The organism is Kribbella sindirgiensis, assembly GCF_004331435.1.
GTDB classification, from domain to species: Bacteria; Actinomycetota; Actinomycetes; order Propionibacteriales; family Kribbellaceae; genus Kribbella; species Kribbella sindirgiensis.
This window is the reverse complement of record NZ_SJKA01000006.1, coordinates 283,073-340,743: the sequence shown is the minus strand read 5'-3', so window position 1 is coordinate 340,743 and position 57,671 is coordinate 283,073. Positions and strand designations below refer to the sequence as shown.

Below are 57,671 nucleotides of genomic sequence, written 5' to 3'. Positions count from 1 at the left end.
CCGCCGGACTCGCTGGTGACGGTGATGAGGCGAGGCCGATTGAGCGCCGGCAGACCGTCGGTGAGCGAGTCGACGCGGTTGGGCTTCATCTCGTAGTCGAACTTCACCGGCGGTAGACCGACGTACGTGTCGGTGGCAAGGCCGGTGCGGGTGATCGAGTCGAGCCACAGCGGCGCGGAGGTGCCGTCGCCCGGCGGCGGGTAGCTGTGGGCGAGGTTCCACTGGTTGACGTGCGCGTAGTTGACGCCGCCGGCCGAGACCTGCGTGTTGATCTTGGACAGCCGCTTGGTCGTCCAGAACGTCGGTGACAGCTCGTCCTTGCAGTCCGCGGCAGCGCATTCGAGGGTCCAAGGCACGTCTGGCCAGGACTTGGTGTCGTGCACGGCGCAGTTCTGGTTCGGAGCGCAGCGGTCGGCAGTGGTGAGTACGACTCGGGCCGGGGCTGTCGCGTAGGCGTTCCCGGCGCGCAGGCCGTACTCGATCCGCTTGAGCGAGCCTGCCCGCGTGTACGTCGCCACGGACGCGCCGAGGTTCTGGCCGTACTTGCCGGTCTCGACGTCGTAGTAGTAGCTCATCGCGTTGTCGTTGCGGTCGACGACGAAGTCCAGGTTCCAGCGATACGCCTGCTGGCAAGAGCTGCTCGCGAACGTCGCCTGATGGCAGGGCTCCCCGGCGTCGTTGCCGTAGACCGGCACCGTCCAGGTCGAATTCGTGGTCGCGCGACCACTCGCCCAGCCCGGCAGCCTGGTCAGGCCGAAGTAGTACTGCGTTCCGTCGGGGGTGGTGATCCGCCAGTACTCGCCGTCGTCGTCACCGTTGATCCCGCCGGTCCGCAGCAGATGCTCGACCTTCGTCCCGTCGTCGTTCTCCGGGTGCCAGACGCCGTCCTGCAGAACGAGGCGCCCGGACCGCTGGCCCAGCGACAGCACCGCGTTCTCGGTCTCCCAGCACAGGTCACCCGTCTTGGTCTTGCCGTTGTTGCCGTCGAGGTCGTCCGCGCAGCCCTTGTAGGAGCGCTCGATGAACCCCCCGCCGAGGTCCCAGCCCTCACCGACCCAGGACGGCTGGTTGTTGGTGGCAACGGTTCGCCCGTCCACGGACTGCGACGAGTACGCCGCCTCGAGGTCCGGCACGAGTCCACCCGGCACCTGCGGCACCTGGAACGGGTAGGACCAGCTGAAGCCACCGCTCGCCGTGGACACTTGCCACTGACCGGACGGTGCGAGGGAGGTCGCCTTGTACGTGCCTGCCGAGCCGCTCGCGTCAGCGGCTACGGTGAAGGCCGAGGTCACACCGCTGACCGGTACGTCGGCGTACAACCGTGCGCTGTCCGTGTCGTTGCCCTGAGCCCCGACCGGGCGGCCGTCCGTACCCAAGACGCGCAACCGGGAGGCCCAGTCACCCCCGAACGAGTCACGGAACGTCGAGTAGTCGAGGAAGACGCGCACGGTGCCCGGAGCCTTCGCTCCGTCGGTGCGGCGTACCCGGAACGTCAGCTGGTCCTTGACGCCGCTGCCGGCGTCGAGCTTCACCTCCACCGTGGCCGGAGAGGTCCGGCCCGAGCGCGCCACGCTGATCGGGAGTCCGCTCGTCTTGGCGGACGCACCGACGGTGAGCTGCGCGACCCCGTCCTTCGGCCAGTCCGTCCGCGCGGCTGGAGCCGGCGGGCGGGGCTTCTCGGGCACTGGCGCCGGTACGAAGTCCTTCGTCGCCACGGTCGGCGTCGGCGGCAGCGCCGGGCTCCCCGGTTTCGGCGCCCTGGCCTCCGGTCGGGCGGCCGCCGCGGGCACGGCCAGGGACAATGCCAGGAGTCCTGCTGTGGCTGCGGTCCAACTGCTCCGCCATCGAGCAAATGATCGTTTCGTCATCACTGTGTCCTTCAACGTCAGAGAGAGGCGGCGACGTAGCCGACCGAGCGGACCAAGGTGTGCTGATCGCCCTCACACCCGGCATCACGGGAGTCGAAGAGTTCGCCCCAGGAGGCACGGCACCGGAACACTTCGGCGCGACCGGGCGCGGCGTCGGTCCAGCCGTAGCCGGAGACGGCGACAACCGTCTTGCCCTCGCAGCCGGGATCGGTCGAGGTGAAGCTGTCCGATCCGTCGCGGCACAGCATCCACGGCGTCGTGCCGGTCAGCTGCCGCATGGCGAGGTACCCCAGTGAGAATTCGGCGCGCTGGGTCGCCGCCTGCTTCGCCGTACTGCTGATGTGGTCGTAGGGATGGTTCGTGGCATTCGTACGGACCAGTGCGAAGTACGGCCGGACGTAGCCGAGCCGGAACTCCGCCGTTGCGCCCGCGACCCCGTCGCAGTTCTCGTCGTTGGAGGCGAAGTGAGCAACCATGGAGATGTAGCAGCGGTAGACCGGGACCGTCTCCACACCGGCCGGCGGACTGTTCCAGAACTGCCCGACACTGCCCAGCACGGTGTGCCCCGCACAGGTCGCGTCCAGGAAGTAGTCCGTCGCACCGTTGCGGCAGGCGTAGATCGTGGTGGTATTCGCAGAGCCGGCCGGCGCCGGGACGCCCAGCGACTTCTGGAAGTGTGAGCTCTGCGGGACCGGTCCGTTGGTGACCATGCGGAACCCGTTGGTGTCCATGAAGTACGACAACTGCCCGGAGTACGCCGTCCGCCGGGTGGTCACAGGGTGGGCCAGTTCGTCCTGAACCTGCCCCTCGGTCCGCACCCCTGACCACACGTGGACATCGTCAATCTCTCCGGCGAACGGGGTCGCCACCTGCCCTGCCTTGCGAGCTGCGCCGACCTGGAAAGCACCGACCGCGTTCCATTTCGCCTGTGCGGCGACGTATCCACCCACCTGGCGGCCGTCGACGTACAGCCGGATCTGACCGGTCGCCTGGTCGTAGAGGCCGGTGAGCAAGGTCCACTCGCCCACAGTCGGAGCACTGCTGTCGGTGACGGTGACAGGCAGATCGGTGGCGCTGTCGGCCTGCGAAAGACCGAAGAACCAACGCCGCTTCGGGCCGTCGTACCCGAGCTGGAAGCCGCTCGACTGCTGACCGTCCTGGCTCAGGACCGTCCGGCTGACGTCGTCGACCGCGTCGAGCTTGACACGGGCGCTGACGGTGAAGCTGCTGTCGGTCCGGACGACAGCCGCCGGTCCGGTGATCCCGCCCGACCCGTCGAGTCGCACCGCTCCCGTGCCAACGGCACCCGCCGTACGGGTCACACCTACCGCGGCCGTTCCCAGGCGGTAATTGCCCGAGACATCCGAGATCTGCGCTCCGGCGGATTCGTCGAGCGGCCAGAACACCTGCTCCGCCGCCGGTTTCCCGGCCAGGTCGTCGATCTCCGCGGTCGTGAGCACCCGGTCGAAGACCTGCACGTCGTCCAGCGAGCCGAGCCAGTTGTCGGCACCGGTCGCCTGGTACTGCGCCCTGCCCAGCTGGGTCGCACCGGCCGCACGCCAGGGAGTCGAGTGACTCGCCGTGGTGCCCTGGACACCGTCGACGTACAGCGTGACCTGTTTGGTGGAGTCGTCGAAGACTCCGGCCAAGTGGGTCCAGCGGCCAGGAACGGCCGGGCCCACCGACGCCGCGACGTGACGCGCCGCGGCGTCGGCGTCGCTGGCCGGCATCATGAAGTTCCACTTCTTGGTGTTCGGGTTGTACTGCAGGAAGAACCCGCTCAGCCGGGAGCCGTTCTGGCTCACCGCGGTTCGGTAGACCGTCCCGGCCTGGTCCAGCTTCACCCAGGCCGACACCGTGAACGACTTGCCCGTGTCGACGGCCGGCGTACCGGAAGCGGTGACGTACGCGGACTGGGAGCCGTTCAGCCACAGGGCATCGCCGTTCCGGCCGCCCTTCCACTGTGCCGCCGGTGCCGCCGGCCGGACACCGTCACGGTGACCCGCCGCGTCGTCCACGACAGCCGTGTCCACGCCCTCCCCGTTCAGCCGCCAGGCCGCGGTCGGAGAGCCGCCGTTCTTGACGAAGAACTCGTAGACCGTTGCCGCGGCCGAGACGTTGCCCGCCCGGTCGACCGCACGAACGCTGAGGAACTGCGGTCCGTAGTCCGGCGGTGTCACCAGCGCGTGGGCTACGCCGTCACTGCCGACCGTGGCGTAGCGGTTCTCGAAGGCACCCAGCAGTGAGTACCGGAAGCCCGCCACGTCGGTGTCGGTCAGTCCCGCCGTGAAGGTGAATCCACCGGTGAACCCGACTCCCCCGGACCTCGGACACGAGGCTGCGGTGCACTCGAGGTAGGTGTCCGAATGCACGGCCGGAGCCTCTTGCGGTGCGACCTTGTCGATCGTCAGGTCGCAGTACCCGCTCCATCCGGAACCGTCCACGTCGTCCGATGCGAACGCGCGGAACGACAGCCGGCTCCCGTGGGCGGCGTTCGCCGCGGGCACACCGGCCTTGAAGGTGGTTCCCGAGGCGAACAACCCGGTGGTCGCGCCGCCGATCCGGTTGTGCGCGCGGTCGGCCCACTCGAACACGGCGCGGATCAGCTGCGGGTCGTCCTCGGTCGCCTTCACGGACAGCACCGGACCGCGTGTCTGATCCTCCTCTTCGCCGCTGACGGCCGGGTTCACGAAGATCTCCTGGCCGCGGCAGAGTTGGCCCTCGACGGCCAGGTCGGTGGGAACGCCCGGCCGGGTGTTGTACGTGACCGACAACGTAGGCCTCGTCCCGAACTTCTTCCACGCGTACTGGTCGGCCTCGTTGGTCGCGGACAGCGCGATCGTCGCCCAGCCGCTGTGCAGGCTGAGTCCGTCGTTCACCGCCCGCACCGCCGACCAGCCGAGCCAGATGTCCTTGCACTGCGGCGGCATCACGTCACCGAGACTGGTGGCGATCCCTGGCCGGTTGTTCCAGTTGGTACCTGTGCCGACCGGCGCGGTGCTGGAGGCCCGGACCGTGCGCGGACGGGAGCAGTCAGGCACGTGGTCGAGGAACGCGTTGAAGCTCGCGCTCTTGATCAGCTTCCGGCCGCCCAACAGATCGCGTACGTCGAACCTGAAGTACGACCGTGCCACACCGATGCCGTAGCACTCGTTGTTCGCGTCGTAACAGTCGCCGACCTTGGCGACACCGTCACCGTCGCCACCCCAGTACTCGTCCTCCGGGTGGCCGGAGAACACCATCGCCCAGCCGTACAGCGGTCCGGTCGTGTCGGGGTCCAGATAGACCGGGTACGTCGTACTGCGGCTGGTCAGCAGGTTCTGGTCCGGGCTGATCGAGAGCGTCGTACCGGAGAGCTTGGATGTTCCGACGGCGCGCTTGCCCGCGGCGTCCCACATCAGCGGCGCGCCCGCGGTGTAGACGAGTCTGCCGGTGCTGTCGTACGCGCCGAAGCTCCCGGCCTTTGTGTCACGGACAGACAGTCCGTCGGCACTGACGCCGAGGCGGAGTGTGCTCAACTGCTTCGCAGCGGCGGCGTTGTGGATGACGAAGACCTTGGAGAAGCCCTGGGCCTTGGCGGTCAGGCGCAAGTCGACGCCGGGAAGGACATCCCGGTACGTCGCGGTGCTGCCGTCCAGGGTCGGCCTGGGCAGCGCCTTCGGCCAGCTGTACGACAGCTGCGTCCCGTCGGCGCCGAGGCGGACGAGTGGCCCGTTGCCGCCCCCGGAGAAGGACGTCGGGATGCTGGTTGCGCGCGGGCCGACGGTGCCGTCGGTACGGCGTTCGAGCGTCGTGTCGACCGGGGTCCAGCCGGCACCACGCCGTACCCGAACGGGCTCGGTATGGAACGTCTCGGTGAAAGTCCCGTCGGGATTGGCCACCACATCGCTCGTGGCGGTCTGCGCCGACGGCACCGGCACGGGCTTGCCGGACTGACGCGCCAGGTCAGGGGCGGTGGGCGGTCGGGCGGTAGTACCGGCGTCGGCCGGCACTGCGGGAAGCAGCAGAGCGATCGCACTGACAAACAGCGCAGCGGACCGGCGAAGGGCATGCGGCGATGACAAGGGGTCCCCTCCCTGAGCACATGGGGTGAGAGATCACCCCGCCCAGAGGATGTGGGACCGCGCTTTCAGTTTCCTTTCACAGCCGCACGGCCTCGAGATCGTCGACGGTGCCGGACATGATTGTGCGGACGTTCGCGGTGAGGTGCTCGAGCGGCCAGTTCCACCAGGCGAGCTCGAGCAGCCGGTCCACCTCCGCGTCGGCGTACCGGCGGCGGATGAGCTTGGCCGGGTTGCCGCCGGCGATGCCGTAGTCCGGGATGTCGCCGGTGACGACCGAGCCGGACGCGACGATCGCGCCGTGACCGATCCGTACGCCGGGCATCACGAGCGTCTGGTATCCGAGCCAGACGTCGTGCCCGATCACGGTGTCACCGCGTCCGGGCAGGCCCGTGATCAGGTCGAAGTGCTCGGCCCAGGAGCCGCCCATGATCGGGAACGGGTACGTCGACGGGCCGTCCATGCGGTGGTTGGCGCCGTTCATGACGAACTTCACGCCTTCACCCAGCGCGCAGAACTTCCCGATCACCAGCTTCTCCGGGCCGTAGTGGTACAGCACGTTGCGGGTCTCGAACGCCGTCGGGTCGTCCGGGTCGTCGTAGTACGAGAACTCCCCGACCTCGATCAGCGGCGACTTCACCAGCGGCTTGAGCAGCACGACCCGCTGCTGCTCAGGCATCGGATGCAGGACCGTGGGGTCGGGGAGCATCGACGGGTTCACGGCAGGTCGGGGAACCAGATCTTGATTTCGCGGGTGGCGGATTCTTCGGAGTCGGAGCCGTGGACGAGGTTTTCGCGGTTGGAGAGGGAGAGGTCGCCGCGGATGGTGCCGGGGGCGGCCTTGCGGCCGTCGGTGGCGCCGTTCAGGGCGCGGACGACCTCGATCGCCTCGTCGCCCTCGAGGACCAGCGCGACCATCGGGCCGCTGGTGACGAAGTCCCGCAGCGGCGGGTAGAAGGCCTTCTCGACGTGCTCGGCGTAGTGCTGGTCGGCCAGCTCACCGTCGATCGTGCGCAGGTCCATGGCGACGATCCGGAGCCCCTTGGCCTCGAACCGGCCCAGCACCTCACCGACCAGGCCACGGCGGACCGTGTCGGGCTTGAGCAGGACCAGGGTGCGCTGCGACATCTGTCAACTCTCTCTCGAAATAGCCGGGGCGGATGAGCCTAACCGGTCTGTGCCTGGTGTGCCTTCTTGGCGTGTTCGATGCGGCGGCCGAGGACGATGGCGGCGACCCAGAAGGCGGCGAAGAAGACGCCGAGGACGAACATCACCGGGACGACGAAGCCGAGTCCGACCGCGCCGACCTGGACCAGCGAACCGAGGACGTACCCGGCCTGGAACCGGAGCAGGCCCGCCGCGAGCAACGCGAGTACGAAGAGCCCGAGACAGACCGGAATCGCGACCGCGGGACGGATGTCCGCGACCGAGATCATCACCGGTGTGACGAGGGCGAGCACGACCGACTCGAACGCGAGCACGATCGACGCGAGCGACCTCACTGCTCGCCCTTGCCCTTGCGGACCAGCAGCGCCCGCGCCTCGCCGGCGGTGATGACCGAGCCGGTGACCAGTACGCCGCCGCTCCCGAGCGCGACCGCGTCCTCCTCGGCGAGCCGGATCGCGTCGTCGATCGCGTCGATCAGGTGCGGGCGGACCAGGACGCGCTCCTCGCCGAACACCTCGGCGGCCAGCTGCCCCAGCTCCTCGGCCGGCATCGACCGCTCGACGAAGCTGTTCCGGGTGCAGACGACCGTTTCCATGATCGGTTCGTACGCCTCGAGGACGCCGTACACGTCCTTGTCCTTCATACAGCCCAGTACGCCGATCAGCGGCTGGAACTGGAACGCCTCCGACACCGCGGCCGCGGTCGCCTCCGCGCCGTGCGGGTTGTGCGCGGCGTCGACGACGATCGTCGGGCTGTTCCGGACGACCTCGAGCCGGCCGGGGCTGGTGACCTGCTCGAACCCGGCCTGCAGCAGTTCGGTGGTGACCCGGCCCTCGGTCTCCGGACTGGCGCCGAGCAGGGCCTCCACCGCGGCGACGGCGGTGGCCGCGTTGTGCGCCTGGTACTCACCGTGCAGCGGGAGGAACAGATCGTCGTACTCGCCGCCGAGGCCCTTGAGCGAGACGACCTGGCCGCCGACCGCGAGCGCCCGGCTGACGACGCCGAACTCGATCCCCTCGCGGGCGACCTGCGCGCCCACCTCGGCAGCCTTGCGGAGCAGGACCTCGAAGACCTCCAGGCTCTGCTGCGCCATCACCGTCGTACCGCCGGGCTTGATGATGCCGGACTTCTCGCCCGCGATGGTGACCGGATCCGCACCCAGCAGGTGCGCGTGGTCGACCGCGACCGGGGTGATCACCGACACCGCACCGTCGGCGACGTTGGTGGAGTCCCAGCTGCCGCCGAGGCCGACCTCGATCACCGCGACGTCGACCGGGGCGTCCGCGAACACGGCGTACGCCATCGCGGTCATCACCTCGAAGAACGTCAGCGGGTGCTCCTGCTCGGCGTCGACGACGTCGAGGTACGGCGCGATCTCCTCGTACGCGCCGACGAAGCGCTCCTCGCTGATCGGCTCGCCGTCGAGCGTGATCCGCTCCCGGACCGACTCCAGGTGCGGGCTGGTGAACCGGCCGGTCCGCAGCCCGGTCTCGCGCAGCAGGGTGTCGATCATCCGTGCCGTGGACGTCTTGCCGTTGGTCCCGGTCAGGTGCACCACCGGGTAGGCCTTCTGCGGGTCGCCGAGCAGCTCGACGAGTCGCCGCACGCGCTCCAGGGTGGGCTCGATCTTGTGCTCCGGCCAGCGCTGCTGGAGCCGTGCCGATACCTCGGCGAAGGAAAGGTCGCTCATCAGAAAGCCAAGTCTAGGAGGGGTCTGTGGATAACCGGTCGGAGCACCCCTTGACAACCACTAACATTGTGCGCATGAGCCAGACGTCCCGTGTTCCAGACAAGCCCAGCCTCGACGGTCTCGAGGAGAAGTGGGCTGCCGTATGGAAGGAGCAGCAGACCTACGCCTTCGACCGCACCGCCGAGCGTGCCGATGTCTACTCCATCGACACGCCGCCGCCGACGGTCTCCGGGTCGCTGCACGTCGGGCACATCTTCAGTTACACCCACACCGACCTGGTCGCGCGGTACCAGCGGATGCGCGGCAAGAAGGTCTTCTACCCGATCGGCTGGGACGACAACGGCCTGCCCACCGAGCGCCGCGTCCAGAACTACTACGGCGTCAAGTGCGACCCCTCGCTGCCCTACGACCCGGACTTCACCCCGCCGGCCAAGCCGGACCCGAAGAAGCAGGTCCCGATCTCCCGGCAGAACTTCGTCGACCTGTGCGGTGAGCTCACGCACATCGACGAGCAGGCGTTCGAGGCGATGTGGCGCCAGGTCGGCCTGAGCGTCGACTGGTCGTACCTCTACACCACGATCTCCGAGGACTCCCGGCGTACGTCGCAGCGCGCGTTCCTGCGCAACTTCGCCCGCGGCGAGGCGTACCTGGCCGAGGCGCCGACGATGTGGGACGTCACGTTCCAGACCGCGGTGGCGCAGGCCGAGATGGAACCCCGGTCGTACGCGGGCGCCTACCACCGGATCTCGTTCCACGGTGCCGACGGCCCGATCTACATCGAGACCACCCGGCCGGAGCTGATCCCGGCCGTCGTCGCGCTGATCGCACACCCGGACGACGACCGCTACAAGCACCTGTTCGGTACGACGGTGAAGTCGCCGCTGTTCGGGGTCGAGATCCCGGTTCTCGCGCACCCGGCCGCCGAGATGGACAAGGGCGCCGGCATCGCGATGTGCTGCACGTTCGGCGACCAGACCGACATCCAGTGGTGGCGTGAGCTGCAGCTCCCGGTCCGTACGGTCATCGGCCGCGACGGCCGGCTGCTCCGCGACACCCCGGCCTGGCTCGAGGGCTCCGAGCTGTACGCCGAACTCGCCGGGAAGACCGTGTTCAGCGCCCGCGAGCTGATCGTCCAGAAGCTCCGCGACAGCGGCGACCTCGACGGCGAGCCGAGGAAGACCGAGCGGATGGCGAACTTCTACGAGAACGGCGACAAGCCGCTCGAAATCGTCGCCACCCGGCAGTGGTACATCACGAACGGCGGCCGTGACGCCACGCTCAAGCAGGAGTTCGTCGAGCGCGGCAACGAGCTCACCTGGGTCCCGGAGCACATGCGGCACCGCTACCTGAACTGGGTCGAGGGGCTGAACGGCGACTGGCTGATCTCCCGCCAGCGGTACTTCGGCGTCCCGTTCCCGGTCTGGTACCCGCTGAACCAGGACGGCGAGCCGGACTACGAGCACCCGCTGCTGCCGTCCGAGGCCGAGCTGCCGATCGACCCGACCTCGCAGGCGCCGCGTGGGTACGACGAGTCGCAGCGCGGCAAGCCGGGTGGTTTCGAGGCGGACCCGGACGTGATGGACACCTGGGCGACGTCCTCCCTCACACCGCAGATCGCGTGCGGCTGGGAGCGGGACCCGGACCTGTTCGCGCGGACCTTCCCGACCGACCTCGCCACGCAGGCGCACGACATCATCCGGACCTGGCTGTTCAGCCGCGTCGTCCGCGCGCAGTTCGAGAACGGCGTGCTGCCCTGGCGGGTCGCGATGATCTCCGGCTTCATCGTCGACCCGGACCGCAAGAAGATGTCCAAGTCCAAGGGCAACGCGGTTCTGCCGACCGAAGTCCTGGACAAGTACGGCTCAGACGCGGTCCGGTGGCGGGCGGCGATGGCGCGGCCGGGGCTGGACTCACCGTTCGACGAGTCGCAGATGAAGGTCGGGCGCCGGCTCGCGATCAAGGTCCTGAACGCGTCGAAGTTCGTTCTCGGGTTCGGGGCGACCACGATCGACCCGGCCGCGGTGACCGAGCCCATCGACCTGGCCATGCTCCAGAAGCTGCGGTCGGTCGTCGAGGACGCCACGGCGGCCTTCGACCGGTACGACTACACCGGCGCGCTGGAGATCAGCGAGCGGTTCTTCTGGACGTTCTGCGACGACTACGTCGAGCTGGTCAAGGAGCGCGCGTACGGCGGTCAGGGCGAAGCCGCCGCGGCCTCGGCGAAGGCGGCGCTGGCGGTGGCGTTGTCGGTTCAGCTCCGGCTGCTGGCGCCGTACCTGCCGTTCGCGACCGAAGAGGTCTGGTCGTGGTGGCAGGAAGGTTCGATCCACACGTCGCAGTGGCCGACGGCGGACGGCGACCTCGCGGTCGCGGCGCAGGAGCCCGAGGTCCTGGACGCGGTCTCCGAGGTCCTCGCGGGGATCCGCGGTGCGAAGTCCGAGGAGAAGGTCTCGATGAAGACCGAGGTCTCCAAGGTCGAGGTCACCGGACCGGCCGCCCGGCTGGCGCTGGCCGAGCGCGCCGAGCCGGACCTGCGCGCCGCCGGCCGGATCACCGGCGAGATCGTCTGGCACGCGGACGACTCCGACACGGTCAAGGTCGTCGCTACGCTCTGATGACACGAACAGGCGCCCGTCTCCTGCTGGGGAGGCGGGCGCTTGGGTGTTCGGAGGTTCGACTACGGTTTGTCATGATGTGGAACCATCGGGCCGAGCCGACCGCTGCACCCCGTGCCCCTGACGTCCGAGGAGCCAAGTGATGAGCGATCCCACCAACCCGGCCGACCCCAAGAAGCAGGCCACCGACGACACCACCGAACTGGCTCCGGTCCCAGCCGTCGACGCACCCACCGCCGCCCCGGCCAAGGACGCTGGAGCGACGGCCGTCGCGGCGAAGGCTGCCGAGCCGCCGAAGAAGGGTTTGCGGCGGTTCAAGGTGCGCGGGCCTTGGGTGACTGTCGGCAGTGCGGTCGTCGCGCTGATCGTGCTGGCCCTGCTCGGGTACGTGTGGGGTCTCGGACCGCTCAGCCGAATGAACGCGGAGCGGGCGATCACCCCGCCGGCCAAGGTCGCGGGCCTCGACCGCATCACCGACCCCGAGATCCGCAGTCAGGCCCAGCTCGACCAGACCCGGGACGCGCTGAGCCGGATCAACGACGGCAAGAAGGTCATGGTCGAGGCGTACGGCAGTCTCGAAGGCGACCGTTTCTACGTCCTGATCGCACTCCGCGGCCGCGTCGACATCGACAAGGTCGTCGCGGACTCCGGCGCCACCGCCGACAAGATCAAGAAGATCGGCCACTCCACCTGCATCGAAGCCGCCGGCAACCTCCCGACCCAGTGCTACCGCGGCTCCAACACCCTCACCGTCATAGCCCAGTCCGCCAACGAAGGCGTAGCAGTAGACCAGGTAGAACCCATAGCCGAAGAAGCCTTCAAAGCCATGCGCTAGAGCGCTCTTGTGACGCTGGTCAGAGCTGGGAGTCACCGCCTGGGGTTATCCCCTCGTGTTTGGGGTTCTCCCCTTGCACACCACCAGAGAACCCCCAACAGGGTGGGATAACCGGCACTGTTGCCAGATCCGAGGGTCGTCAGAGGCACCCGGAGGAGGCAACCAAACTTGGTACGTTCATCTTTGGTTGTGTCGCAGACGGGCCACTCAGGGGTCAGGTGAGTAGGCCGGCTATGAGGATCATGGTGGGGATTGAGAGCAGGGTGCTGAGGAGGACTGCGCTGCGGGCGAGGGTGCGGCTGGCTCGGTAGTGGACTGCGTAGACGTAGACGTTTTGGGCTGTGGGGAGGGCGGCTAGGAGAGTCGGGGCCAGGAGGGCCGTGCCGTGGAGGTCCAGGGCCCAGCGGGCGATTGCGTACGCCGCCAGCGGTTGTACGAAGGTTTTCAGGGCGACGGCTAGTACGACGTCTCGCCGTACGGTGATCGAGTCCTTTGTGCCGGCGCTCAGGCTGAGGCCGTAGGCCACCAGTGCGACCGGGACCGCTGCCGCGGCGACCAGGTCGATCGGGCGCATCACGATCTCCGGCAACCGCACGCCGAGCACCGACACCAGCAGGCCGAGCAGCGACGCGACCGTCAGCGGATTGCGGAAGGGCCGCGTGACCACGGTCCGCAGCGACACCCGCCGCCCGCTCCCCTGCCGGTCACCGTCCAGTACGGCGAACGCCACCGGCGCCAGGATCAGCACCTGGAACAGCACGATCGGCGCCACCAACGCACCGTCCCCCAGCACGTACGCCGCCACCGGTACGCCGAGATTGCCCGCGTTCACGTACGACGACGCGAGCACGCCGATCGTCGCCTGGGACCGTGTCCGCCGCCAGATCACCGCGGCGATCAACAGGAACAGCGCCTGCACAACGAACAGGCTGACCAGGTTGGTGACGAGCACCACCGAGAAGATCGCCTTCAGGTCCGCCCGCGCGACGGTCGTGAACAGCAGCGCCGGGGTCGCCACGAAGAACGCCAGCCGGGACAGGACGAGCTCGTCGTCTTTCCGCAGTACGCCGAAGGCGCCGACGACGTACCCGAGCACGGCCACAGCGACCAGCGCGGCGAAGGCACCGACGACGGCGGACATGTCAGGCCGTGCCTGGTAGTTCCGCGCCGTAGCGAGCAGGTGCTCGGCACGCAGTAGGCGCGGCACTACCAGGCACGGCCTCGCTGCTCAGCGGGGTGGACACCCTGTCGATCGTAGGGGTAAGCGCTGTCCGCGGCGGCTGGGTGCTCAGGAGCTGGATGGTGACGTGCGGCACCTCGTGATGATGCCGGCCAGCACTGCCCGGAAATGTTCCCGATCGGCGTCGCTGAGGTGCCCGATCAGCTCGTTCAGGGCCTCGCCGACCTCGGCGTGGAAGGCGATCGCGGCGCGGCGGCCGGGATCGGTCAGCGTCACCTGCACGGCCCGCCGATCGCCCGGGACCGGCGAACGCTCCGCCAGGCCGCGCTTCTCGGCGCGATCCATCAGACCGGTCAGCGCGGCCTTCTCGACCCCGAAACACTGCGCGAGCTCGGCCATGCCCTTGGGGCCGTCGAGCAGGACGCACAGCAGCTTCGCCTGCACCGGCGTCAGGTCGTGCCGCTCGGAAATGCCCGCATACAGGCCCTGAACCATCCCGGTGACCTGCACCAGTCCGGCGGCCGCGTCCAGCTCCGCGGGGTCCACGCCGGCGCCGTGGACCTGCGCGAACCCGGCGAATCGCCCGCCGCGGGAGCGGGCGCGTTCCGGGGGCGTTTCGGTCTCGCTCACCTTGTTCACGGTACATGGCCTGTATAGTTAATGGCGCATACTATCAATGCCGTTAACTATCGAGCAGAGGAGATCCGATGTCGTTCAGCGCAGCGGAGATCGCCTATCTGCGGTCCCAGCCCCTGGGCCGCCTCGCCACCGTCGCGGGCGACGGGCAGCCGGACGCCGTCCCGGTCGGTTTCGAGTACGACGGGACGCATCTGTACATCGGCGGGATCGACCCGGTCCGCACCCGCAAGTACCGCAACGTCCGCGACGGGCAGACCAAGGTCGCGTTCGTCGTCGACGACCTGGTGTCGACGCGCCCGTGGATCCCGCGCTACCTCCGGATCTACGGCGAGGCGGAGCTCGTCGAGCGCGACGGCCAGTTCGGTACGTCGCCGTACCTGCGAATCACGCCGACGGTGTCGTGGAGCTTCAACCTCGAGGGCCGCCCGTTCACCCATGACGAGAAGGTCACCACGACGCGTACCGTCCACAGCTTCGAGGCGGCATGAGCTTCGACACCCGCGCCGGTTCCCGCGGCGCCCGGCAGCCCGGCGGCCGACTCCTGCACTGGTTCAACAGGTTCAACGCCCGTCGCATCCGGCGCCGAGGAGGCGGCAAGTTCAGGGGCGGCGACGCGTTGGTGCTGCGGACGATCGGGCGGAAGTCCGGTGCCGAGCGGGCGACGCCGGTCGCCTGGTTCGCGGACGCTGACGGCAACCGGCTGATCGTCGCCTCCGCGGCCGGCGCGGCCGGCAACCCGGCGTGGTACTACAACCTGGCCGCGAACCCTGACCAGGTCCGTATCGAGGTCGCCGGCGAGGCGATCGAGGTCCGCGCCGAGCAGCTGCACGGAGCGGAGCGTGCGGAGGCATGGGAGCGCATCACCACGGCGTCGCCCGGTTTCGCCGAGTACCAGGTGAAGACCGACCGGGAACTGCCGGTGATCCGGCTGGTCGAGCGCACCTGAACCGTAACCTGGAAGATGCTGACGAGTCAGGCCGAGGTCTAGAAAGATTCCACCGGATCCTCGGAGGATGGTCGTATGACTACTTCCGCTCGAGTGATCAAGGCCGCGGTCGGCGCGGCCGCGGCGTTCGGCGTCCTGGCCACCGGTCTGCCGAACGCCGGTGCCGCACCGGCGCAGCAACAGGTGGCCGTGCAGGGCCTGCCGATCGGCGACGCCGACCTGGCCGAGACCCGGACCGTCCAGACGCTGGCGCGCGGCGTCACGCTGACCCGGATCGTCCGCGGCACCGACCCGGCGCCGGCCGACCAGATCAACACCACGCCGCGCGGCCCGTGGGTCGTCAACGTGCTCACGATCGACCCGCGGACCGCGAACGGCCACCTCAAGGCGACGTACGGTCCTGATCTGGCCCGCGTCGAGAAGACCTCGGACCTGGTGAAGTCGTCCGGCGCGCTGGCCGGGGTGAACGCCTCGTTCTTCACCTTCACCGCGAACCCGCAGTACCCGGGCGACCCGGTCGGGCTCGGCCTGTTCGACGGCAAGCTGCTCAGCGAGCCGCTCGCCGACCCGACCGAGGCCAACCTCGTGATCGATGCCAAGAGCAACAGAGTGGTCACCGGCCACCTGCGCTGGACCGGCGCCGTCCGCAACCGATTGACCGGCGCCGAGCTCCCGCTCGAGTTCCTCAACCACCCGCCGGTGATCCCGGCCGCCTGCGCGACGCTGCCCGACCAGACCACCTGCACTGTGCCGGGTGACGTCGTCCGGTTCACCCCTGAGTTCGCCGCGTCGACTCCGGCCGGCGCCGGCGTCGAGGTCGTACTGGACCGTCGCGGTTGCGTCGTCCGTACGTCGACCACCCGCGGTACGGCGCTCAGCCCGAGCCAGACGTCGTTGCAGGCGACCGGCCAAGACACTGTCGCACTCCTCGCGCTGGCCAAGGGCTGCCTGCGCACGGATCTCGCGGTGTCGGACGAGACCGGCCGCGAGGTGCCGCTGCGCAGCGGGCTGTACGGCGTGACAGGTCGGTACCAGCTGACGAAGAACGGCGAGATCGTCGTGCCGGACGGCACCGGCAGCTTCTTCGACCGCAACCCACGCACGATCGCCGGCACGACGCGCGGCGGAAAGATCGTCCTCGCCACCATCGACGGCCGCCAGACCACGAGCGTCGGCACCACGATGGACGAGACCGCCGCGGTCGCCAAGGCACTCGGCCTGTCCGACGCCATCAACCTCGACGGCGGCGGCTCCACCGCGATGGCCCTCGGCGACGGCACCGTCGTCAACCGCCCAAGCAGCACCGGCGGCGCCGAACGCGCAGTCGGCGACGCGGTCGTCTTCGTCCCGGGCCGATAGCCGTCAGTAGCCGTAGTCCCCGCCGCCGGACGATGACGGAGCCTGGGTGGGGGCTGCGGTGGTGGTTGCGGCGTGCCAGGTGAAATCGGTGCCGGCGAAGGCGTCGGTGAGGTTGTTGCCTTTGGCCTCGCCGGCGGCGGTGTCGAGTTTGAAGGTGTAGAGCGGCTTGCCCTGGAAGGTGAGCTGCTCTGCGCCGGTGTCGGTGCGCTTCATCGTTCCCAGGCCTGCCACAGCGCCGGCGTCACCGGTCGCGGGAATCCAGAAGCTCAGGCAGCCGGCGGTGCACTTGATCGCGCCGCCGGCTTCCTGATCGGCGAAGTACAGCGTCTTCCCGGAGGCGTCGACCAGCGTCTTGCCGACGCCTCCGACGTCCTTGACCGACACCGCGGCCCCAGCGGGAGCACCGCCCGCGGCCGGCTGGGAGTCGTCGCCGCAAGCGGTCAGCGCACCCATCGCGGCTATCGTTGCACCTAGCAACAAGATCGTGGTTTTCATCGAATCTCCTCTCCCCGCTGACTACGCGAGAACCGGCCCGGCGGTTCAGTTGAACCTTTTACCGCCGTACCGCGTAGTTCCTGGGTGTGGACGACGACACGGTGATCCGCGCGTTGTACGCCAAGTACCGGCGGCCGTTGTTCGGGTACGTCCTGCGGTCCGTGGGCGACCGGCAGTACGCCGAGGACATCGTGCAGGAGACGATGGCGCGGGCCTGGACGCACGCGGCCGAACTGGATCCGGACAAGGCCGGGCGGTGGCTGTTCACGGTCGCCCGCAACCTGGTGATCTCCGGCCGCCGGCGGCAGAGCGCGCGGGTGACGGAGGTACCGATCGAGGACCGCGAGTTCCCGGCTCTCACCGACGACATCGACCGCGTACTGCAGGTCTGGCAGGTGATCGACGTACTGCGGGGTCTCAGCGCGGACCACCGGCAGGTGATCGTCGAGCTGTTCTACCGCCGCCGCACCGTCAACGAGGCGGCCGCCGTCCTCGGCGTACCGCCGGGAACGGTGAAGTCGCGCAGCTACTACGCACTGCACGCACTACGCGCCGCACTGGAGGAACGAGGGGTGACCGGCCCATGACGTGCCCGGAGACGATGTCGATCGGCGCCTACGTGCTCGGTGCGCTGGAGGCGTCCGAGCGTCGCACGGTCGAGGAGCACCTTGTGACCTGTACGGCGTGCCGTGCGGCGTTGCTGCAGTTCGCGCCGCTGCCTGGGCTACTGCACGCCGTACCTGTCGAGGACATCGAGGCTGAGCAGCCGGAACCTGCGCCACTCCAACTGAACAAGCGGCGCCCGAGGCGATGGGTTCTGGCCGCGGCGGCTGCGGCCTTGATGGCTGGTGTTGCCAGCTGGGGTCTGCTGTCCGCTCCGGCGTCAGCAACGTGGACGGCGACGGACGGGGTCGGTGGCCTGGACACGACGGCGAAGCTGGTCAGTCGTGGCTGGGGCACGGACATCCAGCTCCGGCTCACCGACCTGCAGCCGTATGAGCACTGCATGCTCGTCGTCCACGGCCGCGACGGAACCGTGGAGACAGCCGGCTGGTGGGCAGCGAACGGCAACTACCAAGCCCAGGTCCCCGCCAGTACGTCGATTCCGCTGGCCGACATCGACCACCTCGAAGTGGTCGACGCAGGGGACACCGTACTGAGCACGGTGTCCCCCACGACGCGCTGATTCACCAACTGTTGTTGGAGATTCCCGTGCCCAGGTAGACCTGGTCGTACGTGTTTCCGTCGTTGTCGTCGGTGTAGGCGACCGCTACCTCGGCGTACGGCGAGGTAGCGACCGTCATCTGCTCCTGCCGACCTGTGGCAACAGAACTGAGCCGCTGCGCCGACAGCCGACCTGTGTCCGTCCCGTCGGTACCGAAGCCACGGACCCACACGTCCGGGTCAGTACCGGGCACTGTCCAGCCGACGACCGTCTGAGCCGCGTCGTCGATGCCGATCGACGGTGCCGCACCAGCAGTCGCCCCTTGTACGTCGGCGTACCGGGCCGTGCCCGCAACGGTGAACGAACGCGTCGTGACGGCACCAGCCGACTCCCAGGCCACTGCGAAGTCGCCGTTGAAGTTGGCGGCCGCAGCTGGATGCGTCTGCTGACCTGTGGTGTCGGAGTTGGCGACCCGGCGCGACAGCGTGGCTGCACCGTTCGTACGGCCCAGCCGGATCAGTCCGATGTTGTAGTCGGCGTTGGCATCGCCGTCCTCGTCCCACACGACGACCGCGTCACCTGACGCCGACACGGCCACATCCGGGTTGTGGTGCTGGCCGGTCGTCTGCGAGGCCGTCACCTCCCAGGCGCGTGTGGTCGGCCCGGTGAAGCCGGCCGCCTTGACCGTCGCCGGCGTACCGGTCTGGATGTCCTCCCACGCCACGGTGAACGCGACAGCGGCACCGGACGGTGCGCCGTCCGGGTCGACAGCGACCCGCGGGTTGATCTGCTGGCCGGTGGAGCTGCTGTTGGAGTTGCCGGACGCTGTCACGGTGCCGGCGGTGTTCACGACGCGGTACGGGATGTTGTAGTAGCCGTTGCCGTCCGGGTCGTCCTGCCACACCACGACCGCGTTGCCCTTGTCGTCCAGGCCGACGTCCGGGTGCAGGTGCCGCCAGTTCGTCACACCGCTGCTACCACCCGCGGACAGCTTCTTCTCGTACACAGCAGTGCCGTTGTGGAACAGCCGCAGGTAGATCTCGCTGTGCACGTTGTCGGTGGCGTTGTCGGTGTCGCGGTCGTCCTCCCACGCCACGGCGACGTACCCGTTGCGGTTGATCGCAACGGAGGCGGCGTCCTGGTCGCCGGTGGACACACTGTTCGCCGCCACCCAGGTGGGCGCGGCGATGTGCGCCTCGGCGGTGGTCGCAGTGAAGGTCAGCGCCAAAGCCACCACTGCAGTAAGAGCTAACGTTTTCTTCATGAGTCACACCGCCTGCAGTCCGGGCCGGCCCTCTTGGATGACGAACGACTTCGCCGTACTCACCGCGGCGCCGTGCTCCGAAACCTTCGCGACAGCACGGAAGTCGGCCCGCAACTGGGTCGGGCTGATCGTCGTCCGGACGTAGCCGCGACGGTTCTGGTAGAACCGCAGCCACGGGTTGTCCGCGAGGTTCGGGATCGTGGTGGCGCCGTCGCCGTCGCCGCTCGAGCTGACCGAGCTCGTCACCAGCTCGGACCCGATGACGGCCGAGTTCGCGTTGCTGTAGTCGGCCTTCAGGTCGCTGGCCCAGGCACGGTGGACGTCACCGGTCAGTACGACGGGGTTGCGGGTTCCACGGTCGATCCAGCCTTGCTGAATCCGGGCCCGCGAGGCGCGGTAGCCGTCCCACGAGTCCATGCTCCCCGCGCCGGCCGAGTCGAACCGGCGCGCGAAGAAGACCTGCTGTCCAAGGATGTCCCACGTGCCGTAGTGCTGGTTCAGACCGTCGAGAAGCCAGGTCTCCTGGGTGTTGCCCGGCAAGCTGCGGCTGGCGAGGTCGGCGTCCGAACACACCTTCCAGCCGTCGCCGCACGCCTGATCGTTGCGGTACTGCCGTGTGTCGAGCATGTGGAACGTCGCGAGACTCCCCCACCGCAGCCGGCGGTACAACGGGATCGAGTTGCCGCTGTTCGCCTGCGCCGGCCGCAGCGGCATGTTCTCGTAGTACGCCTGGTACGCCGCGGTCCGCCGAGCGGTCCACTGCGCTGTCGTGAGAGACGGCGTACTGTCCGCGCGCACCATGTTGGCGTAGTTGTTCTCCACCTCGTGGTCGTCCGGTACGACGAGCCACGGCGCGACCGCGTGCGCTGCCTGCAGGTCGGGATCCGACTTGTACTGCGCGTACCGGCGACGGTAGTCCGCCAGCGACACGATCTCGCTCGCTCCTGCGTGCAAGCGGGGCCTGCCGGCGGTGGCGGGGTACTCGTAGATGTAGTCGCCCAGGAAGAGGATGAGGCCTGGGTTCTCCTCGGCCATACGCCGGTAGACCGTGTAGTAGCCCTCTTCGTAGTGCGCACAGGAGGTGAAGGCCATCACCAGGTCGCGCCCGTTGGTGCCCACAGCCGGAGCGGTGCGGGTGCGGCCGACAGGTGACAGGTGGCCCTGGGCGCGGAAGCGGTAGAAGTAGTCGGCGTCCGGGCTGAGACCTCCCGCGACGACGTGGACCGAGTGGGCGGCGGCGTACTTGGCCGTCACCGTGCCGGACGCGACCAGTGTGCTGAAGGTGTCGGTGGTCGACACCTGCCAGTCGACGGCGACGTCGGCGTTCGCCATACCGCCTTGGCCGTCGGCGTTCAGCGGCGACGGCGCGAGGCGGGTCCAGAGCACGACACTGTTCGCGTCGGGCTCACCGGACGCGATGCCGAGCTGGAACGGGTACGGGACGGCGGCGGTGGCGGTGATCACGGACGACTGGGCGGCAGCCGGGAGGGCGCCGGCCCCGGCCGCGGCGAGTCCGCCGAGAACAAGGGTCCTGCGACTGATTGGGCTCATGAGGCCTCACCTTCACGGGTACTCAGGGCGGTAGGCCCCCGGACGGCCGAACTGCGGGTGACCATTCGGGAACCTTGAGTGTGTGTGGTGCTCCGTGCCCATGATTGCGCAGAACTGGTAAATTTCCTACAGCAGGACGAGCCCCAGCAGCACGGCAGCCGGAACCCCTTCGAGCAAGGTGTTCAACCAGAGTCGGCGCTCCGTTGCGAGCAGGACCAGGGCCAGGAAAACGTGCTGCGCCGCCGTGAACGCGACCAGCGCCTCGCCCTGCGGCACGTGCCCGGTCCGGGCGAGGACGACCCCGAGCGCCAGCGCGACCCCGGTGGTGAAGTTGTAGAACCCGAGGTTCACGATCCACAACTTGACCGCGTCGAAGTCCCGGGGTTCCAGCAGGAACAGCGGATACAACCGCGGGTGGCGGTAGAAGAACGACTCCATCAGCCAGACCGACGCCAGCAGCACCGCGATGACGATCGCGAGGATCTGGGCGGAGGTCCTCATAGCGACACCCCGTGCCGCTGCGTGATCTCGCCCAGCGCGGCGTAGTCGGACGGGTCGACGCCGGCCAGGTCCGCGAAGAACGCGCTCATCCGGCCGGTCTGGCTGACGGTGAGGAACTTCGCCGACGGTGTCAGCACCGAGAACGTGTTCACGGTGCCGGCCGGGATGCTGATCGAGGCTCCGGGACCCAGGTCGTAGCCCTGATCCCCTGCCTGGACGAGGATCCGGCCCTGCAGGACGTAGAACGCCTTGCTCCACGACTCGCTGTGCGGCGGCGACGCGTCGGCCCGCGGCGCGTCGATCTCGAACAGCTCGTACTGCCCGCCGGTGTGCTCGGCGCCGACCTTGACGGTCACGGTCGCGTCCGGGGCGGCGTACTCGACACCGCTGCCCGCGTTGCTCAGATGCACTGTCTCGTTCATGACTGCGACGGTAGGAAGCGGCGTACGGCCGGTACATCCCGTGCGGAGGGGCTCGTCGGAACCACCGGAATCCCCACATTTCGGGGATAGGCGGCCGGGGTACGGCGGCGCATACTGAGCCCATGTGGGAGGGCCGGGCGCGGGCCGCGCGCCGGGACATCGCGGCACTGGCGACCTCGGGGATGGGCGTCGCCGAACTGCACGCGGCCGCGATCGAGGTGGTCGAACAGGTCGTCGGCAGTGAACTCACCTGCTGGGCCGGGATCGATCCGGGCACGCTGGTGATCAGCTCGATGACCGGCGGCGCGGCCGGCGTCCCCCCGGAGTACGAGCCGCGGCTGGCAGAGATCGAGTACGCCGGAACCGTGCCGAACTCGTTCGCCGAGCTGGCCCGCACCGCGCACCAGGTCGCGCGACTGTCGGACCTGCCGTACCGCGAGGTCGTCGGCCACCGGCGACTGAACGAGGTCTGGCGGCCGCTCGGGATCGAGCACGAGGTCCGGACGACCTTCGTCGTCGACGGCGACTGCTGGGGCGCGGCCGGGTTCGTCCGCAGCGGACCGGACTTCAGCGAGCGGGAGATGGAGTTCCTCGGGTCGGTGGCCCCGGTCATCGGGGCGGCGACGCGCGTCGCCGTCCGCACGGACGCGCACGGGTACCGCGGAGGGGTCGGCCCGTCGATCGTCGTCACCGGCCCGAGCGGCGAACCGCGGGCGATCACCGCGGCCGCCCGGACGTGGCAGGACGAGCTGGACGAGATCGCGCCGGGGCGCTTCGGCGTACTGCTCCGGGCCGTCGTCACGGGGACCCGCGCGTCCGGCACGTTCCAGGCGCGGGTGCAGACCGCGTCCGGTGAATGGGTTGTGCTGCAGGGCAGCCGGCTTCTGGGCGATACCGACGACGAGATCGTGGTGACGATCGAGCCCGCGTCCGGTCAGCACCTGGTCGGCATGCTGCTCGCGGCGTACGGCCTGACCACGCGGGAGCGGGAGATCTGCCTGGAGATCATCGCCGGACACACCACCGGCGCGATCGCGGACCGGCTGTCGATCTCGCCGCACACGATCCAGGACCACCTGAAGTCGGCGTTCGCCAAGGTCGGCGTCCGTAGTCGCGGCGAGCTGGTCGCGACGCTCAGACCGGGATGAGCTGCTTGCGATAGGTCCCCGGCGGTACGCCGAAGTCGCGCTTGAACGCCTTCGCGAACGCGAACTCCGACGTGTACCCGATCTCCTTCGCCACCGTGGCGAGCGGGCGATCGTGATCCCGCAGCAGCCGCGCCGCGGTCGTCATCCGCCACCGGAACAAGTACGTCAGCGGCGGCTCCCCGACCGCCTCCGTGAACCGCCGGGCGAAGGCGGCCCGCGACAACCCGACATCGGCCGCCAGATCGGCGACCGTCCACGCGGCGCCCGGCCGCTCGTGGATGAGCTCGAGCGACTGCACGACCGCGGGATCGGTCAGCGCCCGCGCCCAGCCCCGATCTGTCGGGCAGTCGTTGTTCTCGAACCAGGCGCGCAGGATCAGCACCAGCAACGCATCCACCAGCGCCGGTACGACGGCCGCCGCACCGGGCTGCCGCGCGTCGAGCTCCTCACCCAGGATGCTGATTGCCGTATGCAACGAACGGTGGCGTCCCGGATCCGCCGGTACGACGACCACGTCCGGCAGCTTGCTCAGCACCGGGTGCGGACGCTCGCGGTCCAGCCGGTACGTCCCGCACAGCAGCAACGCCCGCGCACCGTGACCCTGCGGAGGCTGTTCGACCGCCGGGTCGAAGTCGGCGATCGGCGAATCCGGGTGGTCGGCGAGCGCGTGCTCGAGGCCGCGCGGCAGCAGCACCGCGTCCCCCGGACCGAGCTGGATCGGGTCCAGGTCCGGCGACAGCAACCACGCCGTACCTTGCAGGACGAGGTGGAAGCCGGCGCCTACGGACCCCTCGAAGCGCAGACCCCACGGGCCCCGGACCTCGGTGCGTCCGGAGCTGGCAGGGCCGGTCCTCATCGCGGTGACGACATCGGCGAGTACATCCATACCTGGCATCATACGCGCGGCGGTCAAGACGATCGGATATGAATCTGCGCTCCATGGACATAGATCCGCTCGTGACTACCGCCTACTGTCGGTGATAGAAACCTCAACTACTAGGAGTGCGAATGAGCATCGTCGTCACCGCCGCCACCGGGCACCTGGGCACGCTCGTCATCGATGAGCTGCTGCAGCGGGTCCCCGCCGATCAGGTCGTCGCGGTCGCGCGGAACGCCGCGAAGGCGACCCCGATCGCGGACCGCGGCGTCGAGGTGCGGGTCGCCGACTACAACGACCCGGACGCGCTGGCGAAGGCCTTCGGCGCCGGTGACACGGTCCTGCTGATCTCGGGCCTCGAGCCGAACCGGCGCGAGCAGCACCAGGCCGTCATCACGGCCGCGAAGAACGCCGGGGTTGCGCGGATCGCGTACACCAGTGTGCTCGGCGGACCTGACGCCGACTTCGACCTGGCCGCCGATCACATCGCCACGGAGCAGGCGATCCTCGATTCGGGTCTGCCGTACACGTTCCTTCGCAACGGCTGGTACAACGAGGTCTACACGGACCAGATCGCCGTACAGCTGGCGAACGGGGTCGTCGGTAGTGCGGGTGACGGGCGGATCGCGTCGGCTGCGCGGCGGGACTTCGCGGCGGCGGCCGCCGTCGTACTGACCGGTGAGGGGCACGAGAAGAAGGCGTACGAGCTCAACGGCGACTCGGCCTTCACGCTGACCGAGTACGCCGCCGAGCTGTCGAAGCAGTCCGGTCAGGACGTTGCCTACAACAACCTCTCCCCCGAGGACCTCACCCAGGTGCTGACCGGCGCCGGGATTCCCGCGCCGTTCGTCCCGATCCTCGTCGGCGTCGACAACGCCATCGAACGCGGCCTCCTCGCGAGCCGCGGCTCCGACCTCACCCGCCTCATCGGTCGCCCCACCACGCCCATCGCCGACACCATCGCCGCGGCGCTCAAGAACTAGCGACCAGCTTGTTGCGCTGTTCGCCCAGCCCGTCGGCCCAGGCCCGGAGTACGTCGCCCGCGCGCAGGTAGCGGGGCGGCTTCTGGCCTGCGCCGACGCCGGCCGGCGTGCCGGTGCTGATCACGTCGCCAGGGTAGAGCGTCATGAACTGCGAGATGTAGTGCACCAGGTGCGCGACGCCGAAGATCATCTCGGCCGTCGAACTGTCCTGCAGCGCCTCGCCGTTCACGTCCAGCCCGAGCTTGAGCTTCTGCGGGTCCGGCACCTCGTCGGCGGTCAGGATCCACGGACCGAGCGGGCAGAACGTCGCCGCGTTCTTGCCCTTGTCCCATTGCCCACCGCGTTCGAGCTGGAAGTGCCGCTCGGACACGTCGTTCACGAGGACGTACCCGGCGACATAGTCGAGCGCTTCCTCTGAAGAGCTGAGGTACGACGCCGTACGCCCGATCACCACGCCCAGCTCGACCTCCCAGTCGGTCTTCTCGCCACCGCGTGGGATGACGATGTCGTCGTACGGCCCGACGACGGTGTCAGGTGCTTTCAAGAACAGGATCGGCTCGGCCGGTGCCTCCTGCCCGCCTTCGGCCGCGTGATCCGCGTAGTTCAGGCCCACGCACACGATCTTGCCCGGATCGAGAGGTGCCGCGAGCCGGACCTCCGAGAGGTCCTCAGCATCCCCGTCCGGCAGTTGCACCTTTCCCTCGTCGTTCAGGACGGCGTCCCGCAACCCGTCCGGCGTGTGAATCCGGAGCAGTCTCACTTGTTCCTCCAACCAGAGTTCTTGGCCCAGTTCAGGTACGCGATACCCAATGCGTGCGAGCCTTGCACCGGGACGAGCTGTACGGCGTCGTACACGCGCAGGGACTGTTGATAGACCAGCACATCCTGCTCGGCGTACGCACCCCACCGCGCACACTGCACCGCGTTCGCCGGCACCGCGTCGCCCGTCCCGTCGACGCGGTACCAGACCTCGGTCGCGGACCGGATCAACTTCTGCGTGAACGTCTTCGTGAAGCGCTGGATGTCCGTCGCGGGTCCGCCGGCGATCCCGGCGTCGTACGCCGCGTGCACGAACTCGGTGCTGATCGCGGCGTGGCTCAGGTCCTCGATCTGCTTCGAGGCCGGGTACGACGGCGTGTACTCCGAGATACCCGCGGTCTTGGCGTACCCGGCGTACAGCTCGCTGTACGGCGGCCAGTAGGTCCAGACGTAGGCGTCACCAACGAGTCGCAGCGCGGGCTCGTACGCCTTGAGCATCTGCAGGACCCGGGTCCGGTACCGCGGCTGCTTGGTCACGCGGAACAGCTCGACCAGCACCTGGCCGATGCCCTGGCTCTGGTTGTACGGCTGGATCGTGCCGTCGAACGGGATCGGCGCACCCTTCGGCCACACGTAGTCGCCGGTGCCGTCCGGGCGTGAGACCCACTCCCGTTCGTGGAAGTCCACGGCCGCGGTCGCGGCGTCCAGGACCTGCTTCGCGAAGTCCCGCCGCGAGCCGAGCTTCGGCGACTGCAGCACCATCCGGGCGTAGCGGGCCAACGGGAACGCGACCATACCGGTGTGCACCGCGAAGACGTAGTACTGCGACGTGAACGTGATCGTGGCGGCCGCCGGTGCGGGCGCGGCCGCGGGAGCTGTCCGGAGATCGACCGCGGTCCAGCGTCGCGACGCGTTGTAGGCGTTGTTGACCGCGGTCACGACGTACGTCGGCGACGCCGGATCGAGGCTGACCGCGGGCAGCGTGACGACGCTGGTCGTCGCCGGGTTGCGGAGCACGAGGTCGAAGGTGCCGTTGGCAACGTTCAGGACCTCGGCGGTCGACTCGGCCGATCTGATCCCGGCCCAGCGGAGCTGAACCGCCGGAGCGCCGGCACCGTCCAGGAGCACCCCGTGGCCGGCGCTGTAGTTGCCGGCCGTGCGCCAGACCTTGCCGGACCGGCCGGCGTAGTCCTTGACGTGCCGGGCGTGGTCGGTGGTCTTCATCAGATGCCGGGCGCGGTCCTCGAACGTACGCAGGTAACGCTCGTCCTGGTAGGCCTCGTACATCCGTAGCAGGCCCAGCAGGAAGTAGGACTCGCCCCAGGCGTACAGGCCGGCCTCGTTGTTCTGGGCGTTGGACGCGAGGTAGCCCGCTTGGGCGACGTCGAAGGCTTCTGGTGAGTCGTAGACGAGTGGATCGGCGGAGGCCGAGAGGGCGGGGAGGCCGGCCCAGGCGGCGATACCGCCCGCTGTGGTTCCGAGAACGAAGGTGCGGCGGGTGGGGTTCATGGTTGCCTCACGGGGTTGAGGGGTCAGCCTTTGACTGCGCCGCCCATGCTGTTGAGGATGCGTTTCTGGAGGAACAGGAAGACGACGATGACGGGGATCAGCGAGATGACGGTGCCCGCGGCGAGGCCGCGGACGTCGGTGCCGGAGACGCCGCTCAGGTAGGCGATACCGAGCGCGATCGGGAACTTGGACTGGGTGGTCAGCACCACGAGCGGCCAGATGAAGCTGTTCCACACCGACACGAATCCGAGGATCGCGAGCACGGCGAGCGTCGGCGCGACGATCGGCACGCAGATCCGCCAGAAGATCGCGAATTCGTTCGCGCCGTCGACCCGGGCGGCCTCGACGATCTCGTCCGGGATCTGCGAGAACGCCTGGCGGAGCAGGAAGATCCCGAGCGACGACAGGATCGCGGGCAGGATCACCGCGGCGAACGTGTCGGTCAGCCCGAGTTCACTCATCACCAGGAACCGCGGGATCAGCATCAGCTCGCCGGGCAGGAACATGATCGACAGGAACAGCATGAAGAACACGCCGCGGCCGCGGAACGCGATCCTGGCGAGCGGGTACGCCGTCAGCGCGGACACCACGAGGTACACCGGGACCGTGATGCCGACGTAGATCACCGAGTTCACCAGGAACCGCGCGTACGGGATCGTCGTCCACGCCTCGCGGAACCATTCGGCCACCGGCGGCCGCGGGATCAGGTCCGGCGGGAACCCGAACACGTCCTGGGTGGCGGGTTTGGTCGCGGCACTCAGCAGGATCAGGAACGGCCCGATGAACAACGCGGCGACCGCGATCAGCAGCACGTACAGACCGATCCGCCGGCCGGTGATCCGCGGCTTGGACCGGTACAGCCGGCGGGCCATCAGACGTCCCTCCGCCGGGTCACCAACAGGTTGAACCCGGCCAGGACGATCATGATCGCCCACAGCAGCAGGCCGACGGCGCTCGCATAACCCATGTCGTAGTCCTCGAAGGCTTTCGACCAGATGTAGTAGCCGAGGGTGAGTGTGGAGTCGAGCGGCCCGCCGCGGGTCAGCACATAGACGGATTCGAAGGCCCGCATCGCCTCGAGCATGCTGAGCACCAGCGTGACCGCGAACGTCGGCCGCAGCGCCGGTACGACGACGTGCAACAGCCGCTGCCACGCGTTCGCGCCGTCGATGGTCGCCGCCTCGATCTGGTCCGACGGCACGGCCTGCAGTCCGGCCAGGTAGATCATCATGAACAGTCCGGCGTTCTTCCACGCCTCCAGCAGTACGACGGTGGGCAGCGCCCAGTGCCGGTCGAGCAGGAAGTCGATCGGTCCGGCGCCGAACAGGCCGAGCAGCCAGTTCACGACGCCCTCGCGGTTGAACACGTACCGCCAGGCGACCGCCACCGCGACCATCGACGTGATCACCGGCAGGTAGTAGAGCATCCGGAACGCCTGGATCGCGCGCAGCTTGAGGTTCACCAGCATCGCCAGGAACAGCGGCGCGACCACGGTCAGCGGCAGGAACATCAGCACGAACAGCAGCGAGTTGCGCAGTGCGATCCAGACCCGCGGGTCGTCCACCAGCCGGGCGAAGTTGTCCAGTCCGGAGAAGCGCACCGGGTGCACGATGTCGTAGTCGGAGAACGCGAGCTGGATCGCGATCACGGCCGGCCACGCGAACATCGCGGCGTAGAACAGCAGCCCGGGCAGCATGAACACGTACGGCGTGTACCAGTGCTGACCGACTACGCGGCCCTTCAGACCCGGCATGCATCACTCCTCGTGTCTGAAACCCGGATTTCAGATACCAAGTTGACGGGAACCGTAACCCAGAACCCAGCGGCCCGGAAGCGGTAACTCCAGAAAATTTCCGCAGCTTCCGTTGACTAGCGCGATTCGATGGCGAACACTCTGGTGTCTGTAAGCCAGGTTTAGGACATTCCGTTCTGAGGAGCCACTGATGGCCCGACTCCGACTCGCCACTGTTGCCGCCACGCTCGTCCTCGCACTCACCGGCTGCGTCTCCGGTAGCCCCGCAGGCGGTGACGACGACCAGAAACAGTCCGGCGACGCCTACTCCGGTGACGTCGAGTGGTGGACGATCAACCTGCAGAAGAACTACGGGCCGGACATCCAGAAGTGGATCGACGCCTACCAGAAGGAGCACCCGAAGGTTCACATCAACTGGGTGGACGTACCGGGCGCCGACATCACCACCAAGCTGCTGGCCGCGATCGCCGCCGGCAAGGTGCCGGACGTCGTCAACTTCACCTCGGCGACCACCGGCCTGTTCGCCGGCTCGATGGCCGACCTGAGCTCGCTGTTCAGCCAGGAGGACGTCGCCGCGTACCTGCCGAACCTGGCCGAGCCGTTGGTTGTCGACGGCAAGCGCATCGCGATCCCGTGGTACAACGGCGGCACGTCGCTGGCGTTCTACAACAAGGATCTGCTGGCCAAGGCCGGCTTCGACGCGGCCAAGCCGCCGAAGACGTACGACGAGGCGCTCGCGCTGGCGAAGACGTACCACGACGCGACCGGCAAGTCGGCGACCAACTTCATGGCGTACTCCAGCGTGGTGCAGGCGAACGGCATCCCGCTGCTGTCGGAGGACGGGAAGAAGGCCGCCTTCAACACACCGGAGACCCTCGCGCTGCTGGAGAAGTTCAAGCCGCTGTTCAGCTCGGGCGCGATCGCTCCCGGAAGCCTCAGCGAGAACCCGCGGGACATGCCGCAGTCGCTGGAGAACAAGGGCATCGCGTTCAACCCGGCCGCGGTGTCGAGTTCGCTGCTGAACGTCGAGAAGAACGCACCCGCGGTCTACTCGTCGATCACGGTCGGCCCGCCGGTGACCGGCGCCGACGGCAAGTTCTACATGCCGGGCCAGCAGGTCATGGGCATCCCCGCGAAGTCGGACAACCAGGCCGCGGCCGCCGCCTGGCTCAAGTACGTCGCCGCGCCCGAGCAGCAGCTCGCGCTGTGCAAGCTGGTACCGATCTACCCGTCCTCGGTGAAGGCGCTCGCGGATCCGTTCTTCGCCGACATCACCGGGACCACGCCCGCCGACCAGGCGCGCAAGATCCTCGTCGACACCTTCAAGCAGAGCGTCGACGCGTCGCTGGGTTCGGGGAACGACGAGCAGCTCCGGCAGCTCTTCGACGAACAGGTGCGGGCGTTCATGTCCGGCACCAAGTCGGCCAAGCAGGCTCTGGACGACGCCGAGAAGGCGTGGAACGACACACTGGCGAAGGGCAAGTAGCGTGCTGCGGATCGGAATCGTCGGCGCCGGGATCATGGGGCGGGGCAACGCGCTGTCGTTGTCCGGCCGGGCGGACGCCGAGATCACGGCGGTGACCAGCCGCTCGGCGGACGCGGCCGCGCGGCTCGCGGACGAGATCGCCGAGCGGGGCGCGCCGCGGCCGGCGATCCATCCCGGCCTCGACGCGCTGCTGGCCGACGACGCGGTGGACGCGGTCGTCCTGACCACGCCGGACGACGTCCACGGCGAGATGATGGTCCGCGCCGCGGAGGCCGGGAAGCACATCCTGGTCGAGAAGCCGATGACCACGTCGGTCGCGGAGGCCGACGCCGCGGTGAAGGCGATCCGTGAGAACGGCGTGATCGCGATGTGCCTGTTCAACCACCGCTGGGTGCCGGCCTACGCCCAGGCCCACGAACTGCTCGCGGACCTCGGCGACGTCGCGGTCGCGTACGCGCGCAAGGACGACACGATCCTCGTGCCGACCGAGATGCTGTCCTGGGCCGACCGCACGACCTGCGCCTGGTTCCTGTCCAGCCACGACATCGACCTGGTGTCCTGGCTGCTCCGCGACCAGGTCCGCCGGGTCTACGCGACCGCACGCTGGGGAAAACTCCGCTCGCTCGGGATCGAGACGCCGGACGCGATCCAGATCCAGGCGGAGTACTCGCGCGGCGCCGTGGCGACGTTCGAGTCCGCGTGGATCTACCCGAACACGTTCCCCACGACGGTCGACTCGTACGTCGCGGTGGTCGCGGACAACGGTGTGGTGCAGCTGGACCGGCAGCGGGAGAACGTCGTACTGGCCAAGCCGGACGGCTACAGCTACCCGCGGAACATGCTGCAGCGGGTCATGCACGGCATCCCGTCCGGTGCGTACGCCGACGCGATCGCGCACTGGGTCGACTGCTGCCGTACCGGCCGGGAACCGCTCATCACGATCGAGAGCAGCCGCAACGTCACCGCTGTCCTGGAGGCCGCCCACCTGTCGATCGAGACACGTCAGCCCGTCGACGTCTCGATGCTGGCCGATGCATGAGCGTCGAGAAGCCGCGGCACATCGACGGGCGGATCAATCGGATCGGGACGGACGACCTGCTCAAAGCGTTCGGCTCACCTGCCGGTGATCTGGCAGATCTCCGCGCAGCCGTAGGTGAGCAGCTGAAGCGTCCGGCCTGGCCGTTGCCGGAGTGGGCGGAGGCGACTCGGTCCACACCGGCCGCCGTACTGGCAGCTGCTGCTCCGCTACTGGAAGGTGTGGACGTCACCGGACAGGGTCTTGGGCGGTCACAGCTGTACGGCTTCCACTACCTCGGCTGGCTCGCGCCTGGAGTGCAGGCGTGGTTGCTGACGGGTGACGAGCGCTACTTGCAGGCGTTCGAGCAGCACTTGGATCAGTGGGTCGAGCAACGCGACTCCGTGACCGGTGAGTGGCCAGGGCTCGATGTCATCTGGTACTCGCTCGGCACGTGGGCCCGCTGCCGCAGTCTGCTGCCAACACTCGAAGTACTGACCTCCTCGCCGCTGTCCGACCGCGCGTGGGGCCGCCTGGTCGCGACACTCGTCGGAGGGGCCCGCTGGTCGTACGACGAGCATGATGTCTTCCGGCACGGGAACTGGCAACTGGTGTGCGCAACCGAGCTGCTGCATCTCAGTGCTGTACTGCCATCTCTTGTGGAGTCTGAGGCGTGGGCGGAGCGTGCGCGGCAGCGGATCGAGGAGCACCTGCTGCTGGATGTCTATCCGGACGGTGGGCACTACGAACGCTCACCCGGGTACCACCGGATGGTGCTGACAGCTCTGCAGACAGCAGCGCGGATCGACCCGGCTGTGGCGGCGCATCCGCGTTTTGCCGCGATGCACACGTGGATGTGCGACCTGGTGTCTTCGGGTGGCTGGCTGCCGCATCTGCAGGACAGTGGGATCGAGTGGCCCGCAGCGTCGTTGCTGCGTGGCAGTTACCTGCTGAACGACCCTGTGTTCGCGCGAGTCGCAGCGCAGTGGCTGTCGCCGTCGGAGCTCGCTGCGGAGGTGGCGACGTTTCCTGCTGGGCCGCAGACCTGGTTGTCGCCGGGTGCGGTTCCTGCGTTGCCACAGGCCACTGTGCTGCCGGAGTCGGGGTACACGATCCTGCGGAGCTCTGAGCTGCGTGCGGTGATCAACCACGGCCCGCATGTCGAGCACGAGTTGGAGTCGCACTCACATCGCGCCGTACTGGACCTGGTGCTGGACGGGTGGCAACAGCCGCTGCTGTGGGAGGCAGGCGGTCCGCCGAGCTACGACGACCCTGGGTACCTGACGTGGTACCAGTCGGGGCGCGGCCACAACACGGTCCTCGTGGACGACCAGGAGCTGTCTACCGACCGCGGTGTGGTCGTCGACCCGCTCGTGGACACCGACGCGCTCGCAGTCTTCTCCGGTCGCCACCACGGCAACGGCGTCGAGCAGACCCGCACGATCGCATTGGTCCGCGAGAGCCCGTCGTACGTCGTCGTCACCGACCACGCGCCGGGCGCGCACACCTTTCGTGCTCGCTGGCATGCGCTGCATCCGTGGCGTGAGGTCGGGCCGCTCGTGTACGACGCCTCCGCGCCCGATGGACCGGGTTTGCTGCTGATCGACGGCGGTGATGCTGCTGCCGTCGAGCTGACCGAGGGTGTGGCTCGGCATCCGGTGCTGGAGCGTCGGACGGCTGAGTACGGGCCGCTGCATTCGCTCACGGTCACGCGGTCGACCGGCGACTTCACGACGGTGCTGGTACCGCATGAAGGAGGTGAACCTCCCACTGCGTCGGTCGAGTGGCTCGACGGTGAGCTGGTGGTCACCCTCGGCGAAACGGTCGACCGAATCGGGCAGTCCACGTGGACACGGACCGTCGACGGTCAGTTGTCCTGGGCAACCGGGTGGCGCGTGCGGACGCTGCCGGACCTCGTCCGGGCGACCGCCGACATCGACGTACTGGTCAGGCCCACCGGCCACCGGCTCCACGTCAAGATCACGTGCGAGGGACGCTGCGGGCTCCGGATTCGCGCACGCGACGAGATCCGGCTCAACGGGATGCCGGTCGACGCGGCGATCGAGGACGAGTGGGCGCACTTGACGCTTCCGTACGCCGGGGCGTGGACTGTTGACGGGGTTCGCGATGAGTGACGTGACGGGTGGCTGGTTCGATGCGCGGATCGTCACCGGCGCGCATCCGGCCGCACTGGTCCCGGCCACCGATCGAGAGGCGATCGCCGCCCATCTCGACCGGTACGCGCTGTCCGGCGCCCTGGTGAGCGCGATGGCGTCGTGGTTGCACGACCCGATCGGCGGCAACGCGGAAGCCTCCGCGATCGCGCATGACCTGGCCGATCGCGGCGTACTGGCCTGTTGGACCGCCGTCCCCGCGACCTCCGGTGAGCTCGACTCGCTGACTGCTCTCGTCGATCGCGCGGTGGACGACGGTGTAGCGGCCTTCCGCATCCACCCCGCGTCGCACGGCTACTCCCCCGCTCTGCTCGACGAGCTGTACGACGCACTCCAGACCAACCGTCTGCCGTTGTGCGTCGACTCCGCGGAACTCGCCTGGCCGGACCTGACCACCATCGCGACCCGCTACCCGGAGCTGCCGATCATCGTGTCGAACCTCGGCTACCGGAAGCTTCGCGAGCTCTGGGCCGCGCTTACCGGCCACCCCAACGTGTTCGTCGATCTCGTCGACTTCGCCGCGCACCAGGGCGTGGAGTGGCTCGCCGCGCACGGCCTCGCCGACCGGTTGCTGTTCGCGACCGGTCTCGGGGTCCGCGATCCCGGCGAGAGCGTCGTCCGGCTCGCGTGGTCCGGCCTCGACGACGCGACAGTCCGTCTGGTCGGCGCGGAGAACGCGCGGCGGCTGCTCCAGGGAGTCCGCGCATGATCGGGCGCCGGCCGCGGCATCGGATCGTCGACGTGCACGCGCACCTCGGCCCGTACTCGCTGTTCTTCATCCCCGAGCCGGACGCCGCGACGATGGTCGCGGTGATGGACCGCACCGGTACCGACGTCACCGTGCTGTCCGCGAACCGTGCGATCCAGCAGGACGCGCACCTGGGCAACTCGCAGTCGCTCGCCGCGGTCGACGCGTACCCGGACCGGATCGCGGCGTACGCGGTCATCAACCCGTGGCAGGAGCCGGAGCGCGAACTCGAGCGGCTCGCGAGTGACGAGCGGTTCGTGGGGATCAAGGTGCATCCGAGCCTGCACCGCTACCCGGTCACCGGAGCGCGGTACGCCCCGGTCTGGGAGTTCGCCGAGTCGACCGGCTGCCCCGTCCTCAGTCACTCCGAGCACCTGTCGCCGTACGACGCGCCGGTGCTGTTCCAGGCGGTCGCGGAGCGCTACCCGGGTACGTCGGTCGTCCTCGGGCACGCCGGGATCACACCGGCCGGGGTGGACGAGGCGATCGAGGCAGCCCGCCGGTACGACTCGCTCTGGCTGGAGGTGTGCGGCTCGCAGATGACCGGGCCGCTGATCCGCTCGATGGTCGACCAGGTGGGCAGCGGCCGGGTGCTGTTCGGTTCCGACTTCCCCTTCATCGACCAGCGCATGTCGCTCGGCCGGGTGGTCTGTGCACCGCTGACGGAGAGTCAACGCCAAGATGTTCTCAGCGGGAACGCCCGCAAGCTGTTCCGGTGGCGGCCGCTCCCCGGAGAACAGGGGTTGACCAATGACTGAGGAAGCACAGCAGGCCGAGCAGGTCTCCGGCGAACGGCTGCCGTCCGTGACCGTCGGGCTGTTCGGACCGCGCCGGCTGGTCAAGACGATGTCGGAGGTCGGCCAGGAGGTCGTGGAGCGGTCGGTGCACGGCGTCCGCTTCCTCACCGGCGGGTACGACGACCTCTCCGAGGCCGAGGAGCGCTACCTGCGGCTGCGGGACCGGATCGACGCGGCAGTGTTCCCCGGCCCGTGGGCGTTCGACCTGGCGACGACCGGCCACTGGCTCACCGTCCCGTCCACGCACCTGCCGCTGACCGGCGCAGCGCTGTACGCCGCCCTGCTGCGGGCCTCGCTGACGATCAAGGACGTCGACCTGACCCGGGTCAGCATCGACTCGCTCTCCCTCGCGGACGTCTCCGAGGCGTACAGCGAGATCGGCCTGGACACCGCCCAGGTGTACGACGTCCCGTACGAAGGCCCCGAGTCGGTAGCGGGTTTCGCCGCGTTCCACCGGGAGAAGTGGGAACGCCAGCACACCACGGTCGCGTTGACCACGATCCTGTCCGTGGAGCGTGAACTGCGCGCGGACGGCGTACCGGTGCTGCGGATCGCGCCGACGCGGTCGAGTGTGCGGGATGCGCTGGAGACCGCCGTACTGCTCGGCCAGGGCACCCGGATGGGGGCGCATCAGCTCGCGATGATCGCCGTACAGGTCATTCCCTCGGGTGCTGAGTCGGGTGACTACTGGCAGCAGGAGCTGGCGTTGTCGACGCACCAGAAGCTGCTGTCCGAGGCCCGTCAGGTCGGTGCGTCCGTCACGCGCCGGTCCGACACGCTCTTCCTGGTCACCACGACGTACGGCGCTCTGCTGCGGCTGACTGAGCAGTTCGCGGTCGCACCGTTCCTAGGAGCCTTGACCGCGCAGCTCGGCGTACCTGTCGCTGTAGGCGCCGGGACCGGCCAGACCGCTCGTGCAGCTGAGGCAAACGCCCTCATGGCTGTTGAGGACTCGGTCGCGGCAGGCGGCAAGGTCGCGGTGTATCTGGACGGCAGCAGCGACCGGGTGGACCTCGAGCCAGGCCCTGCGACGACTGACTCCGCACCGGTCGACGGCACGTCGCCGATCGACCAGCGGGTTCTGGAGATCGTCACGTCGATCGCCTCGGCCATGAGCCCGGCTCCGGGCCGGCAGGTGGTCGTCGACGTCGAGAGCGTCGCCGCGATCATGCAGGTCACCCAGCGGACCGGACGCCGGATGCTGAAGGAGCTGGTCGAGGCAGGACTCGCCTGGCCGCTGCCGCCGGCTCGCTCGACGGCCGGCGGCCGGCCGCGCCAGCAGTTCCGCTTGCTCACCGAAAAGCTCGACTGACCCCTCTTGGAGAAGCCTGTGCAGACTCGCCGTCACGACCACGCAGACCGCCTCTACGCGCGTGCCCGACAGGTGATCGCAGGCGGTGTCTCCAGCGACGCCCGCCGAGCCGACCGGCCGCTGTTCGTGGACCACGCCAGCGGCGCCGAGCTGTGGGACGTGGACGGCAACCGGTACCTGGACTACGTGCTCGGCCAAGGCCCGAACCTGCTCGGCCACGCCGCACCACTCGTCGCCGACGCAGTCTCCGACCAGGTACGCCGCGGCGTCGCGTACGCCGCCCAGCATGAGCTGGAAGCACAGGTCGCCGAACGCCTGTGCAGCATGGTGCCGGCGGCGGAACTGGTCCGCTTCAACAGCGTCGGCTCGGAGGCGGTGCACGGCGCGATCCGGCTCGCCCGCGGCCACACCGGACGACCGAAGATCGTGAAGTTCGAGGGCAACTACCACGGCTGGCTCGACCCGGTCCTCTACAGCGTGCACCCCGACCTCGCTCTGGCCGGCGACGCCCGGCATCCCACCGCGGTCGGCGGTACGGCGGGCCAGCCGCGGCACGACGCGGACGACCTGATCGTCCTGCCCTACAACGATCTGCCGGCCGTCACCTCGGTGATGGAGCAGAGCGGCGACGAGATCGCTGCGGTCATCCTCGAGCCGCTGCTCTGCAACACCGGCTGCATCACACCGGCGCCCGGCTACCTCGAAGGGCTCCGGGAGCTCACGCAACAGCACGGGTCGTTGCTGATCTTCGACGAGATCATCACCGGGTTCCGGGTCGCTCCGGGCGGGGCGGGTGAGCTGCTGGGCGTCGTACCCGATCTGGCCGCGTTCGGGAAGGCGATGGCCGGCGGCATGCAGGTGTCCGCCCTGGTCGGCTCGGCCGACGTGATGGGGACGATCGCGGACGGCAAGGTCGCACACGCCGGCACGTTCAACTCGCATCCGGTCGGGATGGCCGCCGCCGACGCGGTACTGCGTCATCTCGACGAGCACCGCGCCGACGTGTACCCACCACTGAACGCGGCCGGCAAACGGCTGATGGACGGTCTGCGCGCGGCCGCCGCGAAGCACGGCGTACCGCTGCTCGTGGACGGGCCCGGTCCGGTGTTCCAGACGTACATCACGGACCAGGCCGCCGTCACGGACTACCGCACGTTCGCTGCCTGCGACCGGGCCGCGATGGCCCGCTTCCACGCGGGGCTGTTCGCTGCCGGCATCAGCATCGTCCCCCGAGGCTTGTGGTTCCTGTCCACCGAGCACACCGCGGACCAGATCGACGAGACGATTGCGGTAGCGGAGTCGGCGCTTTCCTCCCTGTAGCCAACGCCCTCATTTGCCTGGCTGACCCACCAACTTCGCTGGTTCACCTAGCACATTGGGGGTTTGTGACCCGTATCCAGGGTCAGGAACCCCGTATTTGATGGGTCAGCCAGGCAAATGAGGGCGCGGCCGCAGGCGAGGGGGTTGTCTCGTTGCGTCCAGTACGAGAAGGAGGCCGGGAGCCCGTCTGCTGACGGGCCCGGCCTCCTGCTGCAGCGTGTGGCGCTTACGCGCTCTTCTCGCGGCGGTCGCGCTTGGTGCGCTCGATCTGGTCGCGCGGGATCAGAGTGGGGTTCACGTTCTCCAGGACGACCTCGCCGGTGACGACGACCTTCGCGACGTCCTCGCGGCTCGGCACCTCGTACATCACGTTGAGGAGAACCTCTTCCATGATCGCCCGCAGACCACGGGCGCCGGTGCCGCGGAGCAGCGCCTGGTCGGCGATCGCCTCGACCGCGTCGTCGCTGAACTCGAGCTCGACGTTGTCGATCTCGAACAGCCGCCGGTACTGCTTGACCAGCGCGTTCTTCGGCTCGGACAGGATCTTGATCAGCGCCTCGCGGTCCAGCGGCGAGACGGTCGTGATGACCGGCAGCCGGCCGATGAACTCGGGGATCAGACCGAACTTGAGCAGGTCCTCCGGCATCACGTCGGCGTACCCGCCGAGCTCCTTCGGCTTCTCCGGCTCACGCGAGGTGTTGAAGCCGAGGGTCTTCTTGCCGACCCGCTGCTCGACCATGTGGTCCAGGCCGGCGAACGCGCCCCCGACGATGAACAGCACGTTGGTCGTGTCGATCTGGATGAACTCCTGGTGCGGGTGCTTGCGGCCGCCCTGCGGAGGCACGCTCGCCGTCGTCCCCTCGAGGATCTTCAGCAGCGCCTGCTGCACGCCCTCACCGGAGACGTCCCGGGTGATCGACGGGTTCTCGCTCTTGCGGGCGATCTTGTCGACCTCGTCGATGTAGATGATCCCGGTCTCGGCCTTCTTGACGTCGTAGTCCGCGGCCTGGATCAGCTTCAGCAGGATGTTCTCGACGTCCTCACCGACGTAGCCGGCCTCGGTCAGCGCCGTCGCGTCCGCGATCGCGAACGGGAGGTTCAGCATCCGGGCGAGCGTCTGCGCGAGGTACGTCTTGCCGCAGCCCGTCGGGCCGATCAGCAGGATGTTCGACTTGGCCAGCTCGACGGCCTCGTCCTTCGCGTGCCGGCCGGCGCTGGAGGCGCCCTGACCGTCGCGGACCCGCTTGTAATGGTTGTAGACCGCCACCGCGAGTGCCTTCTTGGCCACGTCCTGACCGACGACGTACGCGTTGAGGAAGTCGTAGATCTCGCGCGGCTTGGGCAGCTCGGTGAGACCGACCTCGGAGCCCTCGTTCAGCTCCTCCTCGATGATCTCGTTGCAGAGATCGATGCATTCATCGCAGATATAGACGCCGGGACCGGCGATGAGCTTCTTGACCTGCTTCTGACTCTTGCCGCAGAACGAGCACTTGAGCAGGTCACCGCCGTCACCAATGCGTGCCACCGGGGCAGATCCCTTCTATGCGCAGTCGGACCGATTTCGACGGTACCCCGTGCGGGGCCCAAAAACCGCGCTCGCCACCGGGTTGTGACTACGCCGGTGGCGAACGCGTTGTGCTCTTGACAACCGGTCAGATCGGTCGGAGCCGAACTGAACCCGTTCAGACGCCGGCCGGGACCGGGGTCTTGAGAGTCTGCAGGACGTCGTCGATCAGGCCGTACTCGATCGCCTGCTCGGCCGTCAGGAACTTGTCCCGCTCGATGTCCCGGGACACTTCCTCGTGCGACTTTCCGCTCGCGTCCGCGATCATCTTCTCCAGCAGCGCGCGCAGCCGGAGGATCTCGTTCGCCTGGATCTCGATGTCACTCGACTGGCCGTAGGTGCCCTCGGTGGCCGGCTGGTGGATGATGATCCGGCTGTTCGGCAGCGCGAGCCGCTTGCCCGGCGTACCGGCGGCGAGCAGCACCGCGGCGGCCGAGGCGGCCTGGCCGAGGCAGACCGTCTGGACGTCCGGCTTGATGTAGCGGACGGTGTCGTAGATCGCGGTCAGCGCGGTGAACGAGCCGCCCGGGGAGTTGATGTAGATGCTGATGTCGCGGTCGGAGTCCATCGACTGCAGGCACAGCAGCTGCGCCATCACGGCGTTCGCGATCTCGTCGGTGATCGGCGTGCCGAGGAAGATGATCCGGTCCTCGAACAGCTTCGTGTACGGGTCGATCCGGCGCATGCCGTACGACGTGCGCTCCTCCCACTGCGGGATGAAGTAGTTCATGGTGCGTCCTTAACTGGCGGAGTGGGAGATCAGGAGTTCGGGCTGCCCTGGCTGAGCTGGGCGGCGCTGGTGACCACGTGGTCGATGAAGCCGTACTCCTTCGCCTGGTCGGCGGTGAACCAGCGGTCCCGGTCGGCGTCGTTCTCGACCTGCTCGAGCGGCTGGCCGGTGTGGTCCGCGATCAGCCGGAACAGCAGCGCCTTCAGGTGCAGCGACTGCTCGGCCTGGATCTTGATGTCCGACGCCGTACCGCCCATACCGCCGGAGGGCTGGTGCATCATGATCCGCGCGTGCGGCAGCGCGTACCGCTTGTTCTTCGCGCCGGCGCAGAGCAGGAACTGGCCCATCGAGGCGGCCAGGCCCATCCCGACCGTGGCGACGTCGTTGGAGATCCACTGCATGGTGTCGTAGATCGCCATGCCGGAGTCCACCGAGCCACCCGGCGAGTTGATGTACAGCCAGATGTCCGCGTTCGGGTCCTGGGCGTTCAGCAGCAGCATCTGCGCACAGATCGCGTTCGCATTGTCGTCACGAACCTCGGACCCCAGGAAGATGATCCGGTTCTTCCGCAGCTCGCGGTAGATGTCGTCGTCTTGTCCGCCGGATCCGTTGCCGCCCGCGGCGGTGGGGCTGGCTGCAAATGTCTCGTTCACGAACCCGACACTACTGGGCGAGAGCGACAGACCTAAGGCGGGGCCGGAGGTGTTCGCTCACGGCGCACCGCTCGTCTGCTGTCAGCGAATTCGGGGGCGTTTCACCAGCCGCACAGCACCACGGATCCGGACTCACCGGCCGCTGCCTCGTCAGGTACTTCGCGGTGCTCCGGCGACTCCGGTTCCCGCCGTACCTCAGGCTCCTGCAGCAGCGCGGTCACACCCGGCCCCTTCCGCGGTCGGCCCAGAACGCTCCGGAAATCGTTTCACCGGCCACGCTAGGCCAGGTTTCTTACGGTCGCGTCGCGATCGTCCGGCGAAAACGACAACGGCCCGGATCCCCACCTGGGGGTCCGGGCCGTAGCACGTACGGGTCAGGCCTTCGCGGGCTCCGGCTCCTCGGCCGTGGCCTCAGTGGCCTCGGTGGCGTCGGCCGCCTCCGGGTCGGCGTACGAGCCGTCCGGCTGCAGGGTCTTCAGCTCGACCGTGTTGCCGGAGGCATCGGTGACCTTGGCGTTCTCGACCAGGTACGCGAGCGCCTTGCCGCGGACGACCTCGGACACCAGGCTCGGGACCAGGTTGTTCTCCACGGCGTGCTGCGCGAACTGGTCCGGGCTGACGCCGGAACGCTGAGCGTGCCGGACGATGTGCTCGGTGAGCTCCTGGTCGTTGACGCTCAGTTCCTGCTGCTCGGCCACCAGGTCCAGCACGAACTGCGCCTTGATCGCGTCCTCGGACCGCTTCTTCAGGTCCTCGTCGAACTCGTCCTGGGTCTGCTCCTCGCCCTCGAGGAACTGCTCCATGGTCATCCCGGAGTACCCGAGCTGCTGCTCCAGGTTCTCCTTGCGGGCGGCCAGCTCGTCGGTCAGCAGGCCCTCGGGGACCGGCACGTCGACCAGCGTCAGGATCTTCTCCAGGACCGCGTCCCGCGCCTCGCCGGCCTGCTCGAGCCGCTTGCCGCGCTCCAGCCGGGTCTGTACGTCGGCCTTCAGCTCGTCGGCGGTGTCGAACTCCGACGCGGTCTGCGCGAACTCGTCGTCGAACTCCGGGAGCTCCTGCTCCTTGACCGCGGTCACGGTCACCTCGACGTCGACGTCCTCACCCTTGAGCGCGCCGCCGACCAGCTGGGTGACGAAGGTCTTCTTCTCGCCGGCGCTCAGGCCGAGGACCGCCTCGTCGAGGCCGTCCAGCAGCTGACCGCTGCCGACCTGGTACGACAGGCCGGTCGCCTGCGCCTCCTCGACCTTCTCGCCGTCCTTGCTGGCCGACAGGTCCAGGGTGATGAAGTCGTTGTCGCCGACCGCGCGCTCGACCGGGTTCAGCGAGCCGAACCGCTGCCGCAGCGACTCGATCTGCTCGGTCACCTCGTCGTCGGAGATCGCGATGTCCTCGACCTCGGCCTCCAGGCCCTCCAGGTCCGGCAGGGTGATCTCCGGGCGGACCTCGACCTCGGCGGAGAACTGCAGGCTCTCCTTGTCGTTGAACTCGGTCACATCGACCTCGGGCCGGCCGATGGCCTTGACCTGGTTGTCGCTGACCGCCTGCGAGTAGAGCTTCGGGAGCGCGTCGTTGATCGCCTCCTCGAGCACCGGGCCGCGGCCGACACGCTGGTCGATGACCTGCGGCGGGATCTTGCCCTTGCGGAAGCCCGGCACGACGATCTGCTGGCCGATGCTCTTGTACGCCGCGTCGAGGCTCGGCTTGAGCTCCTCGAACGGCACCTCGACGATGAGCTTGACCTTGGTCGGGCTCAAGGACTCGACGGTGCTCTTCACGGTGGCGGTTCTCCTTGATTCGGTGACATTCACAGCACGCGCGACAGCCCGCGCTGCAGCGGTGCTACAGGGGGTTTGTCGGGGCGACAGGACTCGAACCTGCGGTCTCCTGCTCCCAAAGCAGGCGCGCTAGCCACTACGCTACGCCCCGCAGTGACCGGTCGAGTGTAGTCGACCGGAACCAGTGCTCGCGCCACCGGGGCCCCGGCAATCCCGTTTTGAGTCCAACCGGCCCGATGTGGAATCATGTCCGAGCACCGCGGGTGTAGCTCAATGGTAGAGCCTCAGTCTTCCAAACTGATTACGCGAGTTCGATTCTCGTCACCCGCTCGGTCGAGAGGGCGAGGTATGCCTGCGGAAAGCGCAGGCATTTCTCGCCCTCTTCTTTTGTGCGCCTGCGCTTCGCTGGGCGCGGGCGGGGGCTTCGCCACCCGCACCCCCGTTTGCCTTCGCTTCGCTCGGCTCCCGGGTTGGGTTGGGTGCGTCGGTTCCGGGCCCGGGTTGGGTTGGGTGCGTCGGTTCCGGGCCCGGGTTGGGTTGGGTGCGTCGGTTCCGGGCCCGGGTTGGGTTGGGTGCGTCGGTTCCGGGCCCGGGTTGGGTTGGGTGCGTCGGTTCCGGGCCCGGGTTGGGTTGGGTGCGTCGGTTCCGGGCCCGGGTTGGGTTGGGTGCGTCGGTTCCGGGCCCGGGTTGGGTTGGGTGCGTCGGTTCGGCTCCCGGGTTGGGTTGGGTGCGTCGGTTCCGGGGCCGGGGCGGGTTTCAGGGGAAGGCTGGGGGGCCGCCTCTGAGGGCTCGGCAGGCGGCTTCGGGGTCGTTGACGAAGTTGGGGACCTGGTTGTCGGAGTCGTAGTAGCGGTGGAAGACGGGGGTCTGGGAGCCGGACATCGGCGGGACGATCCAGCTCCAGTCGGCGGGACAGCCGCGGCCGGCTCGTGCTTCCTTCTCCAGGTGGATGAGGAACCTGCGGGACTCGGTGTGGTGGTCGGTGACCGTGACGCCGTTCGTGTGGAACGAGTGCAGGACTGCCCGGTTGATCTCGACCAGGGCCTGGTCGCGCCACAGGGTCGCCTCGTTCGAAGTGTCCAGCCCCATCCGCGCCGCGACCTCCGGAACCATGTCGTAGCGGTCGCTGTCGGCCAGGTTGCGGGCACCGATCTCGGTGCCCATGTACCAGCCGTTGAACGGCGCGGCCGGGTACGAGACGCCGCCGATCACCAGCCGGTTGTTACTGATCACCGGGACCGCGTGCCACCGCAGCTCCAGGTCCGCGAACCACGTCAGCTCGGGGTGCTCGAGCGGAACCTCGTGGACCGCCTGCCCGGGCAACTGGAACATCCGCGGCCCCTCCTCGACGGTCTCCACGACGAGCGGGAGTACGTCGAAGGCGCTTCTCCGCTCAGGCGGCTGCCACCCGCGCTGGATCAGCTTGGTCGTGAAAGCGCGGTACCGCGGATCCCCGAGCGCGCGACCGTCCGGTTGCTCGTACCCGGCGTACCGGATCAACTGCTCGTTCCAGATCCGGGGAGCGGGCCGGGACGGTGTCTCGGGGGCGAAGACGCTGATCATCGGCCGGATCCTGCCGCCGTTGTGCGCCGTCCGCAGATGCTCGAAGCAGTGCGCCGCGACGCCGCCGGCGTCGGAGACCGTTCTCAGGTCGCGCACCTGCAGGCTGTGCCAGTACAGGCGGCCGATACAGCGTTTGTTGTTACGCCAGGCCACGCGGGCGCCGAAGGCCAGCTCCTCGGGCGTGTGCCAGTAGGTCCCGGTCGTGTCGATCTCGCGTAACACCTCGGTCAACCGGGGCTCCAGCGGCCCGGCGTGCGGGTCCTCGCCGTGGAAGAGTTCGAGGAACTCCTTCGCGGCAGCCCGAACCGTCTCGAGATCGAGTTCCGGCTCGGACCGGCTGACCGGGGGATGCCCGGGCACGGGCGGGTGACCAGGCGGCGGCGCGACCCTCACGGGGCGCCGGGACGCCGTACGGCGGGCTTGTCGGGCCGTACCCCACCGCGCGCCGGCGACCTGGAGCAGCTGTTCTCCGGCGCTGACCGAGACAACATGGCGGACGCAGATTCCTACTGCGAGCAGGAGGCAGGTGAGGCTGAGCGCGATCGCCAGCTCGGCCGGAACGCCGATCGGCGCCCTCCGGCCGAGTTCGAGCGCGCCGAGGGCGGCACCTGCCACAGCCAGTCCGAGGACTGCCAGTGGCAGAGCCAGGGGCCGACGGCTTCGTGCAGGCTGCCGGCTTGTCGGAGCTTCCGCGCGGTGTTCCTCCGTCCGGGCGGGGTTCGGAAGAGTTCGCACGGGTCACTCCGCGCCTGGAGACCTCGGACCGCTGCCGTTCGCTCCCCCGTGCCCGTTCCCGTGCCCGTGCCCGTTCTGCAGGCGGACCTGCCAGTCGCTCAGGTCGTCGAACCAGGCGTCCTTCTGCCGGGGCGCCTGCTCACCGGGCTGCCCCGTGCTCCCGAGCCGCTCGACCTCGGTCGAGAACGAGTCGACAATCGACTGCATCCGCGACTGCGCGTTCTGGGCGTACGAACGGACCTGCTGCCCGGCCGTGTCCATGGCCTCTTCGACGATCCGGCGCTCGTGGGCGCGCGCCTGGCCGATGCGCTCGCGGGTGTCGCGGCTGACGTCCTCGACCATCTCCTCGGCCACCAGTTGCGCCTGGCTGAACAGCTGGACGATCTGGTCGTTCACACGCTCACCGACCTGCTCGTACTCGTCCAACTCACGCTGCACCCGCTGCACTTCCGCCTTGGCCCGCCGCAGCTCCCCCTGGAGCCGTTCGTTCTCGGCGCGGCACTCGCTGACCTCTCTGGCGGTCGCGTGCACCTGGTCTGCCAGCAGGTCGATGTACCCGTACACCTGCTCGGAATCGAGGCCCCGGAGTCTGCGCCGGAACGTTTCACCCCGGATCGCATCTGGGGTCTGGTAGTGCGGAGAGCCGTGGCGGTGCTTTCCGTTGGTCACTTGATGTCTCCTGACCTGGTGAGCGCTGGGTCACCCATGTGCTCGTCCATGGGCGCGTAGTAGAAGTGCTCGTACTTGATGTGCTCGGGGTCCATGCCGGCGCCGGCCAGTCGCTCCAGCGTGTGCGCGACCATCTGGGGGCCGCCGCACACCATCGCCGTCCGCCCGTACAGGTCCTGCCGGGCTGCGATCATGCCGACCTTCCCGCGCGTCCCGGGGTAAGACGCGTCATCGGACACAACTTCGGTGTAGTCGAACCAGGGCCGCTTCTGGGCCATCTCACGCAGTTGGGGACGGTCGTAGAGGTGCCAGGGCATCCGGACCCCGTGCAGCAGATGGACCCGTGGAGCAGTGCGCGACCGCGCCCACTCGTTGTCGATCTGCTCGAGCACCGCGAGCAGCGGCGCGAGTCCGGTTCCGCCGGCGACCATCAGCACGTCCCGTACGTCGTTCGCGCGCCGGGTCAGCCGTTCGCCGACCGGGGCGCCGAGCTTCACTGCGTCGCCGACCTTCAGCGACCGCACCACCGCCGGGCTCACCTGGCCGCCGTCGATCTGCTGCACGTGCAGGTCGATCGAGCCGTCCCGGCGCGGGGCGTTGGCCGGACTGAAGTACCGCCACAACCGGGGCCGTTGCGGGATCTCCATGGAGATCGACTGGCCCGGAAGGAACTGGAACTCGCGCCGCGGCCGGATCGTCAGCAGCGTGAGGTCCATGGTCCGCCGCTCGACCGCGGTCACGTCGGCGTCCCACCAGTCGGGCGTCGACTCCGAGGAGGCCTCCGCCGCCTCGACCATCATCCGCGCGATCACCTGGTAGGCGGCCGTCCAGTGCCCGGCGAGTTCCTCGTCCCACTCCGGGCCGAGGAAGTGCTTCAGGGTCGCGCACAACGAGGCGCCGACCGCGTTGTAGTGGTCAGCGACGACGGCGTACTTGCGATGATCGCGGCCGAGGTGCTGCAGGAAGGCAGCATCGTTCTCGATCTGATCGGCATGACTGACGATCCGGCCGAGCGCGCCGACGAACTTGTCCCGCTGGTTCGACATGGAGAGCGGAAACATGGACCGCACCTCGGGATAGGACACGAACAAATGCGAGTAGAAGTACAGCGGTACCTGTTCTCCGTGCTCTGTCACCCGGTCCCAGCTGCGCTGGAGGGCATTGGCATCCATCGGGATTCGCTATCCGGCTCGAGAAGGTAGCTCCTCGACTGAAACGTACGGCCCGCAAGCGGGCACCAGGTATTGCCGGTCGTCGGCCGAATCGGCCGACGGACACTGCGTCGACAAGGGTTCCCTCCCAGTCCAGCCCCCGAGTCTTAATGGCCTTCGTGGTGTCTCCAGCCCGCAACCTACCCGCGCCGAACGGCTTGAAACCGCGAACCGGACTGAGACGTGCCGAAATTCCTACGGCGCCCTGAGAAAGGCGATGCCGTCGACACTGGCTGGGGCCGTGGAGGTGGAGACGATCTTCAGAATCCCTGTGCGGAAAGGGGTTGCAGGGAGGTAGGTGACAGCGCGGCCGGTGGTGGCAGCGGCCAGAGAGACGGTACCGATCTTGATGTTCGCGTGGTAGATGTCGACGCGGCCTTGGCCCGGGCCGTGAATCGCTACCAGGGCAATGCGTAGCCCGGCCTCGGTGGCCTTGGTCAGGTAGGCGCCGTTGGCTTTGAGGATCGTCGTGGTGCCTTGGAAGGCCAGCGTGCTCGTGGAACGCGTGACGGTACCGGCAGAGGTCAGGGCGCGGTCGTCCTGAGGCGCAACGGAGCAGATCGGTGCGGACCAGGCAGAGAGGTTCCCCAGGTAGTCCCGGGCGCGCACCATGAAGCACTCGTCCCAGCCGAGCCGCGGCGACCAGGTGATCCCCGTGATGCGCGTGTTCTGCCAGACGGCCGGATAGATCCATTTGCCGAACGCGACACCCGGTGCGGCCACCTTGTAGACCACGTCGTACGACGCGATGTCGGTGTCGTCCTTGTAGGCCCACCGCACTGTCGCGGACCCGCTCAGCTGTACGCGGTCGCCGATGCGCCACGTGACCAGCGACGGCGCCGTACCGTCCACTTCGCTGCAGTACGACGTACTCCAGGCGCTCAGGTTGCCGGCGTAGTCGCGCGCACGCACCTGCCAGCACGTGTCGGTGCCGATCGGTGCGGTCAGACTCGCCCCGGTGGTCTTGAGCCCCTGCCACGCGGGCACCTGGTTCCAGGCGCCGTACGGCGAGGTGCGGTTGGGACGCTGCTGGATTCGCAGGTCGTAGCTGTCGACACCCGTCGCAGGCGAGTTCGGGTCCTGCGGGTCGTCGTACGCCCACTCGAAGGACAGGCTGGTGTTGTCGCGGATGCGATCGCCCGCGGACGCAGTCGTCAGTACTGGCGCGACTGTGTCCGGGTGCTGCTGTGGGTCGGCGGTCAGCCAGGACAGGGTGATCACGCGGGGCTTGCTGGTCGCGTCGGCGTACACGATCTTCGCCAAGCCGGAGCCGTCCGCGCGGAAGCTGGAGGTGGTGGTGCGGATCGGCCCGTAGCGACGCTGCCCGAGTGCGGGGTCGTTGAGGTCGGTGACCAGGAGATCGGAGCCGGAGGTCTGCACGGTGAAGCCGTTGCCCAGTTGGGCGTCCGCGGCGACGGTCAGGTTCCGCGGCGGCTGCGGCCCGTTGACGTCCACAACCTGGTTGCACCCGCTCAGCACCGCCCAGCGTCCGTTGACGTCGTCGGGGCCGACCGTGCACGCGCTGGCGACCAGCACTGTCTTCACGACACCAGTGGTCAGGTTCTTTCCGTCCAGGTGACCGGGCTCGGTCACCTTCCACACCGTGTCGCCGGACAGGGCGAACGGCTGGGCGACGTCGGCCAGCTTGGCCTTGCTGGCGATGTCGTACACCTCAGCGGTCGCGGCTGCGGGTGCACGATGCGAGACGAGCTTGCCACCCTTCCCGAGCACCACCTCGTCCGCAGCCGGGAACGTGAGCCCACCGACCTTCGCCGTACTCCCGTCGAACGTCAGTAGCGCGGCACCCTCGACCTGCAGCGGCTTGCCGTCGTTCGAGCCACCGGAGGCGGTCCAGGTGGTCCCGTTGTTGCTCGTCTCGTAGACAGGGTTCGAAACGACCACGCGGGCGCCCGACATGCCGACGTCCACCGCCGTACGCCCGGGAACGAGCACGCCCTCCCCCAGGTGCTGCGGTGGATCGGCCGCCATCACCTGTGAGGCCGTCAACGGCAGTAGTACGACGGCACACACGACGGCCGCCTTGACCCGTAAGCCCAGCACGCGAGAGACCCCCCAGTACTCCGATGACCCCCGCACCCTAGTCAGTAACCACCAGTAACGGAAGCCACGCCTGAAAACCAGGTGACACACCGTGACGTCGAGAGGATCCTGAAAGGCTGACCAGCGACGAAAGGGACGGATGCAAGCGGGAATCACGGTATCGGCAGCCGAACTGCCCGAAGTACTGCTGCACGTGGCAGTGGTACGCCCGGTCTTCCTCTGGGGCGCACCGGGGATCGGGAAGAGCAGCCTGGTACGGGCGTTCGCGGAATCGCTCGGTCTGGAGTGCGTCACGCTCCTGGGCACACAGCTCGCGCCGGAGGACCTCATCGGCGTACCGCAGATCGTCGACGGCCGCAGCCGGTTCGCACCACCCGTGGCGATCGCCCGCGACGAGCCGTACTGCCTGTTCCTCGACGAACTGAACGCCTCCTCGGCCGAGGTGCAGAAGGCGTTCTACTCGCTCATCCTCGACCGCCGCATCGGCGAGTACGAGCTGCCCGAGGGATCCGTGGTGATCGGCGCCGGCAACCGGGCCACCGACAACGCTCTGGCCCGTCCGATGGCAAGCGCCCTGGTGAACCGGCTCGTGCACATCCACCTGCGAGCGTCCGCGACCGACTGGCTGCGGTGGGCCGGTACGGCGGGCATCCACCCGTGGGTCCTCGACTACCTGCGCAACCGCCCCGACCACCTGTGGACCGCGCCGCCGAAGACCGAGGAGCCGTTCTCGACGCCGCGCAGCTGGCACATGCTGTCGGACGCCCTGCACTCGTACGGCGACGACGTGGCCGACGAGCCGCTCCGGGTCCTTGCCTTCGGCACCTTGACCGCGCCGCACGCGTCGGCGTTCCGCGCGTACGTGAAGACGGTGCGGCACGCGTTCGGGCTGGACGCGGTACTGAAGGGTGAGACCGGCTGGCCGTCCGCCCCGGAGGACCGGGACCTGCTGTACTTCCTGGCCGAGACGTTCCGTGCCCGGCTGATCAAGGAACTGGCCGCGGACAAGGCGTCGGCGAGCCCTGCTGCGCGGCAGCTCGCGCACCGCGGCAAGGCGCTGCTGGTCGAGCTGGCGGAGATCTCGCTCGAGGTGGCGCAGGTGGTGATCGCGGCTGACGACGACGGCCGCCCGGTGCTGCCGACGTGGTTCCTGGTCGAAGTCAGCCGCGACCTGCCGCGGCTGGTGGCGGCACGTGCCTAAGCGGAAGAAGGCACAGCGGGACCCGGCATGGGAGGCGATCCAGACCGGCTGGGGCGTCATCGCGCGGCACCCGCTGTTCGCGCCGATGGCGGACTGGGCGCACAGCCCGCAGCGTGACGACAGCTGCCCACCAGACGGCTGGGCGACGATCGACTCGAACGGGCAGATCCGCACGCACCGGACGCGGCGCGCCACCTCAGAGGAGTGGTCGTGGGTCTTCGCGCACCTGCTGATCCACCTGGGCCTCGGCCACGCCGAACGTGACCTGCCAGAACCTGACCAGGCCGCCGGCGCCGCGAACGATGTGGCGGTCAACCGTTACCTCCAGTCGCTCAAACTCGGTACACCGGTTGTTGAGCTGCCTCCCGACTTCCCTGCGATGGACGAGGACGCGCTGGCCCGACAGTGGCGGCGTACCGACGTACCGGCGGAGTACGAGCGTCTGGGAGTGGCAGGTCACGCGCCTGATGTGCGGACTGCCCGCTGGAACGGCTGGGGCAAGCCGCCGAACTGGGGTGAGCTGTTCGCCGCAGGTCTGTCAGCCGCGGCTGCTGCGGCTGTCGAGGTTGCAGGTGGCGCGCGCTCGTCGCTGACCGCACGCAGTGGCGGCCGCGACAAGTGGGACCTAGCGCTCGGCTGGTTCGTCTCGTCGTACCCGCTCCTCGGTGCGATCGCTGCGAGCATGACGGTCGTCGCCGAGGCCGAGCTCGCCCGCAGCTGGGACATCCGGGTCGCGGCGGTCAACGCGTCCGCCGGCGAGATCTACGTGAACCCGCTGGCCAGCCTCACGCTGAGCGAGTGGCGATTCGTCATGGCACACGAGATGCTGCACGCCGCTCTACGGCACGGGGAGCGCGTCGGCGGCCGCGACCCGTACCTGTGGAACGTCGCCGCCGATCTGGTGATCAACGGCTGGCTCCTGGAGATGGGTGTCGGCACCCTGCCCGACGGTGGGCTCTACGACCCGGCGCTGAAGGGCATGTCCGCGGAAGAGGTCTACGACCGCATCACCACGGACCTGCGCCGCTACCGCAAGCTGGCGACGCTGCGCGGCGTCGGCCTGGGCGACGTACTCGGCCACCCACTCCCGCACTCTGGTGAAGCCGCTCGGGGCGCGGGTCTGGACGACATCTACCGACGCGCCCTGAGCACCGGCCTGGCGTACCACGACCCAGCGCGCGGCACACTGCCAGCCGGGCTGGTCGAGGAGATCCGCGCCCTGGACCACCCGCCGCTCGCCTGGGACGCGCAGCTGGCACGCTGGTTCGAGGAGCACGTCCCCGCGGTCGAGAAAACCCGCACGTACGCACGGGCCTCCCGACGCCAATCCGGTACGCCGGACATCCCCCGCCCCGGCTGGATCCGCCCGGTCGAGCTGGAACGACTCCCGACGTACGGCGTCGTCCTGGACACCTCGGGCTCGATGGACCGCGAACTGCTCGGCAAGGCGCTCGGAGCGATCGCCTCGTACTCACGTGCTCGCGACGTACCGGCTGCGCGAGTGGTGTACTGCGACGCCGCGGCGTACGACGCCGGCTACGTGCCGGTGGACGACATCGCCGGCCGCGTGAAGGTGCATGGGCGCGGCGGGACCGTCCTGCAGCCCGGTGTGGATCTGCTGGAGCGTGCGGACGACTTCCCGGTCCACGGTCCGATCTTGCTCATCACCGACGGCCAGTGCGACGTCGTCCGGGTACGGCGGGAGCACGCATGGCTGATCCCCCGCGGCGCATCCCTCCCCTTCACCGCAAAAGGCCCCGTGTTTCGCGTGGACTGAACACACCCACCGCGCAGTCGCTCCCCAAACCGGTTTGGGGAACCCCTGCGCACGGACCGGGGAGTCCTACCTCCCGATCCGGGTACCCGCAACTCCCCAAACCAGTTCGGGGAACCCTCCACACCAACCGGGGAGCCCCACCTCCCACCCCAGGCACCCGCAACTCCCCAAACCAGTTCGGGGAACCCCTCCACACCGACCGGGGAGCCCCACCTCCCGATCCGGGCAGCCGCGACTCCCCAAACCGGTTTGGGGGTCACAGAGCCGGTTAGGTGACCTGCGGTTAGGCGACCTTTCGCCAGGCTGCGCAGTTGCTGGTTTCGAAACCCTTGTCGGTCTTCTTGATCGTCACCGTCTGCGGGCCGTCGCTCAGATTGTTGGCGATGATGGCGTCGAAGCCGCCGTCCAGGCTCTTCAACCGCGCCCAGTAGCAGCCGTCACCGCCGGCCGTCTTGTACTTGCCAGGCTTGATGTCGACGCCGACCTCGTAGGTGCCGTCACCCTCGAACGTGACTGCGGCTTCGGGTGGCGCAGCCGTCACGGTCTTGGCCGGCGGAGCGGGCTTCGTCACCGTCACCGGCGGCGCTGTCACCTGCACCGGCGGTGCCGTGACCGTCACTGTCGGGCCTGGCGCCTGGACGGTCTCGGTGGCCGTCGCCTGCGGTGTGCCGGCTGACGTCGATGCAGTGCCGCCGCTCGGCGCGGCGCCGATGACCAGACCCAGTACGAACGTTCCGGAGGCCACGGCCCACGGGATCCAACGACGGCGCTTCTTGGGCTGCGGCGGCTGCGGCGGCTGCGGGCCGGGACCCGCCGGCCCCTGCGGCGGTAGCTGTTGCTGCGGATAGAAAGGTTGCTGCGGAATGTGCTGCGACATGATCGGTCTCCCCCCGTTGTCCCCCGAGCCCCCCGGGGATCTCCGCCCAACGTAACCCTCCGTGGTCGACGCGGCTCTGGTCCAAAGGTCCTCCCGATCCGGCCAGAGGTCCTGAGCTGACCACCGCAAGAGGTCCGGTGTTTCGCCTGGAGTGAACTCGTCTGCTCCGGGCGAACAGGCGTAGTCGACTGGCTCTGCTGAGTGACAGGTTCACAGACATGGCATGGGTCGTGAGGGCGAGTTCCGGAAGCTGTGGATCGGACAGCTGGTGTCCGCGTCGGGCAGTGCGGTCACAGCTGTCGCGCTGCCGCTGGTGGCTGTGGTGACTCTGCAGGCGTCGGCTGTGGAGATGGGCGCGCTGGCAGCGTTGACGATCGCTCCGCATCTCGTGTTCGGACTGCTGGCCGGCGTCTGGGTCGACAGGTGGCCGCTGCGGCGCGTCCTCATCTGGACCGACGTCGGACGGCTCCTCCTGCTCGGCTCGGTGCCCGCGGTGGCAGCGCTGGGCTGGCTGCGCATCGAGCAGCTGTACGCCGTCGCCGTACTGACCGGAGTGCTGACTCTGCTGTCCGACACCGCGTCGCAGACGATGATCCCGTCGCTGGTGCCCCGTGAGGACCTGATGCGGGCGAACAGCGCGGCGCTGCTCAATCTCAACCTCGCCTCCACCCTCGGACCGTCGGCGGCCGGGGTGCTCGTACAGGTGCTCACGGCACCGTTCGCGATCCTCGTCGACGCCGCGTCGTACGTCGTGTCCACCATCGCGGCGTACCTCCTGCGCGAGCCCAGCCGCGCACCTGCACCCGAGCGGTCCGAAGTACGTCTGTCGGCGGGTCTGCGGATGCTCTTCGGCCACCGGATGCTCAGACCGCTTGTCGTCTCGGCCGGTATCGCTGCCATGGCCGGAGCCATGCAGGGGCCGCTGGTGGTGCTCTTCCTGATCCGTGAGCTGGACAGGTCACCGGCGTTCGTCGGGCTGTCCATGACGATGTTCGGAGCTGCCGCGGTGGCCGGGACCTTCGTAGCCCCTGCCTGGTGCCGCAGGGTCGGTCTCGGCCACTCGTACCTGTCCGGCGTGTTCCTGGCGTCACTCAACGGCGTCGCTCTGTTCACCGGGGTGACGCCGGTGATCCTTCTCGGACAGGCACTCGCCGGACTCGGTATGTCGCTGTTCGCCGTCCCGCAACGCACTCTGCGCCAGGCGCTCGCACCGCCGCACCTCATGGGCCAGGTCACCGCCTCCTGGCGCACCCTCGTCATCGGAGGCCAAACGGTCGGTGCGGCGGTTTCCGGCGTGGTCGCCACCGCTCTGCACATCCGTCCCACCCTGCTGATCGCGACCGCCGGCATGCTCGCCGGCCTCCTGGTCGCCGCCTGCTCGCCGCTCCGCGAGCTGCGGGATCTGCCCGAAGAGGCACCGGCCGGGCGATCGATGGCCTAGCACTGATTGCGGATCGTGATAGGTGCCGGACATGTTCCCGCGTGGGGATCGGATGGGCTATTGCGATTCATTCACCGGGAATGGAATTGGCGCGACAAGCGCTTACCTACTGAGCGATACTGGAAAGTGCGCCGTTTTCAGGTCGCAAAACCCCTTTGATTCGAAGTAGATGGGAAGTGCGCCCGTCCAGATGCCCTCAGAGCACACTGTCCAAGCGCCGTCGATCGCAGCCCCTACCACCCGTGCCCCAGAACGCAGCCGCAACCTGTGGCGGCTCCGTCCTTACCTGAAGCCACACCGCTGGCGCCTCGCGGTGATGTTCTCCACCGCCATGCTGGGCGTCGGCGTCAGCCTCGCCGTACCGCTGGTCACCCGAGCCATCATCGACGGTCCGGTCACCCGTCGCGAGCTGAGCATGCTGGTCCCCCTGGCCCTCCTGGCCCTCGGGCTCAGCATCTCCGAGGTCATCCTGGTCTGGATGCGCCGCTGGGCGCAGTCCCGGACCGTCAGCGACCTCGAGGCCACACTCCGGCACGACCTGTACGTCCGTCTGCAGTCACTGCCGATGGAGTTCCACACCCGCTGGCAGAGCGGTCAGCTGCTCTCCCGCGTCACCACCGACCTGTCCACGATCCGCCGGTTCATGGGCTTCGGTCTGCTGTTCCTGGTGATGAACATCCTCCAGCTGGCCGTTGTCACGGTCCTGCTGCTCCAGCTGTACTGGCCGCTCGGCCTCGTGGTCCTGGTGGCCGCCGTGCCGATCGTCATGGTGTCGCTGAAGTTCGAGAAGAAGTACCTGCGGATCTCCCGCAAGGTCCAGGACCAGCAGGGTGACCTGGCCACCCGGATCGAGGAGTCGGCGCTCGGCTTCCGGGTGATCAAGGCGTTCGGCCGGCGGCCGCACGTCCAGGGTCAGTTCGACGACGAGGCCACCACGCTGTACGACACCGAGGTCGAGAAGGTCCGGCTCGCGTCCCGGTTCTGGAGCTTCCTCGGCGTGATCCCGAACCTGACCCTGGTGATCGTCCTGCTGCTCGGCGCACTCGCCGTCGGCCGGGAGGCCATCACGCTCGGCACCCTGGTCGCGTTCATCACGCTGATGCTGTCCCTGGTCTGGCCGGTCACCTCGCTCGGCGCGATCCTGGCGATGGCGCAGGAGTCGATGACCGCGGCGGACCGGATCAGCGAGATCCTCGACACCTACTCGGTGATCAAGGACGGCACGGAGAAGCTCACGCACGCGCGGGGTCACCTGCGCTTCGAGCACGTCGGGTTCCGGTTCTCGGACGACTCCACCGAGGTGCTGCACGACATCAACCTGGACCTCACCCCTGGCACGACACTCGCACTGGTCGGCGCCACCGGGTCCGGCAAGACCACTCTGACCGCACTGGTCCCCCGGCTGTACGACGTGACCGCCGGACGGATCACCATCGACGGGCACGACATCCGGGACCTGTCCCTGGTGTCGTTGCGGACGGCTGTCGCGTCCGCGTTCGACGACCCCACCCTGTTCTCCATGAGCGTCCGGGAGAACCTGACCCTCGGCCGTCCGGACGCCACCGAGGCAGAGGTCCAGCAGGCGCTGGACGTCGCTCAGGCGCAGTTCGCGAACGACCTCCCGTGGGGCCTCGAGACGCGCGTCGGCGAGCAGGGCATGTCGCTGTCGGGTGGTCAGCGGCAGCGGCTCGCACTGGCTCGCGCAGTGCTCGCCAAGCCCGCCGTACTGGTGCTGGACGACACCCTGTCCGCTCTCGACGTACACACCGAGGCGCTGGTCGAGGAAGCACTGCAGAACGTGCTCTCCGAGACCACCGGCATCGTGGTCGCGCACCGCGCGTCGACGGTGATGCTGGCCGACCAGGTCGCTCTGCTGCAGAACGGCACGGTCACCCACGTAGGAACCCACCAGGAGCTGCTTGCCACGGTCCCGGCGTACCGGCACCTGCTCGCAGCGGAGGAAGAGGAGGTGCACGCATGACGACGACCCAGCAAACACCTCCTGATACTGAAGCCAAGGACGAGCAGCAGCCGGAGGAACAGAAGTGGCGGGGTCTGTTCGAGGAGGACCCCGACCGGGAGATCTCCCGCGCGACCAGCATCCGGCTGAAGGAGGACTCCCGGAAGCTGCTCGGTGAGCTGCTCCGGCCGTACAAGAAGCTGATCTGGCTGCTGGTCGCGATCGTGATCGTCGAGAACGGCGCCCGGCTCGCCGTGCCGTACCTGGTCCACCTGGGCATCGACAACGGCATCCCGCCGATCCTGGCGGGTGAGGGCTCCCAGGAGCTGATCACGATCGTCATCACCGTCCTGGCGGCGGCGTTGCTCCAGGCCTGGGCGCGGCAGCTGTTCCTGATGCGTTCGGGCCGGCTCGGTCAGACCATCCTGCTCGGTCTGCGGAAGCGGGTGTTCGACCACTTCCAGCGGCTCAGCCCGGCGTTCCACGACAAGTTCACGTCCGGCCGGGTGATCTCGCGACTGACGTCCGACGTGGGCGTCATCGACGAGATGCTGGCGAGCGGGTTCGACAGCCTCGTCACGGCGGTGCTGACACTGGTCGGTACGTCGATCATCCTGCTCACACTCGACCTCAAGCTCGGTCTGCTCGCCCTGCTGTCGTTCCCGGCGCTGCTGATCCTGACGGCGTGGTTCCGGAAGCGGTCCGCGGCGGTCTACCGGCAGACGCGCGAGGCCGTCGTGCTGGTCATCGTGCACTTCGTCGAGTCGATGACCGGGATCCGCGCGGTGCAGGCGTTCCGGCGGGAGCCGCGCAACGAGGAGATCTTCCACGGCGTCAACGACCGCTACCGGAAGGCCAACCTCGAGGCGTTCCGGCTGAACGCGGTCTTCATGCCGGCGATCAAGGGCGTCGGCAACATCACCATCGTCGCGATCCTGGCGTACGGCGGTTACCAGGCGTACCACGGGCACGTGACGGTCGGCGTCCTGACGGCGTTCCTGCTGTACCTGCGGCAGTTCTTCGAGCCGCTGCAGGACATCACGCAGTTCTACAACACGTTCCTGTCCGCGTCGGCGGCGCTGGAGAAGCTCTCCGGTGTGCTGAACGAGACCCCGGACGTGCCGGAGCCGATCAAGCCGGCCAAGCCAGGTCCGGCCCACGGGCATCTGGAGCTGCGGAACGTGCGCTTCGAGTACGTCGACGGCGTACCGGTGCTGCCCGGTCTGCAGCTGGACGTGCCGGCCGGCCAGACCCTGGCCCTGGTCGGGACGACAGGCGCCGGGAAGACCACGATCGCCAAGCTGGTGGCGCGGTTCTACGACCCGACGAGCGGGCACCTGCTGCTCGACGGCGTCGACCTGCGGGACCTGACCGAGGACGACCTGCGCGAGCGGGTCGTGATGGTGACGCAGGAGAACTTCCTGTTCACCGGCTCGGTCGCCGACAACATCCGGTTCGGCAAACCGGGCGCGACGATGGAGGAGGTCGTCGAGGCCGCGAAGGTGATCGGCGCGCACGACTTCATCACGGCACTGCCCAACGGGTACGACACACCGGTCGAGAAGCGCGGTTCGCGGCTCTCGGCGGGTCAGCGCCAGTTGGTCGCGTTCGCGCGGGCGTTCCTGGCGAACCCCGCCGTACTGATCCTGGACGAGGCGACGTCCAGCCTGGACATCCCCAGTGAACGCCTCATCCAGCGGGCACTGAAGACGATCCTGGCCGACCGTACGGCGATCGTGATCGCCCACCGCTTGTCCACCGTCGAGACCGCCGACCGCGTGCTGGTCCTGGAACACGGCCGCATCATCGAGGACG

48 protein-coding genes and 2 tRNA genes (2 of these 50 running past the window's edge) are annotated in these 57,671 nt (G+C 68.5%); 22 read left to right on the top strand and 28 right to left on the bottom strand.

Translation table 11 applies throughout. The annotated features are described in order from the left end of the window. The 6 genes from E0H50_RS19450 to E0H50_RS19425 all read right to left on the bottom strand — a co-directional run. Positions 1-1,868: the 5' end (the start) of an RHS repeat domain-containing protein gene (locus E0H50_RS19450; RefSeq protein ID WP_131290374.1), read on the bottom strand. Its footprint begins 4,159 nt before the window's first position; only the first 1,868 of its 6,027 coding nucleotides appear in the window; its start codon is at positions 1,866-1,868; its stop codon lies off the left edge, out of view. Between the two features lie 17 nt (positions 1,869-1,885). Then, positions 1,886-5,932 (bottom strand): LamG-like jellyroll fold domain-containing protein, encoded by a 4,047-nt coding sequence (locus tag E0H50_RS19445; protein WP_131290371.1) that lies wholly within the window; start codon positions 5,930-5,932, stop codon positions 1,886-1,888. Between the two features lie 76 nt (positions 5,933-6,008). Continuing rightward, the gene (locus E0H50_RS19440; protein WP_131290368.1) at positions 6,009-6,638 is read right to left on the bottom strand and encodes a CatB-related O-acetyltransferase; all 630 of its coding nucleotides are present in this window, start codon (positions 6,636-6,638) and stop codon (positions 6,009-6,011) included. Between the two features lie 8 nt (positions 6,639-6,646). After that, positions 6,647-7,057: a nucleoside-diphosphate kinase gene (gene ndk / locus E0H50_RS19435; RefSeq protein ID WP_131290365.1), complete on the bottom strand. Its 411-nt coding sequence runs from the start codon at positions 7,055-7,057 to the stop codon at positions 6,647-6,649. Positions 7,058-7,095: 38 nt separating this feature from the next. Continuing rightward, a complete protein-coding gene (locus tag E0H50_RS19430) occupies positions 7,096-7,431 on the bottom strand; it encodes a DUF4233 domain-containing protein (protein ID WP_131290362.1) in 336 nt (111 codons plus the stop codon). Next, positions 7,428-8,786, bottom strand: a complete 1,359-nt coding sequence (locus tag E0H50_RS19425; RefSeq protein WP_131290359.1) for a bifunctional folylpolyglutamate synthase/dihydrofolate synthase — start codon at positions 8,784-8,786, stop codon at positions 7,428-7,430. Before E0H50_RS19425 ends, E0H50_RS19430 begins: the two co-directional genes overlap by 4 nt. A 74-nt stretch (positions 8,787-8,860) precedes the next feature. Between E0H50_RS19425 and valS the strand changes: the two genes are divergently transcribed. Together valS and E0H50_RS19415 are read left to right on the top strand one after the other, a co-directional pair. After that, positions 8,861-11,401, top strand: a complete 2,541-nt coding sequence (valS, locus tag E0H50_RS19420) for a valine--tRNA ligase (protein WP_131290355.1) — start codon at positions 8,861-8,863, stop codon at positions 11,399-11,401. A 142-nt stretch (positions 11,402-11,543) separates the two neighbouring features. After that, positions 11,544-12,236: a hypothetical protein gene (locus E0H50_RS19415; protein ID WP_238151076.1), complete on the top strand. Its 693-nt coding sequence runs from the start codon at positions 11,544-11,546 to the stop codon at positions 12,234-12,236. Positions 12,237-12,450: 214 nt separating this feature from the next. Here the strand turns inward: E0H50_RS19415 and E0H50_RS19410 are convergent, their stop codons facing one another. Next, positions 12,451-13,443, bottom strand: a complete 993-nt coding sequence (locus tag E0H50_RS19410; RefSeq protein ID WP_238151075.1) for an AEC family transporter — start codon at positions 13,441-13,443, stop codon at positions 12,451-12,453. Positions 13,444-13,524: 81 nt separating this feature from the next. Beyond that, on the bottom strand, positions 13,525-14,046 hold the full coding sequence (locus tag E0H50_RS19405) for a MarR family winged helix-turn-helix transcriptional regulator (protein WP_131290352.1): 522 nt from the start codon (positions 14,044-14,046) through the stop codon (positions 13,525-13,527). Positions 14,047-14,123: 77 nt separating this feature from the next. Between E0H50_RS19405 and E0H50_RS19400 the strand changes: the two genes are divergently transcribed. From E0H50_RS19400 to E0H50_RS19390, 3 genes are all read left to right on the top strand, one after another. After that, positions 14,124-14,543: a PPOX class F420-dependent oxidoreductase gene (locus tag E0H50_RS19400; RefSeq protein ID WP_131290350.1), complete on the top strand. Its 420-nt coding sequence runs from the start codon at positions 14,124-14,126 to the stop codon at positions 14,541-14,543. Continuing rightward, positions 14,540-15,001, top strand: coding sequence for a nitroreductase/quinone reductase family protein (locus tag E0H50_RS19395; protein ID WP_131290347.1), 462 nt, complete (start codon positions 14,540-14,542; stop codon positions 14,999-15,001). The genes E0H50_RS19400 and E0H50_RS19395 overlap by 4 nt, the downstream gene beginning before the upstream one ends. A gap of 75 nt (positions 15,002-15,076) precedes the next feature. Continuing rightward, positions 15,077-16,360: a phosphodiester glycosidase family protein gene (locus E0H50_RS19390; RefSeq protein ID WP_131290344.1), complete on the top strand. Its 1,284-nt coding sequence runs from the start codon at positions 15,077-15,079 to the stop codon at positions 16,358-16,360. Positions 16,361-16,363: 3 nt separating this feature from the next. Here the strand turns inward: E0H50_RS19390 and E0H50_RS19385 are convergent, their stop codons facing one another. After that, a complete protein-coding gene (locus E0H50_RS19385; RefSeq protein ID WP_131290341.1) occupies positions 16,364-16,855 on the bottom strand; it encodes a COG4315 family predicted lipoprotein in 492 nt (163 codons plus the stop codon). Positions 16,856-16,941: 86 nt separating this feature from the next. Between E0H50_RS19385 and E0H50_RS19380 the strand changes: the two genes are divergently transcribed. Both E0H50_RS19380 and E0H50_RS19375 read left to right on the top strand, forming a co-directional pair. Next, entirely contained in the window at positions 16,942-17,442 is a 501-nt protein-coding gene (locus tag E0H50_RS19380; RefSeq protein ID WP_131290338.1) for a sigma-70 family RNA polymerase sigma factor, read from the top strand. Then, positions 17,439-18,041 (top strand): anti-sigma factor family protein, encoded by a 603-nt coding sequence (locus E0H50_RS19375; protein ID WP_131290335.1) that lies wholly within the window; start codon positions 17,439-17,441, stop codon positions 18,039-18,041. Before E0H50_RS19380 ends, E0H50_RS19375 begins: the two co-directional genes overlap by 4 nt. A 1-nt stretch (position 18,042) precedes the next feature. On the opposite strand, the gene E0H50_RS19370 is transcribed toward E0H50_RS19375, so the two are convergent. The 4 genes from E0H50_RS19370 to E0H50_RS19355 form a co-directional block, all read right to left on the bottom strand. Further along, positions 18,043-19,284, bottom strand: coding sequence for a hypothetical protein (locus E0H50_RS19370; RefSeq protein ID WP_131290332.1), 1,242 nt, complete (start codon positions 19,282-19,284; stop codon positions 18,043-18,045). A gap of 3 nt (positions 19,285-19,287) precedes the next feature. Next, positions 19,288-20,835 carry an alkaline phosphatase D family protein gene (locus E0H50_RS19365; protein ID WP_131290329.1) on the bottom strand — a complete coding sequence of 516 codons (1,548 nt, stop codon included), beginning with the start codon at positions 20,833-20,835 and terminating at the stop codon, positions 19,288-19,290. Between the two features lie 126 nt (positions 20,836-20,961). Beyond that, complete coding sequence (locus E0H50_RS19360; protein WP_131290326.1) at positions 20,962-21,336, bottom strand: DUF1304 family protein; 375 nt, start codon at positions 21,334-21,336, stop codon at positions 20,962-20,964. After that, the gene (locus E0H50_RS19355; protein ID WP_131290323.1) at positions 21,333-21,758 is read right to left on the bottom strand and encodes a cupin domain-containing protein; all 426 of its coding nucleotides are present in this window, start codon (positions 21,756-21,758) and stop codon (positions 21,333-21,335) included. The genes E0H50_RS19360 and E0H50_RS19355 overlap by 4 nt, the downstream gene beginning before the upstream one ends. Before the next feature lie 122 nt (positions 21,759-21,880). Here E0H50_RS19355 and E0H50_RS19350 point away from each other — a divergent pair, with 122 nt between their 5' ends. Further along, positions 21,881-22,906 carry a helix-turn-helix transcriptional regulator gene (locus E0H50_RS19350; RefSeq protein WP_131290321.1) on the top strand — a complete coding sequence of 342 codons (1,026 nt, stop codon included), beginning with the start codon at positions 21,881-21,883 and terminating at the stop codon, positions 22,904-22,906. Here E0H50_RS19350 and E0H50_RS19345 read toward each other — a convergent pair. After that, on the bottom strand, positions 22,893-23,792 hold the full coding sequence (locus E0H50_RS19345) for an AraC family transcriptional regulator (RefSeq protein WP_131290318.1): 900 nt from the start codon (positions 23,790-23,792) through the stop codon (positions 22,893-22,895). The two genes, E0H50_RS19350 and E0H50_RS19345, sit on opposite strands and share 14 nt — an antisense overlap. A gap of 122 nt (positions 23,793-23,914) precedes the next feature. On the opposite strand from E0H50_RS19345, the gene E0H50_RS19340 reads away from it, so the two are divergent. Further along, positions 23,915-24,766, top strand: coding sequence for an SDR family oxidoreductase (locus E0H50_RS19340; protein ID WP_131290315.1), 852 nt, complete (start codon positions 23,915-23,917; stop codon positions 24,764-24,766). Here the strand turns inward: E0H50_RS19340 and E0H50_RS19335 are convergent. Genes E0H50_RS19335 through E0H50_RS19320 form a run of 4 tightly spaced genes read right to left on the bottom strand, consistent with a single transcriptional unit; the run spans position 24,756 to position 28,787 of the window. After that, entirely contained in the window at positions 24,756-25,526 is a 771-nt protein-coding gene (locus tag E0H50_RS19335) for a fumarylacetoacetate hydrolase family protein (RefSeq protein ID WP_131290312.1), read from the bottom strand. The two genes, E0H50_RS19340 and E0H50_RS19335, sit on opposite strands and share 11 nt — an antisense overlap. After that, entirely contained in the window at positions 25,523-27,034 is a 1,512-nt protein-coding gene (locus tag E0H50_RS19330; RefSeq protein ID WP_131290310.1) for a hypothetical protein, read from the bottom strand. Before E0H50_RS19330 ends, E0H50_RS19335 begins: the two co-directional genes overlap by 4 nt. 23 nt (positions 27,035-27,057) lie before the next feature. Next, a complete protein-coding gene (locus tag E0H50_RS19325) occupies positions 27,058-27,906 on the bottom strand; it encodes a carbohydrate ABC transporter permease (RefSeq protein ID WP_131290307.1) in 849 nt (282 codons plus the stop codon). Further along, positions 27,906-28,787 carry a carbohydrate ABC transporter permease gene (locus E0H50_RS19320; RefSeq protein ID WP_131290304.1) on the bottom strand — a complete coding sequence of 294 codons (882 nt, stop codon included), beginning with the start codon at positions 28,785-28,787 and terminating at the stop codon, positions 27,906-27,908. Before E0H50_RS19320 ends, E0H50_RS19325 begins: the two co-directional genes overlap by 1 nt. Positions 28,788-28,977: 190 nt before the next feature. On the opposite strand from E0H50_RS19320, the gene E0H50_RS19315 reads away from it, so the two are divergent. The 7 genes from E0H50_RS19315 to E0H50_RS19285 are packed head-to-tail and all read left to right on the top strand — an operon-like array spanning position 28,978 to position 37,639. Continuing rightward, entirely contained in the window at positions 28,978-30,273 is a 1,296-nt protein-coding gene (locus E0H50_RS19315) for an ABC transporter substrate-binding protein (RefSeq protein WP_131290301.1), read from the top strand. A 1-nt stretch (position 30,274) separates the two neighbouring features. Beyond that, positions 30,275-31,312 carry a Gfo/Idh/MocA family protein gene (locus E0H50_RS19310; RefSeq protein ID WP_238151074.1) on the top strand — a complete coding sequence of 346 codons (1,038 nt, stop codon included), beginning with the start codon at positions 30,275-30,277 and terminating at the stop codon, positions 31,310-31,312. Further along, positions 31,309-33,423, top strand: a complete 2,115-nt coding sequence (locus E0H50_RS19305; RefSeq protein WP_131290298.1) for a heparinase II/III family protein — start codon at positions 31,309-31,311, stop codon at positions 33,421-33,423. Before E0H50_RS19310 ends, E0H50_RS19305 begins: the two co-directional genes overlap by 4 nt. Next, positions 33,416-34,171, top strand: coding sequence for an amidohydrolase family protein (locus E0H50_RS19300; RefSeq protein ID WP_131290295.1), 756 nt, complete (start codon positions 33,416-33,418; stop codon positions 34,169-34,171). Before E0H50_RS19305 ends, E0H50_RS19300 begins: the two co-directional genes overlap by 8 nt. Next, positions 34,168-34,968 carry an amidohydrolase family protein gene (locus tag E0H50_RS19295; RefSeq protein ID WP_131290292.1) on the top strand — a complete coding sequence of 267 codons (801 nt, stop codon included), beginning with the start codon at positions 34,168-34,170 and terminating at the stop codon, positions 34,966-34,968. Before E0H50_RS19300 ends, E0H50_RS19295 begins: the two co-directional genes overlap by 4 nt. Then, positions 34,961-36,319: a transcriptional regulator gene (locus E0H50_RS19290; protein ID WP_131290289.1), complete on the top strand. Its 1,359-nt coding sequence runs from the start codon at positions 34,961-34,963 to the stop codon at positions 36,317-36,319. The genes E0H50_RS19295 and E0H50_RS19290 overlap by 8 nt, the downstream gene beginning before the upstream one ends. Before the next feature lie 18 nt (positions 36,320-36,337). Beyond that, entirely contained in the window at positions 36,338-37,639 is a 1,302-nt protein-coding gene (locus E0H50_RS19285) for an aspartate aminotransferase family protein (protein ID WP_165547209.1), read from the top strand. Positions 37,640-37,865: 226 nt separating this feature from the next. Here E0H50_RS19285 and clpX read toward each other — a convergent pair whose 3' ends face one another. The 5 genes from clpX to E0H50_RS19260 all read right to left on the bottom strand — a co-directional run bounded on the left by clpX (position 37,866) and on the right by E0H50_RS19260 (position 42,512). Next, positions 37,866-39,164 carry an ATP-dependent Clp protease ATP-binding subunit ClpX gene (gene clpX / locus E0H50_RS19280; RefSeq protein ID WP_131290282.1) on the bottom strand — a complete coding sequence of 433 codons (1,299 nt, stop codon included), beginning with the start codon at positions 39,162-39,164 and terminating at the stop codon, positions 37,866-37,868. Between the two features lie 157 nt (positions 39,165-39,321). Next, complete coding sequence (locus E0H50_RS19275) at positions 39,322-39,933, bottom strand: ATP-dependent Clp protease proteolytic subunit (protein WP_131290278.1); 612 nt, start codon at positions 39,931-39,933, stop codon at positions 39,322-39,324. Between the two features lie 29 nt (positions 39,934-39,962). Then, entirely contained in the window at positions 39,963-40,586 is a 624-nt protein-coding gene (locus E0H50_RS19270) for a ClpP family protease (protein ID WP_131290275.1), read from the bottom strand. Between the two features lie 374 nt (positions 40,587-40,960). Then, positions 40,961-42,361: a trigger factor gene (gene tig, locus E0H50_RS19265; protein WP_131290272.1), complete on the bottom strand. Its 1,401-nt coding sequence runs from the start codon at positions 42,359-42,361 to the stop codon at positions 40,961-40,963. Between the two features lie 78 nt (positions 42,362-42,439). After that, positions 42,440-42,512, bottom strand: a tRNA-Pro gene (locus E0H50_RS19260). A gap of 108 nt (positions 42,513-42,620) precedes the next feature. Between E0H50_RS19260 and E0H50_RS19255 the strand changes: the two genes are divergently transcribed. Then, a tRNA-Gly gene (locus E0H50_RS19255) sits at positions 42,621-42,691 on the top strand. A gap of 426 nt (positions 42,692-43,117) precedes the next feature. Here the strand turns inward: E0H50_RS19255 and E0H50_RS19250 are convergent. From E0H50_RS19250 to E0H50_RS19235, 4 genes are all read right to left on the bottom strand, one after another. Beyond that, positions 43,118-44,539, bottom strand: coding sequence for a nitric oxide synthase oxygenase (locus E0H50_RS19250; RefSeq protein ID WP_238151073.1), 1,422 nt, complete (start codon positions 44,537-44,539; stop codon positions 43,118-43,120). A 123-nt stretch (positions 44,540-44,662) separates the two neighbouring features. Then, positions 44,663-45,328: a DivIVA domain-containing protein gene (locus E0H50_RS19245; RefSeq protein ID WP_131290269.1), complete on the bottom strand. Its 666-nt coding sequence runs from the start codon at positions 45,326-45,328 to the stop codon at positions 44,663-44,665. Further along, on the bottom strand, positions 45,325-46,500 hold the full coding sequence (locus E0H50_RS19240) for a globin domain-containing protein (RefSeq protein WP_131290266.1): 1,176 nt from the start codon (positions 46,498-46,500) through the stop codon (positions 45,325-45,327). Before E0H50_RS19240 ends, E0H50_RS19245 begins: the two co-directional genes overlap by 4 nt. A gap of 234 nt (positions 46,501-46,734) precedes the next feature. Beyond that, the gene (locus E0H50_RS19235) at positions 46,735-48,600 is read right to left on the bottom strand and encodes a phage tail protein (protein WP_131290263.1); all 1,866 of its coding nucleotides are present in this window, start codon (positions 48,598-48,600) and stop codon (positions 46,735-46,737) included. A 139-nt stretch (positions 48,601-48,739) separates the two neighbouring features. Between E0H50_RS19235 and E0H50_RS19230 the strand changes: the two genes are divergently transcribed. After that, complete coding sequence (locus E0H50_RS19230; RefSeq protein ID WP_131290260.1) at positions 48,740-49,801, top strand: ATP-binding protein; 1,062 nt, start codon at positions 48,740-48,742, stop codon at positions 49,799-49,801. Beyond that, on the top strand, positions 49,794-51,578 hold the full coding sequence (locus tag E0H50_RS19225; RefSeq protein WP_238151072.1) for a vWA domain-containing protein: 1,785 nt from the start codon (positions 49,794-49,796) through the stop codon (positions 51,576-51,578). The genes E0H50_RS19230 and E0H50_RS19225 overlap by 8 nt, the downstream gene beginning before the upstream one ends. 283 nt (positions 51,579-51,861) lie before the next feature. Here the strand turns inward: E0H50_RS19225 and E0H50_RS19220 are convergent, their stop codons facing one another. Next, positions 51,862-52,455 carry a hypothetical protein gene (locus tag E0H50_RS19220; RefSeq protein ID WP_131290258.1) on the bottom strand — a complete coding sequence of 198 codons (594 nt, stop codon included), beginning with the start codon at positions 52,453-52,455 and terminating at the stop codon, positions 51,862-51,864. Between the two features lie 223 nt (positions 52,456-52,678). Between E0H50_RS19220 and E0H50_RS19215 the strand changes: the two genes are divergently transcribed. The 3 genes from E0H50_RS19215 to E0H50_RS19205 form a co-directional block, all read left to right on the top strand. Next, the gene (locus tag E0H50_RS19215) at positions 52,679-53,896 is read left to right on the top strand and encodes an MFS transporter (protein ID WP_131290255.1); all 1,218 of its coding nucleotides are present in this window, start codon (positions 52,679-52,681) and stop codon (positions 53,894-53,896) included. 316 nt (positions 53,897-54,212) lie between these two features. Continuing rightward, positions 54,213-55,877, top strand: coding sequence for an ABC transporter ATP-binding protein (locus E0H50_RS19210; RefSeq protein ID WP_238151071.1), 1,665 nt, complete (start codon positions 54,213-54,215; stop codon positions 55,875-55,877). Continuing rightward, a protein-coding gene (locus E0H50_RS19205) for an ABC transporter ATP-binding protein (RefSeq protein ID WP_131290250.1) crosses the window boundary here: on the top strand, positions 55,874-57,671 show its 5' portion. Its footprint extends 80 nt past the window's final position; only the first 1,798 of its 1,878 coding nucleotides appear in the window; it begins with the start codon at positions 55,874-55,876; its stop codon lies off the right edge, out of view. Before E0H50_RS19210 ends, E0H50_RS19205 begins: the two co-directional genes overlap by 4 nt.

Coding starts and splice junctions, on each gene's coding strand:
- E0H50_RS19325 (WP_131290307.1), bottom strand. CDS start 27,906: ATGGCCCGCCGGCTGTACCGGTCCAAGCCGCGGATCACCGGCCGGCGG.
- E0H50_RS19415 (WP_238151076.1), top strand. CDS start 11,544: ATGAGCGATCCCACCAACCCGGCCGACCCCAAGAAGCAGGCCACCGAC.
- E0H50_RS19275 (WP_131290278.1), bottom strand. CDS start 39,933: ATGAACTACTTCATCCCGCAGTGGGAGGAGCGCACGTCGTACGGCATG.
- E0H50_RS19390 (WP_131290344.1), top strand. CDS start 15,077: ATGACTACTTCCGCTCGAGTGATCAAGGCCGCGGTCGGCGCGGCCGCG.
- E0H50_RS19425 (WP_131290359.1), bottom strand. CDS start 8,786: ATGAGCGACCTTTCCTTCGCCGAGGTATCGGCACGGCTCCAGCAGCGC.
- E0H50_RS19300 (WP_131290295.1), top strand. CDS start 33,416: ATGAGTGACGTGACGGGTGGCTGGTTCGATGCGCGGATCGTCACCGGC.
- E0H50_RS19370 (WP_131290332.1), bottom strand. CDS start 19,284: ATGAAGAAAACGTTAGCTCTTACTGCAGTGGTGGCTTTGGCGCTGACC.
- E0H50_RS19395 (WP_131290347.1), top strand. CDS start 14,540: ATGAGCTTCGACACCCGCGCCGGTTCCCGCGGCGCCCGGCAGCCCGGC.
- E0H50_RS19345 (WP_131290318.1), bottom strand. CDS start 23,792: ATGGATGTACTCGCCGATGTCGTCACCGCGATGAGGACCGGCCCTGCC.
- E0H50_RS19375 (WP_131290335.1), top strand. CDS start 17,439: ATGACGTGCCCGGAGACGATGTCGATCGGCGCCTACGTGCTCGGTGCG.
- ndk (WP_131290365.1), bottom strand. CDS start 7,057: ATGTCGCAGCGCACCCTGGTCCTGCTCAAGCCCGACACGGTCCGCCGT.
- E0H50_RS19400 (WP_131290350.1), top strand. CDS start 14,124: ATGTCGTTCAGCGCAGCGGAGATCGCCTATCTGCGGTCCCAGCCCCTG.
- E0H50_RS19350 (WP_131290321.1), top strand. CDS start 21,881: ATGTGGGAGGGCCGGGCGCGGGCCGCGCGCCGGGACATCGCGGCACTG.
- E0H50_RS19230 (WP_131290260.1), top strand. CDS start 48,740: ATGCAAGCGGGAATCACGGTATCGGCAGCCGAACTGCCCGAAGTACTG.
- E0H50_RS19210 (WP_238151071.1), top strand. CDS start 54,213: ATGTTCTCCACCGCCATGCTGGGCGTCGGCGTCAGCCTCGCCGTACCG.
- E0H50_RS19355 (WP_131290323.1), bottom strand. CDS start 21,758: ATGAACGAGACAGTGCATCTGAGCAACGCGGGCAGCGGTGTCGAGTAC.
- E0H50_RS19220 (WP_131290258.1), bottom strand. CDS start 52,455: ATGTCGCAGCACATTCCGCAGCAACCTTTCTATCCGCAGCAACAGCTA.
- E0H50_RS19215 (WP_131290255.1), top strand. CDS start 52,679: ATGGGTCGTGAGGGCGAGTTCCGGAAGCTGTGGATCGGACAGCTGGTG.
- E0H50_RS19360 (WP_131290326.1), bottom strand. CDS start 21,336: ATGAGGACCTCCGCCCAGATCCTCGCGATCGTCATCGCGGTGCTGCTG.
- E0H50_RS19240 (WP_131290266.1), bottom strand. CDS start 46,500: ATGGATGCCAATGCCCTCCAGCGCAGCTGGGACCGGGTGACAGAGCAC.
- E0H50_RS19320 (WP_131290304.1), bottom strand. CDS start 28,787: ATGCCGGGTCTGAAGGGCCGCGTAGTCGGTCAGCACTGGTACACGCCG.
- E0H50_RS19385 (WP_131290341.1), bottom strand. CDS start 16,855: ATGAAAACCACGATCTTGTTGCTAGGTGCAACGATAGCCGCGATGGGT.
- E0H50_RS19365 (WP_131290329.1), bottom strand. CDS start 20,835: ATGAGCCCAATCAGTCGCAGGACCCTTGTTCTCGGCGGACTCGCCGCG.
- E0H50_RS19330 (WP_131290310.1), bottom strand. CDS start 27,034: ATGAACCCCACCCGCCGCACCTTCGTTCTCGGAACCACAGCGGGCGGT.
- E0H50_RS19305 (WP_131290298.1), top strand. CDS start 31,309: ATGAGCGTCGAGAAGCCGCGGCACATCGACGGGCGGATCAATCGGATC.
- valS (WP_131290355.1), top strand. CDS start 8,861: ATGAGCCAGACGTCCCGTGTTCCAGACAAGCCCAGCCTCGACGGTCTC.
- E0H50_RS19315 (WP_131290301.1), top strand. CDS start 28,978: ATGGCCCGACTCCGACTCGCCACTGTTGCCGCCACGCTCGTCCTCGCA.
- E0H50_RS19295 (WP_131290292.1), top strand. CDS start 34,168: ATGATCGGGCGCCGGCCGCGGCATCGGATCGTCGACGTGCACGCGCAC.
- E0H50_RS19340 (WP_131290315.1), top strand. CDS start 23,915: ATGAGCATCGTCGTCACCGCCGCCACCGGGCACCTGGGCACGCTCGTC.
- E0H50_RS19440 (WP_131290368.1), bottom strand. CDS start 6,638: ATGCTCCCCGACCCCACGGTCCTGCATCCGATGCCTGAGCAGCAGCGG.
- E0H50_RS19290 (WP_131290289.1), top strand. CDS start 34,961: ATGACTGAGGAAGCACAGCAGGCCGAGCAGGTCTCCGGCGAACGGCTG.